Origin of the sequence: Paraburkholderia sp. UCT70, from assembly GCF_050434085.1 — a bacterium.
Lineage (GTDB): Bacteria > Pseudomonadota > Gammaproteobacteria > Burkholderiales > Burkholderiaceae > Paraburkholderia > Paraburkholderia tuberum.
In genome coordinates this window covers 344,549-402,219 of record NZ_JBNPVZ010000004.1, presented here as the reverse complement: position 1 = coordinate 402,219, position 57,671 = coordinate 344,549, and the positions used below count along the sequence as shown (strand labels likewise).

General features: G+C 64.7%; 43 protein-coding genes and 6 pseudogenes (2 of these 49 running past the window's edge). 21 read left to right on the top strand and 28 right to left on the bottom strand.

Features of this window, described 5'->3' with window-relative positions; genetic code table 11:
• The 3 genes from pdxY to OKW41_RS27470 all read left to right on the top strand — a co-directional run.
• A protein-coding gene (gene pdxY / locus OKW41_RS27480; protein WP_184070025.1) for a pyridoxal kinase PdxY crosses the window boundary here: on the top strand, positions 1 to 319 show its final stretch. Its footprint begins 548 nt before the window's first position; 319 of the gene's 867 nt are visible here — the last part of the coding sequence; its start codon lies off the left edge, out of view; its stop codon occupies positions 317 to 319.
• A 145-nt stretch (positions 320 to 464) separates the two neighbouring features.
• Positions 465 to 926: a hypothetical protein gene (locus tag OKW41_RS27475; protein WP_429574573.1), complete on the top strand. Its 462-nt coding sequence runs from the start codon at positions 465 to 467 to the stop codon at positions 924 to 926.
• Between the two features lie 420 nt (positions 927 to 1,346).
• On the top strand, positions 1,347 to 2,498 hold the full coding sequence (locus OKW41_RS27470; protein ID WP_090803969.1) for a branched-chain amino acid ABC transporter substrate-binding protein: 1,152 nt from the start codon (positions 1,347 to 1,349) through the stop codon (positions 2,496 to 2,498).
• A gap of 58 nt (positions 2,499 to 2,556) precedes the next feature.
• Here the strand turns inward: OKW41_RS27470 and OKW41_RS27465 are convergent, their stop codons facing one another.
• Together OKW41_RS27465 and OKW41_RS27460 are read right to left on the bottom strand one after the other, a co-directional pair.
• Positions 2,557 to 4,485, bottom strand: coding sequence for a DUF3857 domain-containing transglutaminase family protein (locus tag OKW41_RS27465; protein WP_429576487.1), 1,929 nt, complete (start codon positions 4,483 to 4,485; stop codon positions 2,557 to 2,559).
• 187 nt (positions 4,486 to 4,672) lie between these two features.
• A complete protein-coding gene (locus OKW41_RS27460; RefSeq protein WP_429448977.1) occupies positions 4,673 to 5,335 on the bottom strand; it encodes a hypothetical protein in 663 nt (220 codons plus the stop codon).
• Positions 5,336 to 5,677: 342 nt separating this feature from the next.
• Here OKW41_RS27460 and OKW41_RS27455 point away from each other — a divergent pair, with 342 nt between their 5' ends.
• On the top strand, positions 5,678 to 5,812 hold the full coding sequence (locus OKW41_RS27455; protein ID WP_429448976.1) for a hypothetical protein: 135 nt from the start codon (positions 5,678 to 5,680) through the stop codon (positions 5,810 to 5,812).
• 278 nt (positions 5,813 to 6,090) lie between these two features.
• On the opposite strand, the gene hutG is transcribed toward OKW41_RS27455, so the two are convergent.
• The 7 genes from hutG to hutH form a co-directional block, all read right to left on the bottom strand.
• Entirely contained in the window at positions 6,091 to 6,903 is an 813-nt protein-coding gene (gene hutG / locus OKW41_RS27450) for an N-formylglutamate deformylase (protein ID WP_429574572.1), read from the bottom strand.
• Positions 6,904 to 6,954: 51 nt separating this feature from the next.
• Positions 6,955 to 8,340 carry a formimidoylglutamate deiminase gene (locus tag OKW41_RS27445; RefSeq protein ID WP_429574571.1) on the bottom strand — a complete coding sequence of 462 codons (1,386 nt, stop codon included), beginning with the start codon at positions 8,338 to 8,340 and terminating at the stop codon, positions 6,955 to 6,957.
• 15 nt (positions 8,341 to 8,355) lie between these two features.
• On the bottom strand, positions 8,356 to 9,585 hold the full coding sequence (gene hutI, locus OKW41_RS27440; protein WP_429574570.1) for an imidazolonepropionase: 1,230 nt from the start codon (positions 9,583 to 9,585) through the stop codon (positions 8,356 to 8,358).
• An 84-nt stretch (positions 9,586 to 9,669) separates the two neighbouring features.
• Positions 9,670 to 10,320 (bottom strand): HutD/Ves family protein, encoded by a 651-nt coding sequence (locus OKW41_RS27435; RefSeq protein WP_429574569.1) that lies wholly within the window; start codon positions 10,318 to 10,320, stop codon positions 9,670 to 9,672.
• Between the two features lie 8 nt (positions 10,321 to 10,328).
• Positions 10,329 to 12,017, bottom strand: a complete 1,689-nt coding sequence (gene hutU / locus OKW41_RS27430; RefSeq protein ID WP_429574568.1) for a urocanate hydratase — start codon at positions 12,015 to 12,017, stop codon at positions 10,329 to 10,331.
• A gap of 61 nt (positions 12,018 to 12,078) precedes the next feature.
• Positions 12,079 to 12,774: a histidine utilization repressor gene (gene hutC / locus OKW41_RS27425; RefSeq protein WP_429448966.1), complete on the bottom strand. Its 696-nt coding sequence runs from the start codon at positions 12,772 to 12,774 to the stop codon at positions 12,079 to 12,081.
• Positions 12,775 to 12,799: 25 nt separating this feature from the next.
• Positions 12,800 to 14,320: a histidine ammonia-lyase gene (hutH, locus tag OKW41_RS27420; protein ID WP_429574567.1), complete on the bottom strand. Its 1,521-nt coding sequence runs from the start codon at positions 14,318 to 14,320 to the stop codon at positions 12,800 to 12,802.
• A gap of 374 nt (positions 14,321 to 14,694) precedes the next feature.
• Between hutH and OKW41_RS27415 the strand changes: the two are divergent.
• Positions 14,695 to 14,794, top strand: a pseudogene (locus tag OKW41_RS27415) (LysR family transcriptional regulator); the annotation flags it as partial.
• A 10-nt stretch (positions 14,795 to 14,804) separates the two neighbouring features.
• On the opposite strand, the pseudogene OKW41_RS27410 reads toward OKW41_RS27415, so the two are convergent.
• Positions 14,805 to 14,933: pseudogene (locus OKW41_RS27410) on the bottom strand (LysR family transcriptional regulator); the annotation flags it as partial.
• Between the two features lie 103 nt (positions 14,934 to 15,036).
• On the opposite strand from OKW41_RS27410, the gene OKW41_RS27405 reads away from it, so the two are divergent.
• A complete protein-coding gene (locus tag OKW41_RS27405) occupies positions 15,037 to 15,951 on the top strand; it encodes an NAD-dependent epimerase/dehydratase family protein (protein ID WP_429574566.1) in 915 nt (304 codons plus the stop codon).
• 130 nt (positions 15,952 to 16,081) lie between these two features.
• Positions 16,082 to 16,264, top strand: a complete 183-nt coding sequence (locus OKW41_RS27400) for a hypothetical protein (RefSeq protein WP_018418561.1) — start codon at positions 16,082 to 16,084, stop codon at positions 16,262 to 16,264.
• Between the two features lie 75 nt (positions 16,265 to 16,339).
• Here the strand turns inward: OKW41_RS27400 and OKW41_RS27395 are convergent, their stop codons facing one another.
• Both OKW41_RS27395 and OKW41_RS27390 read right to left on the bottom strand, forming a co-directional pair.
• Positions 16,340 to 17,086 (bottom strand): DUF899 domain-containing protein, encoded by a 747-nt coding sequence (locus OKW41_RS27395; RefSeq protein ID WP_018418562.1) that lies wholly within the window; start codon positions 17,084 to 17,086, stop codon positions 16,340 to 16,342.
• An 89-nt stretch (positions 17,087 to 17,175) separates the two neighbouring features.
• On the bottom strand, positions 17,176 to 18,570 hold the full coding sequence (locus OKW41_RS27390; RefSeq protein ID WP_429576486.1) for an NCS2 family permease: 1,395 nt from the start codon (positions 18,568 to 18,570) through the stop codon (positions 17,176 to 17,178).
• Positions 18,571 to 19,014: 444 nt separating this feature from the next.
• Here OKW41_RS27390 and OKW41_RS27385 point away from each other — a divergent pair, with 444 nt between their 5' ends.
• Together OKW41_RS27385 and OKW41_RS27380 are read left to right on the top strand one after the other, a co-directional pair.
• Positions 19,015 to 20,082, top strand: a complete 1,068-nt coding sequence (locus OKW41_RS27385; RefSeq protein WP_429574565.1) for a PRC-barrel domain-containing protein — start codon at positions 19,015 to 19,017, stop codon at positions 20,080 to 20,082.
• Complete coding sequence (locus OKW41_RS27380; RefSeq protein ID WP_429574564.1) at positions 20,079 to 21,341, top strand: MFS transporter; 1,263 nt, start codon at positions 20,079 to 20,081, stop codon at positions 21,339 to 21,341. Before OKW41_RS27385 ends, OKW41_RS27380 begins: the two co-directional genes overlap by 4 nt.
• A 90-nt stretch (positions 21,342 to 21,431) precedes the next feature.
• On the opposite strand, the gene OKW41_RS27375 is transcribed toward OKW41_RS27380, so the two are convergent.
• Together OKW41_RS27375 and OKW41_RS27370 are read right to left on the bottom strand one after the other, a co-directional pair.
• A complete protein-coding gene (locus OKW41_RS27375) occupies positions 21,432 to 22,571 on the bottom strand; it encodes a Gfo/Idh/MocA family protein (protein WP_429574563.1) in 1,140 nt (379 codons plus the stop codon).
• Positions 22,572 to 22,574: 3 nt separating this feature from the next.
• The gene (locus OKW41_RS27370) at positions 22,575 to 23,342 is read right to left on the bottom strand and encodes a sugar phosphate isomerase/epimerase family protein (RefSeq protein WP_429574562.1); all 768 of its coding nucleotides are present in this window, start codon (positions 23,340 to 23,342) and stop codon (positions 22,575 to 22,577) included.
• 331 nt (positions 23,343 to 23,673) lie between these two features.
• On the opposite strand from OKW41_RS27370, the gene OKW41_RS27365 reads away from it, so the two are divergent.
• The 3 genes from OKW41_RS27365 (at position 23,674) to OKW41_RS27355 (ending at position 27,439) form a co-directional block, all read left to right on the top strand.
• Positions 23,674 to 24,666 carry a LacI family DNA-binding transcriptional regulator gene (locus OKW41_RS27365; protein ID WP_429574561.1) on the top strand — a complete coding sequence of 331 codons (993 nt, stop codon included), beginning with the start codon at positions 23,674 to 23,676 and terminating at the stop codon, positions 24,664 to 24,666.
• Between the two features lie 116 nt (positions 24,667 to 24,782).
• The gene (locus OKW41_RS27360) at positions 24,783 to 24,962 is read left to right on the top strand and encodes a DUF4148 domain-containing protein (RefSeq protein WP_429574560.1); all 180 of its coding nucleotides are present in this window, start codon (positions 24,783 to 24,785) and stop codon (positions 24,960 to 24,962) included.
• A 407-nt stretch (positions 24,963 to 25,369) separates the two neighbouring features.
• Positions 25,370 to 27,439 carry a kelch repeat-containing protein gene (locus OKW41_RS27355; protein ID WP_429576485.1) on the top strand — a complete coding sequence of 690 codons (2,070 nt, stop codon included), beginning with the start codon at positions 25,370 to 25,372 and terminating at the stop codon, positions 27,437 to 27,439.
• Positions 27,440 to 28,015: 576 nt separating this feature from the next.
• On the opposite strand, the pseudogene OKW41_RS27350 reads toward OKW41_RS27355, so the two are convergent.
• From OKW41_RS27350 to OKW41_RS27340, 3 genes and pseudogenes are all read right to left on the bottom strand, one after another.
• Positions 28,016 to 28,312, bottom strand: a pseudogene (locus tag OKW41_RS27350) (IS30 family transposase); the annotation flags it as partial.
• Positions 28,313 to 28,335: 23 nt separating this feature from the next.
• Positions 28,336 to 28,707, bottom strand: a pseudogene (locus OKW41_RS27345) (PAS domain-containing protein); the annotation flags it as partial.
• Positions 28,708 to 29,387: 680 nt separating this feature from the next.
• A complete protein-coding gene (locus OKW41_RS27340) occupies positions 29,388 to 31,655 on the bottom strand; it encodes a filamentous hemagglutinin N-terminal domain-containing protein (RefSeq protein ID WP_429574559.1) in 2,268 nt (755 codons plus the stop codon).
• Positions 31,656 to 32,071: 416 nt separating this feature from the next.
• Here OKW41_RS27340 and OKW41_RS27335 point away from each other — a divergent pair, with 416 nt between their 5' ends.
• The 3 genes from OKW41_RS27335 to OKW41_RS27325 are packed head-to-tail and all read left to right on the top strand — an operon-like array spanning position 32,072 to position 34,960.
• Positions 32,072 to 32,893 carry an ATP-binding cassette domain-containing protein gene (locus OKW41_RS27335; protein WP_429454394.1) on the top strand — a complete coding sequence of 274 codons (822 nt, stop codon included), beginning with the start codon at positions 32,072 to 32,074 and terminating at the stop codon, positions 32,891 to 32,893.
• The gene (locus tag OKW41_RS27330; protein ID WP_429574558.1) at positions 32,886 to 33,926 is read left to right on the top strand and encodes an ABC transporter permease; all 1,041 of its coding nucleotides are present in this window, start codon (positions 32,886 to 32,888) and stop codon (positions 33,924 to 33,926) included. The genes OKW41_RS27335 and OKW41_RS27330 overlap by 8 nt, the downstream gene beginning before the upstream one ends.
• Before the next feature lie 29 nt (positions 33,927 to 33,955).
• Positions 33,956 to 34,960, top strand: a complete 1,005-nt coding sequence (locus tag OKW41_RS27325) for a substrate-binding domain-containing protein (protein WP_429574557.1) — start codon at positions 33,956 to 33,958, stop codon at positions 34,958 to 34,960.
• A 450-nt stretch (positions 34,961 to 35,410) separates the two neighbouring features.
• On the opposite strand, the gene OKW41_RS27320 is transcribed toward OKW41_RS27325, so the two are convergent.
• Positions 35,411 to 36,856 (bottom strand): DEAD/DEAH box helicase, encoded by a 1,446-nt coding sequence (locus OKW41_RS27320; RefSeq protein WP_429574556.1) that lies wholly within the window; start codon positions 36,854 to 36,856, stop codon positions 35,411 to 35,413.
• Positions 36,857 to 36,948: 92 nt separating this feature from the next.
• Between OKW41_RS27320 and OKW41_RS27315 the strand changes: the two genes are divergently transcribed.
• The 3 genes from OKW41_RS27315 to OKW41_RS27305 all read left to right on the top strand — a co-directional run bounded on the left by OKW41_RS27315 (position 36,949) and on the right by OKW41_RS27305 (position 39,573).
• Positions 36,949 to 37,557, top strand: coding sequence for a TetR/AcrR family transcriptional regulator (locus OKW41_RS27315; protein ID WP_429574555.1), 609 nt, complete (start codon positions 36,949 to 36,951; stop codon positions 37,555 to 37,557).
• 109 nt (positions 37,558 to 37,666) lie between these two features.
• Positions 37,667 to 38,476, top strand: a complete 810-nt coding sequence (locus tag OKW41_RS27310; RefSeq protein ID WP_429574554.1) for an oxidoreductase — start codon at positions 37,667 to 37,669, stop codon at positions 38,474 to 38,476.
• Positions 38,477 to 38,571: 95 nt separating this feature from the next.
• Entirely contained in the window at positions 38,572 to 39,573 is a 1,002-nt protein-coding gene (locus OKW41_RS27305) for an NADP-dependent oxidoreductase (RefSeq protein WP_429574553.1), read from the top strand.
• 85 nt (positions 39,574 to 39,658) lie between these two features.
• On the opposite strand, the gene OKW41_RS27300 is transcribed toward OKW41_RS27305, so the two are convergent.
• Together OKW41_RS27300 and OKW41_RS27295 are read right to left on the bottom strand one after the other, a co-directional pair.
• A complete protein-coding gene (locus tag OKW41_RS27300; protein WP_429574552.1) occupies positions 39,659 to 41,065 on the bottom strand; it encodes an MFS transporter in 1,407 nt (468 codons plus the stop codon).
• A 60-nt stretch (positions 41,066 to 41,125) separates the two neighbouring features.
• Positions 41,126 to 42,298 (bottom strand): M20 aminoacylase family protein, encoded by a 1,173-nt coding sequence (locus OKW41_RS27295; protein ID WP_429574551.1) that lies wholly within the window; start codon positions 42,296 to 42,298, stop codon positions 41,126 to 41,128.
• 169 nt (positions 42,299 to 42,467) lie between these two features.
• On the opposite strand from OKW41_RS27295, the gene OKW41_RS27290 reads away from it, so the two are divergent.
• Entirely contained in the window at positions 42,468 to 43,418 is a 951-nt protein-coding gene (locus OKW41_RS27290; RefSeq protein ID WP_429574550.1) for a LysR substrate-binding domain-containing protein, read from the top strand.
• A gap of 37 nt (positions 43,419 to 43,455) precedes the next feature.
• Here OKW41_RS27290 and OKW41_RS27285 read toward each other — a convergent pair whose 3' ends face one another.
• Positions 43,456 to 44,349, bottom strand: a complete 894-nt coding sequence (locus OKW41_RS27285) for a LysR family transcriptional regulator ArgP (RefSeq protein ID WP_429574549.1) — start codon at positions 44,347 to 44,349, stop codon at positions 43,456 to 43,458.
• A gap of 117 nt (positions 44,350 to 44,466) precedes the next feature.
• Here OKW41_RS27285 and OKW41_RS27280 point away from each other — a divergent pair, with 117 nt between their 5' ends.
• On the top strand, positions 44,467 to 45,096 hold the full coding sequence (locus OKW41_RS27280; protein WP_018418582.1) for a LysE/ArgO family amino acid transporter: 630 nt from the start codon (positions 44,467 to 44,469) through the stop codon (positions 45,094 to 45,096).
• On the opposite strand, the pseudogene bcsG reads toward OKW41_RS27280, so the two are convergent.
• Positions 45,093 to 45,901 (bottom strand): annotated as a pseudogene (gene bcsG, locus OKW41_RS27275) (cellulose biosynthesis protein BcsG); the annotation flags it as partial. The gene OKW41_RS27280 and the pseudogene bcsG overlap by 4 nt on opposite strands.
• A 259-nt stretch (positions 45,902 to 46,160) precedes the next feature.
• On the opposite strand from bcsG, the gene OKW41_RS27270 reads away from it, so the two are divergent.
• The gene (locus tag OKW41_RS27270; RefSeq protein WP_013089029.1) at positions 46,161 to 46,322 is read left to right on the top strand and encodes a DUF1328 domain-containing protein; all 162 of its coding nucleotides are present in this window, start codon (positions 46,161 to 46,163) and stop codon (positions 46,320 to 46,322) included.
• A gap of 249 nt (positions 46,323 to 46,571) precedes the next feature.
• Here the strand turns inward: OKW41_RS27270 and OKW41_RS27265 are convergent.
• The 6 genes and pseudogenes from OKW41_RS27265 to OKW41_RS27240 all read right to left on the bottom strand — a co-directional run.
• Positions 46,572 to 46,829, bottom strand: a pseudogene (locus OKW41_RS27265) (GNAT family N-acetyltransferase); the annotation flags it as partial.
• Positions 46,830 to 47,135: 306 nt separating this feature from the next.
• Positions 47,136 to 47,687 (bottom strand): dTDP-4-dehydrorhamnose 3,5-epimerase, encoded by a 552-nt coding sequence (rfbC, locus tag OKW41_RS27260; protein WP_429448928.1) that lies wholly within the window; start codon positions 47,685 to 47,687, stop codon positions 47,136 to 47,138.
• Positions 47,688 to 47,803: 116 nt separating this feature from the next.
• Positions 47,804 to 48,796 carry a GlxA family transcriptional regulator gene (locus OKW41_RS27255; RefSeq protein WP_429574548.1) on the bottom strand — a complete coding sequence of 331 codons (993 nt, stop codon included), beginning with the start codon at positions 48,794 to 48,796 and terminating at the stop codon, positions 47,804 to 47,806.
• A gap of 794 nt (positions 48,797 to 49,590) precedes the next feature.
• Entirely contained in the window at positions 49,591 to 55,539 is a 5,949-nt protein-coding gene (gene uvrA / locus OKW41_RS27250) for an excinuclease ABC subunit UvrA (protein ID WP_429574547.1), read from the bottom strand.
• A gap of 221 nt (positions 55,540 to 55,760) precedes the next feature.
• On the bottom strand, positions 55,761 to 57,275 hold the full coding sequence (locus tag OKW41_RS27245; RefSeq protein ID WP_429574546.1) for an amino acid racemase: 1,515 nt from the start codon (positions 57,273 to 57,275) through the stop codon (positions 55,761 to 55,763).
• A gap of 137 nt (positions 57,276 to 57,412) precedes the next feature.
• On the bottom strand, positions 57,413 to 57,671 hold the end of the coding sequence (locus OKW41_RS27240; protein WP_429574545.1) for a LysR family transcriptional regulator. Its footprint extends 632 nt past the window's final position; the window shows 259 of its 891 coding nt (coding positions 633-891); its start codon lies beyond the right edge, outside the window; its stop codon occupies positions 57,413 to 57,415.

Sequence of the window (57,671 nt, the reverse complement as noted above, 5' to 3'; positions counted from 1 at the left end):
GCTCGATCGCAACAGCCCCGCCGACCGCTTCAACATGCTCGTCGTCACTGAGCGCGAAGCGTGGATGGGACAGCGTCCGCTCTATCCGTTCGCGCGCCAGCCGGTCGGCGTCGGCGATCTGACGAGCGCGGTCTTCGTCGCGCGCACGCTGCTCGGCGATTCGATCCGCTCGGCCTTCGAGCACACGCTCGCCGCGGTCAACGCGGTCGTCAAGGCGACCTGGCAGGCCGGACGCTATGAACTCGAACTGGTGGCGATGCAAAATGAAATCGCCCAGCCGCGCGAGTGGTTCGATGCGTGGGTCGCGGAAACGGCTTAGATAACTTAGGCACGTCGCTCGTTGCCGAGCGCCCTCGCCAGCACCCTGCTGGCGGCCGTCCTATAATGCGTGCCGCGTGGACCAGGGCTCGCGCCCTCGCGCCACGGCATTTTCAGCATCCGGCATTCAGCAGACGAGGCATTCGATGGACGGTCATATCCGCAGCGAGCGGGAAGAATTTTTTGAGGAGTTGTGCATCAGCGTCGACGCGGACGAAGCGCACGAACAGGAAGCGATCGAGTTCTTCGAGAACCAGTTCGACCAGCCCGACTTCGATCCCGCGCAATGGCTCGATATCGCGCTCTACTACTCGGCCGCCGTCGCGCGCGGCATCGTCGACATGGTGACGGCCGACGACAAGGCACGCAGCAACATCGCCGAAATCATCGCCGACAATCTCGACATCTCGTACGGCGAGGACGAGTGCCAGCAGTTCGCCGAGACGATCGAATTCGCGCTGAACAACGGCGTGCCGGTCGATCTCGACGTGGTGCTCGACGGCTGCCAGCGCGCGATCGACGACCTCGACACGTGGGCCGACGAAGACACGAAGGCGCCGCTTTTGCGTCTGCGTGAAGAGCTGCTGCGCCAGCAAGGCGAGCGCTAGGCAAAAGGCTCGAATCTCCTCCGACAACGCAACACCGCAACACCGGCCGGCGCGCTCGCGCCGGCTTCTTAAGCATATGCCGTAATCCGCAGCCCAGGCGGACCTTCGCACGGCAAGCCAGCTTGCATGCCTGACGCACGCTCCATGTGCACCACATGCACCTGTTGCGGCCTATGCCGAAATGCTCATCCAAAACGCCACGAATTGCCAAGACGACGGCAATTTGGCTTTCTATATTCGCCCCAGATTGACGTCGCGAACACGCTGCGAGGCTCAACGCCAGTGCGCGTATTCCAGCATTGTGAGCGGCGAGCGATCCTTCGTAGTCTTGCGATGCGCGAGGGCTTGCCTCGGCCTCACGTGTCGTACCGCTTTGCTGTCGTACCGCTTTCATAACAACCGTCGATGCAAGGAGAGACCATGAGTCTTCGCAACACGCTGAAACCGCTGGCCATGCTCGTGGGTGCGATGTTTGCCGTCGCGCCTGTTGCCAGTTTCGCCGACGACCTGCCGGTCAAGATCGGTTTTGCCGCGCCGCTGACGGGCGCCAATGCCGGCTACGGCAAAGATCTGGAAAACGGTGTGCGGCTCGCGATCGACGAAGCCAACGCGCAGAAGATCAAGATCGGCGACAAGGTGGCGCACTTCGAGATCGTCTCGCAGGACGACCAGGCCGACCCGCGCGTCGGCGTGCAGGCCGCGCAGAAGCTGGTCGACTCGGGCGTCGCGGTGGTCGTCGGCCACTTCAACTCGGGCACGACGATCCCGGCCTCGCAGGTCTACGAGCAGGCTGGCATTCCGGTGCTCGATCCCGCCGCGACGAATCCGATCATCACGGGCCGCGGCTTCGCGAACACCTTCATGGTGATTTCGACCGACGCGCAGAACGCCGGCAATGCGGGCGCCTATGCCGTCGACGTGACGAAGGCCAGGCGCATCGCGATCATCGACGATCGCACCGCGTTCGGCCAGGGCGAAGCCGACGAGTTCGAGAAGGCTGTGAAGGCGCACGGCGGCAACATCGTCGCGCGCGACTACACCGACAACCACGCGGTCGACTTCAGCACGCAGATCACCAAGTTCAAGGGCGCCAATGCGGACCTCGTGTTCTTCGCCGGCCTCGACAGCCAGGCGGCGGGCTTCGCGCGGCGCATGAAGCAGCTCGGCCTGAACGCACAGCTGGTCGGCGGCGGCGGCGTGATGGACGAGGACTTCATCAAGCTCGCGGGCGATGCGTCCGACGGCGCGATGGCCTGGGAATACGGCCGCCCGCTCGCGCAACTGCCGGGTGGCAAGGACTTCAACGCGAAGTTCAAGAAGCGCTTCGGCGCGGACGTGCTGTCCTATGCGCCGTTCGGCTACGACGGCGCGTGGGTCGCGATCAAGGCGATGCAGCAGGCCAAATCCGACTCGCCGAACGTGTACCGTCCGGCGCTCAAGTCGATCGACTACGACGGCGTGACCGGCAAGATCTCGTTCGACAGCACCGGTGCGTTGAAGAGCGGCGCGTCGACGCTGTATCAGGTGAAGAACGGCGCGTGGGTGCCGGTCGTGACGAAGAGCGGCACCTAAGCTCCACGTCCAGTAGATCGTCGCGGCCCTGCCCGGCGCGTGGCCGGCGCGGGGCGCGCTACTGCCACGCGCTCGCCGCCCGGACGACCACCTCGGCATCGAGATCGCGCTCGATGCGCACGAGGGCGTCGCGAATCGCCGCGAATTCGTTTGGCGTACACATCTGATGGCCGAACGCGGCGCGCAGATGCCGGTTGACCTGCAACGTGCGCGTCGCCGGATCGAAGACGTAGTGCGACGCAAACGTGAGCAACGGGTCCTCGACCGTGCTGTCGGTCGGCAGGTCGGTCACGCGCACGAAGCGCGGCAAGCTCATCTCCAGCGTTTCATCGAACTCCCCGCCGATGCACGTCCACGGCCGCGTTCTGACGGGCTCCGCGAGCCACGCCTCGACCTGCGAGCCCATGCCGCCAGCGAGGCTCGTGAGCGCCCGCACGGCGGTCGTGCCGTCCGGCCAGATCAGATGTGGCACGCTGCCCTGCATGGACGTCGCGAACGGACCGCCGGTCACGGCGACGTCGTCGGTCTGCAATTGCGCGGAGCCGTGCAAGCCCGTTTGCAGCAGACGGCTGGCGGCAAGCTGCTGCGCGCCCTGGCGCGTCGCGCGGCGGAACGTGTTGCGTTCGAGCTCCGCGGTATAGCCCCGATCCTCGACCCGGTACGCATAATGTGCGGTGCCGTTTTCGTCGATGTCGATCTGCACGCGCGCGTTGCGTTCGCGCCCTTGAGTGGCCGGCGTGCGCGCGAGCACGCCGTCGTCGACGAGCAGCACCGGCCGGTCCATGACGCCGCCAGGCAGATAGCCGAACGCGGTGCCGCCCGCCGTCGTGTCCGCGAATTGCGCCAGCTCGGGAATCCAGATGATCGCGTGATTGATCGCGCTCGCGCCGTAGCCGGGGACCTCGGGCAACGTGTAGTACGGACCGAGATTGAGCAGCACCGGCTCGCTGCGAATGCCGGCGGCCGCGAGCAGCGCGCCGTATAGCGCGACGTGGTCCTTGCAGTCGCCATAGCGGTTGCGCAGGATGTCGGCCGCCTTGTGCGGAATCGCCGCCGTCTCGCCGAGAAAAAGCGCGACGTAGCGGATGTTCAGACGCATCCAGTCGTACAGCGCGCGGGCTTTGTCGCGAGGATCGGTAAGGCCGGCCGTCAGTTGCTGTGCGAGACCGATGATCGCGGGATCGTCGCGGGTCGCGTCGTTGTCGGCGGGACCGCGATAGCGCGCGGCGAAGCTCGCGAAGTCCGGCACCGTCGACACCATCAGCCGGTCGCCCCAGTTCGCGTAGCCGACCGCGCCCGCTTCGAGCCGCGCATAGGGGCCATGCCGGTAGTCGAACTCGTAGCGCGTGCGGCCGTTCGCGGTGACGGGCGGCATCGCGACGTAGCCGCGCGCATCCGCATAGAGCGGCACGTCGGCGGGAAGATCGAAGATCAGACGCTGCTCGTCGACGGGCTCGAGCGACGGCTCGATGAGATAGGCGAAGGTGCCCGCTTGCAGCCCCTTCGCGCGGGTCTTGCGAAATTCCAGGTGCACGCGCGAGCCGATCGTGACGCCGGGGAAGATCACGGTGCGCAACACACCGTCCTCGAAGCTCGGCGCGCCGGACGAGCGCGGCTCCTGCACGTCGCGGATCGCCTCGGGACCGACCGCATGCGCGGTGCCGTCGGGGTCGATCGTTTCGGCGGCCAACAGTTGCACCTGCTCGATGTCCTTGTTGAACCACACGTAGCGTTGCGCGATCTCGTCGACGCCGCTGGCCGTGTCCGCGCGCATCAGCGTGTCGTCGTGTTCCTCGATGGAACCGTCTTTCTGGATCACGAACAAATGGACGTCGCGCTCGATCGTCGCAGGGGCACGTTCGTTGGTGGAGGTGGCGATTTCGCCGGCTGCCGCGCAAAGGGGCAAGGCGATGCCGCTCGCGGCGGATAGCGCGGCAAGCAACACCGCGGCGCGCACGCCGCGCACGCGGCACGCGAGCCCGATCATCGCGATCGACGTGTGCGCCAACGTGACGACGACGTTCCCCAAGATCCACCTCGGACAGGTTCGTGTCGTCGTTGTAGCACATCGCCGACCCGTGCGTTTCGGGCCGGAGTCGGCGTTGCCGCGTCGAGCTCGAGCGGCATTGAAGTCACCAGCGCACCCCCGACGCAGCGGCCGGCGTCGATCGTCTTCACTCGCCGTCGTCGAGCTGGCTCAGCAGGGCCTGCAGTTTTTCCACGTGCCGCAGCAGCATGTGCCGGTGCTTGTCGATCTGTTCCAGCCGGCCCTCCAGGTCGGCTTGAATGCGGTCGTCGAGTTCGGCCGCGGCCATTACGTCCTCGACCTTCCCGCGCATCGATGCAAGCTCCACCGGCGCGTGCAGCAGGTGCCGCTCGAAGCGCCGCACTTCCTGCGTCGCGAGATCGCGCACCTTGCGAAAATGCGCATGACGGCGGTGCGCTTCGACATCGAGCGTTTCTTCCTCGAGGCGTCGCGCGGGCGGCGGCTGCCCAAAAATCGGCTCGGGCCGCAACACCGTCTTCTTGCGCACCGGATGCGCGGTGCCCCGAAAGCGCGCGAGCGGCTGCTCGTTGTCGATCGCCTCGCGCGCATTCGGCGGGATCTCGTGACCGGTGTGCGGCACGTTCATCCAGCCGCCCGGCAAACCGGTGACGGCCTCGACGCCGCGCACGAATTCCTCGCTGAATTCGCGTTGTCCGGACAGCATCAGCTTCAGGTAGCTCGCGGAAAACGTCATCATGCGCGCGAGCCGGCTCGCGGCGCCGACCTCGCTGGTCAGCAACACCAGGTTCGCGCGCCAGACTGGCAGCAGCAATTCGTCGGAATCTTCCATCGCTGGGTCTTCCATCTTTTCGCCTGATGAATCGATGTGCGCGTCGCGCATGTCATCGTTTTGGAAGGGTAGTCGTCTCGCGGTGTCGCGTGCAATGTCGCTATGCCGCTTTGCGTGCGGTGGGGCCCAGATGCCGAAGGTACACATTTGACACGGTACGCACCGGCCAATTCAGCGCAAAGCGCGTTGAAACAGGGCTTTCGACACATCGCGTGTTGCCTTGAGACACGTATTCGCGCGCCGGTCCTATCCGCGGCCGCTTGATGTGGCATGCTTACACGCCGATGCGGCACGCGTCGTGCTGCATGGGTTGCTCCACAACACTGACTTAAGGGTTTTGTAATGAAGAAAATCGTTCTCGCCATCGCCGCAGCCGCTGCCACCCTGAGCGCGATCGTCCCCGCTCAGGCCAATGAGCATCAGCACGAGTGCCATAAGGTGCACGTGCATCATCATTGGGAAAAGCGCTGCCACTAATGGCGGTGAAACCGTGTCCGATGGACGCGGTGCACATCAAAAAGCCCCGCTTTCGCGGGGCTTTTTTTCATGCCGCGCCGCGTCGTGAAACAGCCGGCGCACGATACGCCGTGTGCGCTCGACGCTCAAACCATTCCATATGAACGCGCCGGCGCGCAATCACGGACACATGCTGTTACACCTTCGCGATACGCTGACCGATGCAGGCCGACGCGGACCACGTTGCCGCGCGCTCCTGCAGCAATCGTGATCCGCGTGGTGAGAAAGGAATACAAGCTTCAGGCGGATTTCACGCGAGCGAGAGCCGTCGTTACCAGCGCTTCGAGCAGTGGCGCGACCTTCGCGGCGAGGTCTTCATCGTATGCATAAGGCAGGCGCTCTTCCATGTACGTGATCTGCGACAGCTCGAGTTGCACCGCATGCACGCCCTGCTCGGGCTGCCCGTATTGCCGCGTGATATAGCCGCCCTTGAAGCGGCCATTCGCGATCGCCGTATAGCCGCCGTGACGCCCGACCAGCGCGGCCAGTTCGTCAGCCAGGCCCGGCGCGGCGCTCGCACCGTTCGACGTGCCGAAGTTGAAATCCGGCAGACGTCCGTCGAAAAAACGCGGCACGCGCGAGCGGATCGAATGCGCTTCCCACAGCAGCACCTTGCCGTGCTTCGCCTTCAGCGCCGCGAGCTCGCCGGTCAGCGCGTCGTGATACGGCTTCCAGTACGCGTCGCGACGGCGCGCGATCTCGGCGTCGTCGGGCAGATGGCCGTCGCGATAGAGCGGCTCCCTGTCGAACGTATCGACCGGCAGCAGACCCGTAGTGTCCTGCCCCGGGTACAGGTTCGCGCCGTCGGGCGGACGATTCAGGTCGACCACGTAGCGCGCGAAGGTCGGCGTCAGGATCGACGCGCCGAGGCGTTTCGCGAATGCATACAGGCGATCGAGATGCCAGTCGCAATCGTCGGTGCGTTGCGCGACCGGTGTCATCGTCACGGCGATCTCGGCGGGGATTTGCGTACCCAGATGCGGGATCGAGATCAGCAGCGGCAGGCTTCCCTGATGCAGCGAGAAAACCGGCGTGAGGTTCGAAGCAGTCATGTCAGTCCGGAATCAGTGGGATCGGAGAATCAGTTCGGCGGGTCATGGCCGTTATTTGAGCAGTTCCGCGAGCGCCGCGCGATAGCGCGCATAGGCACCCTCTTCGTCGCGATGCCGGCGATCGTCGACGAGCTTGACGCCGCCCGCGTAGACGTCGCGGATCGGCGTATCGCCGTGCTCGCAGAATACGACGCCCGACAGCCACGCCTCGCGCTCATGCCCGGCGATGCTCGTATGGTCGGCGTCGAGCACGAGCCAGTCCGCGCGATGGCCCGGCCGCAACGCGCCGACCGCGCGGCCGGTCGCACGCGCGCCGCCGCCGAGTGCGGCCGCGTACAGACGATCCGCGACATGCGGAGCTTGCGCCGACGCCAGCACGTTGCGCTGCCGGCGCGTCAGACGCTGGCCGTATTCGAGCAGACGCAACTCGGCGCGCCAATCGACGCCGACATGGCTATCCGAGCCGACGCCGATGCTGCCCTGCGCGTCGAGATAGTCTTGCGCGGGAAAAATGCCGTCGCCGAGATTGGCCTCGGTGGTCAGACACAAACCCGCGACCGCGCCGCTCTTCGCGAGCGCGAGCGTTTCGTTCGCATCGACGTGGGTCGCGTGCACGAGACACCAGCGGCTGTCCACATCGAAACGATCGAGCAGCCATTGCACCGGCCGCGTGCCTTCGGTTTCGAGGCACGCGTCGACCTCGGCGGTCTGTTCGGCGATATGGATGTGGACAGGCACGGTTGCGTCGATGGCGCCGAGCAACGTGCGCAGCGACGCCTCCGATACCGCGCGCAGCGAATGCGGCGCCACGCCGTAACGCAGCGCCGCATGTTCGGGGCGCGCGGCGCGTAGCGTGCCGAGCAGATCGAGCAGGCTCTCAGGCGTATTGATGAAGCGCCGCTGATCGTCGCGCGGCGCGCGCGCGCCGAAGCCGCTGTACTGATACAGCACCGGCAGCATCGTGATGCCGATACCGCTCGCCGATGCCGCGTCCACCACGTGTTGCGCAAGCTCGGCCTGATTCGCGTAGCGCTGGCCGTCCTGCGCGTGGTGCACGTAGTGGAACTCGCACACCGACGTATAGCCCGCCTTCAGCATCTCGATGTAGAGCCACTGCGCGACGCTCGCGAGGCCTTCCGGCGTGATGCGCGCGGCAAAGCGATACATCAGGTCGCGCCACGACCAGAAGTTATCCGTCGCGTTGGCGCGATATTCGGTGAGCCCCGCCATCGCGCGCTGGAACGCGTGCGAGTGAAGATTCGGCATGCCTGGCATCAGGGGGCCCGCCGCCTTCGGCACACCCGCCGGCGCCTCGGGTTGATCCGTCGTGACCGAGGTCAGCGTGCCGTGAGCGTCCCATTCGAGCAGCACGTTGCGGCGCCAGCCCTCAGGCAGATACGCGTCAGCGGCGAACAGCGATTGATTGCTTTGCGTCATCTCTCAGGTTCTAGTTCAGGTCACACGCGACTCGCGCCGCGTATAAACGGTTTCGCCCGCGCGCACGACCCGCGCGCAGACCGGCCGGCCAATCCAGTAAGCGAGCTCCGCCAGCGAATCGACCGACCACACCGCGAAGTCGGCCGCGCGACCGACCTGCAGCGCACCGTGCCGATCGCTCTTGCCGAGCGCGCGCGCAGCGTGCGTGGTGACGCCTTGCAGCACCTCGGGCACGGTCATGCGAAACAGCGTGCTCGCCATGTTCATCATCAGCAGTAACGAAGTCGCCGGTGAGGTGCCCGGGTTGCTGTCGGTCGAGATCGCGATCGGCACCTCGTAGCGCCGCAGCAGTTCGAGCGGCGGCAACTGGGTCTCGCGGATGAAGTAGTACGCGCCCGGCAGCAGCACCGCGACGGTGCCCGCTTCCTTCATCGCGGCGACGCCGGCTTCGTCGAGAAACTCCAGGTGATCCGCCGATAGCGCGCGATGCCGTGCCGCGAGCGCGGTGCCGCCGCCGTTCGACAACTGCTCGGCGTGTATCTTGACCGGCAGCTCGTAGCGCGCGGCCGCGTTGAACACGCGCTCGCTCTGTTCCAGCGAAAAACCGATGCGCTCGCAGAACACGTCGACCGCATCGACGAGGCCTTCGTCCGCGAGCGCGGGCAGCATCGTGTTGCAGACTTCGTCGATATACGCGTCCGCTCGGCCCGCGAATTCAGGCGGCAACGCGTGCGCGCCGAGAAACGTCGTATAGACCGTGACCGGATAGCGCTCGCCGAGTTGCCGCGCGACGCGCAGCATCTTGCGCTCGCTCGCGAGATCAAGCCCGTAGCCCGATTTGATTTCGATCGCCGTCACGCCTTCGGCGAGCAGCGGTTCGAGCCGCGCGGCCGCTTGCGTGAACAGCGACGCTTCGTCCGCGGCGCGCGTCGCGCGCACCGTCGAGACGATGCCGCCGCCCTGTCGCGCGATTGCTTCGTAGCTGACGCCCGCGAGCCGCTGCGCGAATTCGTCGGCGCGCTGGCCGCCGTACACGAGGTGCGTATGGCAATCGATCAGGCCCGGCGTCACCCATGCGCCGCGCAGATCTTCGCGCGGCCATGCGGCATAAGGCGTGGGTAAATCGGCGAAAGCGCCGAGCCACGCGATACGGCCGCCGTCGACCGCAATCGCGGCATCGGCGAGCGTGTGGCGAGGATCGCCCTGCGGGCACAAATTCAGGTGATGCCAGACGGTTTGCTTCATCGCGTGCTCTTTGCCGCTCGTTGCGTGTCTGTGGATGGGTTGTCCGCGATGGAGCGCATGTGATGCCCTATCACGGTTGATTCATCATCGCGTGTAGCGAATCGTGATCGCGAGCACCGCGCCGTCGCCCGTCAGCGTGCAAGTGAGCGCGTTCGGCCCGTCGACGCGCAGCGTGTCGCCGGTGTCTAACCGCACGGCTTGCGCGTGGTCCGCCGCCAGTCCGACCGTGACCGCGCCGCCCGCGCAAAACAGCAGCGCCACGTCGCCGTCGAGCACGCGCGGCGCATCCTGCCGCGTGCCAGTGCGCCACACGTCCAACTCGCCCTGCGCCACGTCGCGCCGCACCATCAGGTTGAAGTCGCGCGTTGCCCCGTCGACGAGCCGCGCGTCGATGCGCGTCGCGCCATCGAAGCGCGCGATGTCGAGCGGCTGCCGCAACACATGCGTCGAGGCGACGCCCGCGTCGCCCAGCTCATCGAGCAGCATGCCCGCGCCAGACAGCAACACCAGCGTCCGGTCGACGCCGTCGAAGCGCGAGAACGGTCCCGCCTGCGCGACATCGGCGACGCTCACGCGCCACACGAAGTCGGCGCTCGCCTCGCGCTGCCCGCCGCCGTGCGACGGAAACGCCGCGACCTCACGCGTGAGCCCGCCGCCGTTTTTCCACGGCGCCGCCACGAGGTCGGCGCCGCGAATCAGCGTGACGCCTGCCATGCCGCCCGCGTGGTTGGCCATGGTCACGATCAGCGGCCCAGCATCGGCAGATTGAGACCGGCCTCGCGCGCCGTCTGCTGCGCGAGTTCATAGCCCGCATCCGCGTGACGCATCACGCCGGTGGCCGGATCGTTCAACAGCACGCGGCCGAGGCGCTGGTGCGCGGCTTGCGTGCCGTCCGCGACGATCACGACGCCCGCATGCTGCGAGAAGCCCATGCCGACGCCGCCGCCGTGATGCAACGACACCCACGACGCACCGCCCGCCGTGTTCAGCAGCGCGTTCAGCAACGGCCAGTCGCTGACCGCGTCCGAGCCGTCCTTCATCGATTCGGTTTCGCGGTTCGGGCTCGCGACCGAACCGGTATCGAGGTGATCGCGGCCGATCACGATCGGCGCCTTCAGCTCGCCGTTCCTGACCATTTCGTTGAACGCCTGGCCGAGACGATAGCGATCCTTCACGCCGACCCAACAGATCCGCGCCGGCAGACCCTGGAACGCGATGCGCTCGCGCGCCATGTCGAGCCAGTTGTGCAGATGCGGATCGTCGGGGATCAGTTCCTTCACCTTCGCATCGGTCTTGTAGATGTCCTCGGGATCGCCCGACAGCGCGACCCAGCGGAACGGGCCCTTGCCTTCGCAGAACAGCGGCCGGATATACGCCGGCACGAAGCCCGGGAAATCGAACGCGTTTTCCACGCCCATTTCGAGCGCCATCTGGCGAATGTTGTTGCCGTAGTCGAGCGTTGCCGCGCCGCGTTCCTGCAGCGTCAGCATCGCCTGCACCTGCCTGGCCATCGACTGCCTGGCCGGCGTGACGATGCTTTCCGGCGCGGTCTTCATGCGCTCGCGCCAGTCTCCGACCGTCCAGCCCTGCGGCAGGTAGCCGTGAATCGGATCGTGCGCGCTCGTCTGGTCGGTCACGCAGTCCGGCGTGATGCCGCGCGCGACGCACTCGGCGAACACGTCGGCGGCATTGCCGAGCAGGCCAACCGAGATCGGCTTGCCGGCGTGCTTCGCTTCGTCGAGCATCGCGAGCGCCTCGTCGAGCGTCTTCGCCTTCTTGTCGACGTAGCGCGTCTTCAGACGGAAGTCGATGCGCGTCTCGTCGCATTCGACCGCGATCATCGAGAAGCCCGCCATCGTCGCCGCGAGCGGCTGCGCGCCGCCCATGCCGCCGAGACCGCCGGTCAGAATCCAGCGGCCCTTCGGGTCACCGTTGAAGTGCTGGTTCGCGACCGCGAAGAAGGTCTCGTAGGTGCCCTGGACGATGCCCTGGCTGCCGATGTAGATCCAGCTGCCCGCGGTCATCTGACCGTACATCATCAGGCCCTTGCGGTCGAGTTCGTGAAAGTGTTCCCACGTTGCCCAATGCGGCACGAGGTTCGAGTTCGCGAGCAGCACGCGCGGCGCGTCCGCATGGGTGCGGAACACGCCGACCGGCTTGCCCGACTGAATCAGCAGCGTTTCGTCTTCGTTCAGATCCTTCAGCGACGCGAGGATCTGATCGAAGCAATCCCAGTTGCGCGCGGCGCGGCCAATGCCGCCGTACACGACGAGCGCGTGCGGGTGCTCGGCGACTTCGGGGTCCAGATTATTCTGGATCATCCGGTACGCGGCTTCCGCGATCCAGGTCTTGCAGGTCTTTTCCGCGCCGTGCGGTGCGCGGATCGTGCGAGTCGGATCGAGACGCGGATCGATGTGTTTCGGATTGTTCATGGTGTCCCTAATCATGCGTGAAGAGGTTCGATAAAGATTCGGCGAAGACGAAAAAGCGAATTCAGAAATGCCCAGTGAAGCGGTAACGGGTGCCCGGATGCCACAGATTCGCGATCGAGGCGACCTCGCCTTGCGACCACGTGCGCCGGTGCAGCACCAGACACGGCTCGCGTTCACTCATGTTCAACAGCTCGCGCGTGATGTCGTCGGCGGCGAGCGCCTCGATGCGGTACTCGACGCGCTGCAGCGGCGCGACGCGCACGAGGTACTGGTTGGGCGTGGTGTTCGTGAAGTCCTGCAGCGCGTATTCGGGTGCGACGGCCGGATTGACCCAGCGTTCCTCGAGCTGCACCGGCTCCTCGTTTTCGAAATGCAGCAGGCGCGAATGAAACACGGGGCTGCCCGCGCTCACCTGCATCTCTTCGGCGAGCGCCGCATCGGCGATGCTGGCGCCGATGTTCAGCACCCTCGCCTGATAGCGATGACCGCGCGCAACGATTTCATCGGAGATGCTGCGGATCGCCACCAGGGTCGACTCGTACTTGGGACGGGCGACGAAAGTGCCCGAGCCTTGTACACGTGTCAGCACCTGCTCCGAGGTCAACTCGCGCAACGCGCGGTTGACCGTCATGCGCGCGACGCTGAACTCGCGGGCAAGCTCGTTTTCGGAGGGCACCTGGTCGCCTTCGGCCCACTCGCCCGCATGAATGCGCGCGAGGATGAAGTCCTTGATGCCCTGATAAGCGGGTGCGTTCATGGGTATGATCCGCGCTCTCGACGACTCATTGTTCCGACGCGAACGAGAACGGGCTCAGCTTCGCGACCGCGCCGGCCTGCACGAGCTTCGTGACCGCCGCGATGTCCGGCGCGAAGTAGTGATCGAGCTCGTAGTGCGCGACGTCCTTGCGCACGAGGTCCATCACCTTCTGCAGGCTCGGGCTGGTCTTGTGCGGCGCGCGCAGATCGACACCCTGGGCGGCGGCGAGCAGTTCGATCGACAGGATGTTCGCGGTGTTGTCGGCGATATCGCCGAGCTTGCGCGCGGCGAACGTCGCCATCGACACGTGGTCTTCCTGGTTCGCGGACGTAGGCAGCGAATCGACCGAAGCCGGATGCGCGAGCGTCTTGTTTTCCGACGCGAGCGCGGCGGCCGTCACGTGCGCAATCATGAAGCCGGAGTTCACGCCGCCATCCTTGACGAGGAACGGCGGCAGGCCCGACAGCGTCGCGTCGATCAGCAGTGCGATGCGGCGTTCGGCGAGCGCGCCGATTTCCGCTACGGCGAGCGCCAGGTTGTCGGCCGCGAACGCGACCGGCTCGGCGTGGAAGTTGCCGCCCGACAGCACTTCGCCGGTGTCCGGGAAAATCAGCGGATTGTCGGAGACCGCGTTCGCTTCCCTCAGCAGCGTTTCGGCGGCCTGACGCATCTGGTCCAGACACGCGCCCATCACCTGCGGCTGGCAGCGCAGGCTGTACGGGTCCTGCACCTTGTCGCAATCGGCGTGCGACACGTTGATCGCCGAGCCTTGCAGCAGCGAGCGATAAGCCGCGGCCGCGTCGATCTGGCCTCGATGGCCGCGCAGTTCGTGGATGCGCGCATCGAACGGCTTGACCGAACCCATCGCCGCGTCAACCGACAGCGCGCCGGCGACGAGCGCCGTGCGGTACAGGTCTTCGATCGCGAACATGTTGTACAGCGCGAGCGCGGTCGAAGCCTGGGTGCCGTTCAGCAGCGCGAGACCCTCCTTCGCCTGCAGCGTCAGCGGCTTCAGACCGACGAGCGCGAGGCCTTCGGTGGCCGGCATGCGCTCGCCCTTCGCGAACACTTCGCCGACGCCGAGCAGGGTCGCCGACATATGCGCGAGCGGCGCGAGGTCGCCTGATGCGCCGACCGAGCCCTTGACCGGGATCACCGGCAGCACGTCGGCGTTGAACAGCGCGATCAGCGCCTCCATCACTTCGCGGCGGATGCCCGAGTGGCCGCGGCCGAGGCTCGACAGCTTCAGCGCGATCAACAGACGCACGACCGGGCGCGACATCGGCTCGCCGACGCCGACCGCGTGCGACAGCACCAGATTGCGTTGCAGCAGTTCGAGCTGATCGCGCGGAATGTGCGTGCTGGCGAGGCGGCCGAAGCCGGTATTGATGCCATAAGCCGGCTCGCCCTTGGCGGTGATGTCGGCGACGGCCTGCGCGCACGCGTCGATGGCGGCGTGGCTTGCGGGATCGAGTTGCAGGGTGAGCTGCTCACGCGCGATCTGGCGCAGTTGCGGGAGGGTCAGGTAGCCGGGCTTCAGAATCATGGTTGTCGTCCTGTCTATACAAGTTCAAATAAGTCTAGCCGGCGTGCCTTGTATATACAACTTATTTTTCGAGATTTCGTGCCTGGGGATTTCCATTATTTGCCACGTGGCTCGGCGGGAGTGCGGCGGGTTTGGCGGCAGGTCGCAGGCGGCGGGTCCTGGACGCATGGGTCGGCGTGGCCGCCGTGATTTAGCCCCCGGTTGTATATACACCTTCGCGGCGCGGGTCGCCATCTGGCCAAAATTGGCGCGCTCTCGCTGGCGGGAAGCCGGACACGCCGGCTCCGCCGATATCTGGGTTATAGGACAGAAGGCTCTGCGACGCGGATCAGAGCTTGACCCGCGCCGCGATGAAATCCAGAAAGCACTGCACGCTGCAGGATTCGACGCTGCATGCGCGCGCGCTCGGCGAGAGCAGGCTGCGCGTGCTCGCGAGCCCGGCGTATCTGGCCGAGCACGGCGAGCCGACCACGGCGAGCCGACCACGCTCGACGCGCTTGAGCGCGCGGCTCACACCGGAGACGGTCTGCCCCAACTTCTCGGCCGCCGCGGTAATCGAGCCGCTGTCGATCACGGTGACGAACACCAGCAATTCATCGGTGGAGGTTTTCATTGTTGATTTCAGATCAAGATTGATTTGAGACTAACACGCTTTTTGCGAGAATCCGCGCGAGCGATACTGCGTGCCTGTCTGGCATTTCCCTCAGGAGAACGTCTTGAAGATTTTCGTTACTGGCGCAAGCGGTTTTATCGGCGGCTCGATCGCGGCGCATCTGGCGCGCGCCGGCCATCAGGTGCGCGGGCTGATTCGCAAACCCGAACACAGCGCCGGGTTGCAGCGGCTCGGCATCGAGCCCGTGCTCGGCACGCTCGACGACCGCGCGTTGCTGATCGCCGAAGCGCAAGCGGCCGACGCGGTGATCAACGCCGCGAGCAGCGATCACGAAGGCGCGGTACGCGCGCTGATCGACGGACTCGCCGGTTCGGGCAAGGTGTTCCTGCACACGAGCGGGTCGAGCATCGTCGGCGATGCATCGGGCGGCGAAGCGGGTGAAGCACGCATCTATCACGAAGACGCGCTGCCCACACCGACCGCCGACAAGGCCGCGCGCGTCGCGATCGATCAACTGGTGCTCGACGCCGCGCAACGCAACGTGCGCTCGGCCGTGCTGTGCAACACGCTGATTTACGGTCACGGCGCGGTGGCCGGCAGCGCGAGCGTGCAGTTGCCGCGACTCGTGCGCCAGGCGCAGAAAAGCGGCGTCGTGCGTCATGTGGGCAGCGGCGGCAACGTCTGGTCGAACGTGCATATCGACGACGTCGCCGAGCTGTATCGCCTCGCACTCGATAAAACCCCTGCCGGCACGTTCTATTTCGTCGAAAGCGGCGAAGCGTCGTTCCGCGACATGAGCGCCGCGATCGCACGCGCGATGAAGCTCGGCGCGCCGCAGGACTGGCCGCTCGAAGACGCGAAACAGGAATGGGGCTACGAAATGGCCTCGTACGGTCTTGGCTCGAACAGCCGCGTGCGCGGCGAACGCGCGCGCAAACTGCTCGGCTGGCAACCGCGGCGCAGGTCGGTGATCGAATGGATCGAACGCGACATGATGGGGCCGCAAAGCACCGTTTGACGCGGCTTTGCGCGCCGCGCAACGTAAGCTGTGTAAGCGCGGTCGTTGCGAATCCGTAAGCTCCTTTCGATAGAATCGTGGGCACCTGACGGTGCGATTCCACCGTCGCGCACACGCCCCGATTCGACCGATGAGCTTCGCGCTGAACTTCGACTGGCTGACCAACCTGATGGCGATTCTGTTCGTCGTCGCGTGTCTGTACGACACGCGCTACGACGAATACGGCGTGCTGACGCTCGCGGCCGCGGCGATGAGCCTCATCGTGATGGCGATGGAAATGTTCCTCAGACCCGCCTTCGAGATGGCGCTGTAGCGAGCTGATGCAGCGCTCGTGCAGCACAGAGGCGGCGCGCGCCCCTTGCCCCCTTCGTCGACCCGCTTCACCGCTTCACACCGTGTACGATCCGCACGCCGGGCAAGCCGCGCGCGCGTGGTCGTCGTAGCGGTCGTGATGCCGGACCCAGTCGGTCAGATTACTGTTCTCGTTGCGGCCTTTCGGCGCGATGTCCAGAAGCGCGTAGGTGTTCACGAAGCGCTCGTCGCCGCGTGCGTAGCATGAGTACGTGTGATACACGTCGCCGTTTGCGTCCTTGTAGAACACGCTGTGGCCGTGCTGTTCGTCGATGCCGACGTCCTGCTCGGTGAAGTTGTAGAACGCCTTTTTACTCGCCAGCTGCTCCGGCGTGAACGACACGTGGTAGTCGAAATTGAAATCGCTGCCGCTCGACGACACCCACGGAAAGGTCCACCCCATGCGCCGTTTGAACGCGTCGATCTTCTCGAGCGGCGCGTGCGATACCGTCACATAGCTGACGTCGTGATGGACCAGATGCGTGAGAATGCCGCTCATATGGTCCGACAGAAACGAGCAGCCGACGCACCCCTCTTCCCAGTCCGGGCCCAGCATGAAGTGATAAACGATCAACTGGCTGCGGCCGTCGAACAGCTCCGCGAGCGTCTTGCGGCCTTCCGGCGTATCGAACGTATAAACCTTGTCGACCTTGACCCACGGCAATTCGCGGCGCTTGCGCGCGAGTTCGTCGCCGGCGCGCATATGCGCTTTTTCGTCGGCGAGCAGCGCGCGGCTCGCGGCGAGCCACTCTTCCCGGCTGCCGATGCGATGTTGCGGTTCCATCTGCGTCTCCTTTCCTGCGGATGCAGGGCTTGACCTCAAGGTTAAGGTTTAGAGACGCTGACGCGAAAGTCAAGGAGCCGCAACGAAACTCAGATCGCCCAGCCGCCGACATAAAACCCGACCAGCACGACTGCGATCGCCACGGTCCCGACATTGAGCTTGCGATACTCGCCGCTGACGACGCGTCCGATCACGAGCGTCGCGAAGCCGAGCATGATGCCGGTCACGATGTTCGCGGTCAGCACGATGAACACCGCGCACACGAGCCCCGCCATCGCGTCGACCATGTCGTCCATATGCAGCTTGCTGACGTTCGACAGCATCAGCAGCCCCACGTACATCAGCGCGGGCGCGGTCGCATACGAAGGCACCAGCGCGGCGAGCGGCGAGAAGAACATCACGACGAGAAACAGCAGACCGACGACCGCCGCCGCCATCCCCGTCTTCGCGCCCGCCGCGACGCCGACCGTCGACTCGATATACGCGGCCGCCGGCGCGCAGCCGAGCAGGCCCGAGAAGATCGAGCTCAGCGAATCGGCGGTCAGCGCGCGGCCGCCGTTGATGATGCGGCCGTTTTCGTCGAGCTGCCCCGCCTGGCCCGCGACCGCGCGGATCGTGCCGGTCGCGTCGAACACGGCGGTCATCACGAGCGCGAGCACGCTCGGCAGCACCGCCATCGACAGCGCGCCCTTCACGTCCATCGCGCCGATCAGCGACGCATGACCCGGCGCGCTCAACGACGGCACCGCGAAGATGCCATGAAACGCCACGGCCGGATCGATCGCGAGCCCGATCGCCGAGATCGCGACGATCACGATCAGGATCGAGCCCGGCACGCGCCGCCGCACGAGCCCGAAGATCGCGGCGAGTCCGGCGACCGACATCAGCGCCGGCAACGCCGCAATATTGCCGAGCGACACCGGCAGCCCCGCGCCCGGATTCTTGACCACGAGCCCGACGTCGTTCGCGGCGATCAGCAGCAGGAACAGGCCGATGCCGATCCCGGTGCCGTGCGCGATGCCGACAGGCAGGTTGCGCAAAATCCACGAGCGCACGCCGGTCACCGAAATAGTCGTGAACACGACGCCCATCAGGAACACCGCGCCGAGCGCAACGGTTGGATGCAGGCCCTTGCCGAGCACGAGGCCGAACGCGGTAAACGCGGTCAGCGAGATCGCGCAGCCGATCGCGATCGGCAGACGCGCCCACACGCCCATCAGTAGCGAGCCGAACGCCGTGGTCAGACACACGGCGACGAACACCGCGCTGGTATCGAAGCCCGCCTTGCCGAACATGCCGGGCACGACGAACACGGAATAGACCATCGCGAGGAAGGTCGTGATGCCGGCGACGATCTCCTGGCGCTGCGTGCTGCCGCGCGCGGAAATGTCGAAGTAGCGGTCGAGAAAGCCCTTACCGCGGAATGATTCGGTATCGAAGGATTCGCTCGCGACGTCGGAATTCGCGAGGGCCTGGGGTTCCATCATGATGAGTGCCTCCTTTATCAGCGCGCTGAAACGGCCGCTAAAGCGGCCGTCATCAGGTTCGTCTCGTGGATTTGTTGGTGTGGATAACGCTTTTCTGAGTCGAAATGTAGGTGAAGCGAACTATGTGTCCAATCGCATGAATGGCATGCCGGACATGTCGCGCGACTTATATCTTTTGCGCGACGGTCGCTCGCGCAAGCGCTGCGCGCGTATACACCTACGGCATACGGGCAGCCGCGAAACGCGCCGAAACCACCCCGGCGATCGCGTTCCAGGCACGCGGCGTGCAGCGCTATACCGCCAGCGCATCGGCGAAACCGCCTGCAACGCAACCGGCGAAAGGCTGCCCGCGCGGCAGCGCAGGTTAAACTCTGGGCCGTACCCCATCCAACCGCGGCGGCTCATCGCGCCCGTCCGCACCTGCCCGTGGAGTTTTTCCTGATGACTGGCGGTTTTCCGCGCCCCGCCGGGCGCCTGCCGATTGTCCCGTTTGGACCGCTTGGATCGCTTCGCCGGCTCGATTCGCCTGATTCGCTCGATGTGCTTCGACTGCTCCGCTGGCTGTGCACCGTGGCCGCGCTGTTCGCGTTCGCCGCGCTGTCCGGCTGCAGCAGCCTGCTGTGGGGTACGCAGCAGGCGCCGATCGTCGATGCGACGGTGATGCCGGTCGAGCCGGCAAGCGCGCCGGTCGCCGCGGCCGCGTCCGAGCCGGTCGAGAGCGAGGCGAACGAGGGGCCCGAGGAGCCGAAGAAACCGAAGAAGCCGGTCGTGAAGCCGCACAAGGTCGAACCGCCGCCGCCCGTCGTCGTGCCGGCTCCGCCGCCGCCCCCGCCGCCGCCGCCGCTGATCGTGCTGCGCACCATCGAGCGCAGCGACGCGCACGCGCTGCTCGACAGCCAGGTGCAGAAGCCCGACGGCAAGGTGGTCGGCCGCGCGGTCGACATGATCGCCGACGCGGCCGGCAAGCCGCGCGAGATGGTCGTCAATCTGCAGGGCTTCCTCGGCGTCGGCGACCGCAAGGTGAACTTCCCGTGGGGCGCGTTCCACTTCGTGCCGACCGCGAAGGGGGCGCCGATCACGCTGAACCCGACGGCCGTGCCGAGCACCGCGAACAAATCGAACCCGCTGGAACTGGCGCTGCTCGATGCGACCGTCGAGCGCGCGAACGGCGCCAAGGTGGGCCGCGTGGTCGACGTGCTGATCGACGGCAACGCGCAGCCGCAGGCGATCGTCCTCGACGTCGGCGGCATGGTCAGCACCGACCGGCGCACGATCGCCGCGAACTGGTCGGCGCTACGCTTCGTCACGCGCGACAAGGAACTGCATCCGCAGATCGATCTGAGCGACGCGCAGATCAACGCGACGCCGCTCTACGCGAGCGACAAGCCGATTCGCGCGGTGTCGCCGGCGCCGCCCGCGCAGCCTGCCGCCAGCGCCGCGCCGGCGGCCTCGGCGCCGCCGGCCGCATCGTCGGCCGTCGCGGTTTCCAACGCACGGGCGGTCCGATGACGGTCCGTACTATGGTCACGGCGCGAAGTCTGCGCGCGCTCGATTGGCTCAACTTCTTCGTCGCCAACGTGCAGACGGGCTTCGGGCCGTTCATCGCGTCCTACCTCGCATCGCACAAGTGGACCCAGGGCGAGATCGGCATGGTTCTGTCGGTCGGCACGATCAGCGCGATGGTCAGCCAGGTGCCCGCCGGCGCCGCGGTCGACGCGTTGCGCAACAAGAAAGCGGCGGCCGCGTGGGCGATCGGCGCGATCATCCTCAGCGCGATGCTGCTCGCGATCAGCCCGACCGTGCTGCCGGTGATCGCCGCCGAGGTGTTCCACGGCTTCGCGAGCTGCATGCTGACGCCGGCGCTCGCGGCGATCTCGTTCGCGCTGGTGGGTCGCGCGAATCTCGGCGACCGGCTCGGCCGCAATGCGCGCTGGGCGTCGATCGGCAGCGCGGTCGCGGCCGGTCTGATGGGACTGTTCGGCGAGTACTACTCGCCGCGCGCGGTGTTCGTCCTGACCGCGGGCCTCGCGGTTCCCGCGCTGATCGCGCTCGCGATGATCCAGCGCACCGACACGATCGAGCTGCCGCAAGCGGCGCCCACCCCCGAGCAGCTCGAGCGGCGCGAAAGCCTGCGCGAGCTGCTGCGCGACAAGCGCATGCTGCTGTTCGCCGCGTGCATCGTGCTGTTCCATCTGTCGAACGCGGCGATGCTGAACCTGGCCGCCGGCGAAGTGACGGCCGGCATGGGAGACAACGTGCAGCTCGTGATCGCGGCATGCATCATCGTGCCGCAGGCGATCGTCGCGATGATGTCGCCGTGGGTCGGGCGCTCGGCCGAACGCTGGGGCCGCCGGCCGATTCTGCTGCTCGGCTTCTCCGCGTTGCCGATCCGCGCGCTGCTGTTCGCGGGCATCAGCAGCCCCTATCTGCTCGTGCCGGTGCAGATGCTAGACGGCTTGAGCGCCGCGGTGTTCGGCGTGATGCTGCCGCTGATCGCCGCCGACGTCGCCGGCGACAAGGGCCGCTACAACCTGTGTATCGGCCTGTTCGGGCTCGCGGCCGGCATCGGCGCGACGTTGAGCACGACGGCGGCGGGCTTCGTCGCCGATCGTTTCGGCAACATGGTGAGCTTCTTCTGCCTCGCGGCGGCCGGTGCGCTCGCGGTGCTGCTGGTGTGGGCGGCGATGCCCGAGACGCGCGACGCGGCGACGGCCAGCAACGGCGATGGCGCGGCTGTGTCCGGCCGTGGAAAGTCGGCCGCGAGGTGAGTCGCGCGAGCTGTATGAGCCAGGGCGTGATCTGATGGTCGCAGTCGGATCACGTCGCAACCGGCTTGATCACTCCGGAAGTCAGGTCAGTCAGTCGGCGAGAAACACCTCTTCGCCTCGACCCAATGGCACGACGACGGGTCGCTGCACGACGGTCTCGATATCGATGTGCCGCCCCTCGCGCGACGAGCGTTCGAAGGCATCCAGCACCTCCAGCACGTGTAGCGCCAGTTCGCCGCTCGCGCGATGCGGCCGACCTCGACGCAACGCCATGGCCATATCCAGCACGCCCACAGCGCGGTAATTGGCCACCCGCGCACCACTCCTCAACGTGAAGTTGTCGACGCCAAAAGCATGGACTTGTGTGTCGAGCGGCTTAAAGCCGCTATCACGTTCAGCGACGCGCGGACTCCCGCCGAAGAAATTGGGATCGACGCCCAACAGGCTACCTTCCGTGCCATAGATCTCGATAGGCGCACGCTGATGGGCCCACACGTCCCAGGAGGCGCTCATCACCACGTTGGCCCCACCCTCAAAATGCAGGATACCGTTGACCGTGGTGGGCACCTCGACCTCGATGACCTGGCCGCTCAGCGGCTCACTGGAGATGATGCGCTCGGGAAAACCGATGGTGGCGCAAGCAGACACGCGTGCCACCGGCCCAAGCAGGTTGACCAACTGCGTCACGTAATACGGGCCCATGTCGTGAATCGGGCCGCCGCCTGGCTTGAAAAAAAACTCAGGATTGGGATGCCAGGACTCCATGCCGCGGGACAACACGGCCACGGCCCCGCCAATGGCACGCCCAATGCGGCCCGCATCGAGCGCCGCGCGGCACGCCTGATGGGCCGCGCCGAAGAAGGTGTCCGGTGCGCAGCCCACGCGTAATCCCGAAGCCTCGGCTCGCGCCAGCATCGCGCGTGCGGACGCGAAGTCGGTACCCAGGGGCTTTTCGAGGTAGACGTGCTTGCTCGCCTCCAGAATCTCCAGGCTGACCGGCACATGCGCGTGCGGCACCGTAAGGTTGATGACGATTTCGATGTCGGGGTCGGCCAGCAGCGCATCCACCGTCATCGCGGCAACGCCGTGCTGCGCGGCCTTGGCCCGGGCGGCCTCCGGACGCAAGTCGGCGCAAGCCTTGATGCGGACCAATTCCGAATTCGACGCGCCGGTGAAATAGGCATCGCTGATGTTGCCGCAACCGATGATGCCGACGAAGACAGGTTTCATGGATCAGGCTCCGAGCTGGTGCAGATAGGCAAAGGCATTGCGGGCGAAGCGTTCGCCGTCGCTGGGATTGTCGTGCTCGGCGGCGAGGAAACGCGCCCCCGCTTCGCGGCAGGCGGCGGCCAGCGTGGGCCAATCCATGACGCCGTGACCGACGTCGGCCCAGCCGTCCTCGTCCAGTTTTTCACCCGCGGGCGCGAGGTCTTTCGCATGGGCCGAGACCACGCGGCCCGTATAACGACGAAGCCATGGCAGAGGATCGGCGCCGCCGCGCACGAGCCAGGCTACATCCACTTGCCAGCCGAGCGGGCTTGCCCCGGCGGACTCGAACAGCAGTTCCAGCGCCGTTGCGCCGTTCTCCTTGGCGCTGAGTTCCCAATCATGGTTGTGGTAAGCGAGGGCGATGCCCTGAGCGGCTAGCCGATGGGCCAGGCTGCCCAACTCGTTGCCGAGCGCCCGCCAGTATGCGGCGTCACTGTCGCGCTCGGCGGGCGGCACCGCGGGCATGACCAACTGGGTGATACCGAGGGTCTCGCACGCCGCGGTCACTTCGTGCAAACGCTCACGCAGCATGGCCATGCTGAGGTGGCTGGAGGAGGCGCCAAGGTCGCGCGCCTGAAGCTTGTTCCGGGTGTCGGCCGCATTTTCGAGCAAGGACCCGATCAGCTCCACCTGGCGAAATCCGGCTTGGGCGGCAATGTCGAACTGCCGGTCGAGTCCGCCCGCATTACGCAGGCTGTAAATCTGGATGGAAATGGGCAAGGCTTGATTCATGGTCGTCAATCCAAAGAGTCAAGTTGGATGCGGCACGGATGGCCTATGGAGCTGGGCGCAAGTCAAAAGGTAAGCGCTTTCCCGTTTACTTGGAACACGGGCTTTACCCTATACAGCAGGCGCCGGCACAAACAGGAGTACGCGAGAAGCTTCGGATAAGCGGATTGCATAACGCCGCGGTTTGCAGCAACACCATGGATTCCCGCAAGCCGAGTCTGAATCCCCGCTCAGTTTCGACGTTCGACGACGCATGATGGGAAAAAATTTTCCCATGATGCTAAAATTGTTACCTTCCTGCTGGCGACAGACGCGCCGCTGCCTGAACGAACCAATGCGAAGCAAACCCTCCATCGAAGCCGTTGCCCGCGAGGCTGGCGTTTCCATTGCCACGGTGTCGCGTGTGCTCAACGGGACGAAGGCCGTGACGGTGGCCACGCGTGAGCGGGTCGAGGCAGCCGTACGGGCATTGAACTACCGGGCCAATCCGTTCGGCCGCAGCCTGAGTACCGGTCAGAGTCGCATTCTGCTGATGCTCATGCCGGATTTCGCCAACCCCTACTACGCCGAGATCGTGCGCGGGGCCGGCGCGGTCAGTCGCCAGGCCGGTTACACGCTGCTCCCGGCGGATCTGGAAGCCTGGACTGGCACGGCGGACGCCTCGCTGCCGACGCTGGCTGGCAGTCTGAGCGACGGCGTCATCAATCTCGTGCCCATGTCCGACCCGGCAGCCCGGCGCGAGGCGGCGAACGGCAAACCATGGGTCAATTGCTCGGAATTCTTGCCCGGTAGCGACGTGCCTTATGTCAGCATCGACCACCGCCAGGCCGGAACGGATGCCGTGCAGTACCTCATCAACAAGGGCCACCGGCGCATCGGCTTCATCACCAGCGATGAGCGCTTCCTGTATGCGCGTCAGCGCCGCGAGGGCTATGACGCAGCACTACTGCGCGCCGGCCTCGCGCCTGCGCCCGAGCTTGTCTGCGTCACTGGCGACAATAGTTACGCCGCCGGAAGCCAGGCGGCGGCAAAGCTGCTGGCGGTGGTGGATCCGCCGAGCGCCGTGTTCGCCGTGTCGGACACGTTGGCCATCGGCGCGATCAAGGGCTTTAGCAAAGCCGGCCGGCGGGTGCCGCACGACGTGGCGGTAATGGGCTTCGACGACGTGCCCATCGCTGGCATCTTCGAGCCGGGGCTGACGACCGTGGCCCAGCCCATGGTCGAGCTGGGCGCCGCGGCGGCCGAAATGCTGCTGGCGCTGCTCGACGGCCAACGTCCAGCGTCGCGCATCCTGCAGCATCAGCTGGTGCTGCGGGAGTCGGTTTGAGCGGTCGATCGGGAGAAGTAAAGATCTGCTTTGCCCACTGAGGTGGTTTGTAGCTGGCACAGTTTTGGTGAGGTTGCCGACGGCGATGCATTTCGGCCACCTTGCTCCCACGGCTCATGAAATCGTTCGTTGAAGCTTTCGTGGTCGCTGCGGCTGGCGCCGTCGCTCTGGCGGTTTTTGCTCAGTCGAGCCAGCCGAAGACCCATAAGCAAATGCTTGAAGAACTGGTTCAGATCGGAATTCCCGGCAGCGCTCAACCTTTGCGCCGCGGTTGTTGCCCCTGTGGTATTTGTTGACTAGGGCTGATGACGCGACGAGCGTGAAGATCCGCGGGCTACTGCGGAACCGCCAATAGAGCACGTGCGGGCGCACGCGAGCGAATGGCTGGAGATGGGCCGGCTACCGCCCGATGCAGTTGGCTGTTGTCGACCCATTATAGATAGTCCGTCCCGCTTTCATCGACCGAATGGCGGTTTGCGGAGTACATCGGCTGCCCAATTGATCGGTGTCAGGCGGATGGTTGGCCGGATCTGCTTCGCCAACGAACGTTCGCGATTCCCGGCCATGCGTACGGGTAGCAAGACGGCTTTCGGTCGTACGCTCTGCGTGAATCGGTGCATGTCATCCGGAAGGAAGAACGACCACGGCAAGGCGAAACTCGCGAAAAACTCGTCTGCCGCGTCGCGAGACGCGTTTGACGCTCATGCAGGCGTCGGTGCGGTGGTATGGCTCACTGCCCGGTGACTTGCCAGGTCAGGACCGGGTGCGTGGCCCCGGGCGGCATGCGTTCGGCAATTGGCTGACAAATACGGCGGCGCGACCTATCCTTGATCCAGACGGCTCCGGGATCATCGTCGTGAAGATCAAGCATTGCCTGACTGACCTCATCATGCTACTCGCCTCGCTCGTAGCGGGATGCGGCGGTGGCAGCAGCGGTATCACACAGGCGCCGCCATCGGGGTTGACGGAACGCGAGACATCGGTGGTGTGCGTTCAGGGGAACGAAATTATTCCCAACCTGCCGAGCAGCAGCGGTGGTGCAATCACCAACTACAGCGTGTTTCCTCCGTTGCCCGCCGGCCTCACGCTGGATCGCGTGAGCGGTGCGATAACGGGCACGCCCTCCGGCACCAGCAACGCCGCGGTATACACGATCACCGGCAGCAACGCGGGAGGCTCCACCACGGCGCGCGTGCAGATCGAGGTCGAGGATGTGGCCATGGCGCCCGACACCTTGGATTATCTCGACAGCTCGACGAACTATGTGACCAACGCACCGATCACGCCCGACACGCCGATCGCCACGGGTGGCGAGATCACCCAATACACCGTGTCTCCCCCGCTGCCGCCCGGGCTCACGCTGGACCCGCAAACCGGAGTCATCACGGGCACGCCCATGACGCCGGCTCCGCCGATGGTCTATACGGTTACGGGCAGCAATGGCGTCGACACGGTCGAGACTCAGATCACGATCGGAGTGGATGCACAGGCGCAGCCACCCATGGGCCTCGCCTACAAGGACCCCGCGCCGGACTATGCCATCGCCCTCGCGATCGTCCCGAACGTTCCGGTGTATTCCGGCGGCGAGATTACGCAGTTTTCGGTGTCGCCTGCGCTGCCCGCCGGGTTGAGCCTAAACGCGCAGAACGGCGAAATCAGCGGCACGCCGACAGCGGCTTTGGCGCAGACGACCTTCATCGTGACCGGCAGCAACGCCGCGGGCAACGTCGCGACGCAAGTGGCGATCACCGTGACCGCGGAATCGGCCGGCGAGGGGCTGCCTGCCAATGCCATGAAGACGCGGCGGTATCGTCATACGGCCACGCTGCTCTCCGATGGACGGGTGCTCGTCGCGGCGGGATCCAACGGCAAATCGCTGTCTCTCGCCGAACTTTACGATCCCGCTTCGGATAAATGGTCGCCGACCGGCAATCTCACCGACGCGCGGCAATCGCACACCGCCACGCTGCTGCCGGGCGGCAAGGTGCTCGTGGCGGGTGGCAGCATCAGTAACGGCAAGGGAACCTCGCTGCCCACAGCGGAACTGTATGATCCGATAGCCGGCAAATGGACGGAAACTGGTGAGATGAGTCAGGCGCGTGACCTGCACACCGCCACGCTTCTGCCCGACGGCCGGGTGCTCGTGGCCGGAGGCGAGGCCCCAGGCGGCGCACAGTCGTCAGTCGAACTGTACGATCCGGTCAATGGCGCGTGGTTGCAGACCGGCTTCCTGAACGAGGCGCGTGACGCGCACACCGCCACATTGCTGCCCAATGGCCGGGTGCTCGTTGCGGGCGGCGACGGCAAGGCCGGTGCCCTGGCGTCAGCCGAACTATACGATCCGGCCACGGGCAAGTGGTCAGAGACCGGCAGTATGACCCAGGCACGCGAGCAACATACCGCTACCTTGCTGACAGACGGCCGGGTGCTCGTCGCGGGTGGCGAAGGCAATGCTGGCGCAATGTCCTCAGCCGAGCTGTACGATCCTGCCACGGGTACGTGGTCCCATACCGGTGGCATGAGTCAGGCGCGGGAAGACCATGCCGCCGTCCTGCTGGCCAACGGCAAGGTACTCGCAACAGCGGGAATCGCGCAACTCGACCTGTTTTCCGACGAGCTCTACGATCCTGCCACCGGCAGCTGGTCACAGACCGACAGCTTGGGTCTATCGCGTGACTCGCACACCGCCACGCGGCTGTCCGACGGCCGGGTGCTCGTTGCCGGGGGCCAGCTTAAGAACAAAGCCCTGTCCATGGCAGAACTCTTCCACTGATCGTTCATGGTGTAACTTCCCGGGAATCTCGTTGCCTGACCGGATGCCGCCGCGAGCCCAAAGTGCGCGGCCTCATGGTCTGTCATGGGTTCTGGTAATCATATAGCCGGCTTGCCTCCGGTTCAGTAGAACGGCTGCCGTAAAGTCGGGGCTGCGGACACCGACTTGACGCACAGGAGGCGGCCTGATGATTTTGTCAAGAAGTCACCAAAGATCCGGCGACTATGGCGTCGCACCGTGAAGATTTTATTGATAATTCGGTAAATGGTTGAGAATCGACCCGTCTCCTCGTACGTTATATCGACAGATTTCATGTCGAGGGACAGGCATAGCATGTTGCCGCCGACGCAGAAATACCAGTTACCGATGCGCGATCTTCCGCTCTGCGAGCTCGCAAAGCTGCCAGTTCGAGGGCAACGACGGCACCTGGCAGGTCCACATGAATTTCGGTATCCGGATTAGAACGAAGTTGGCGACAACACCACTGCTGTTCGTTTGGTCTTTGATCGCCTATGTTTGCACCAGGTCCAGGGCGGTAAAGTTATGTTTGGCCGTCATCGGCAATCGAGCGACCGCTTATCGAAGGCGGATCCAACCGGTCGATGCAATAGTTCGATGGAATCGTTCAGCCGGTGTTTCGTAATCCAACGTCTTCCTTGGACGCTCGTTCAGCCTTCGAGCCACGGCATTGAGTTTGGCCTGTGAGTAGACCGACAGATCGATGCCTTTCGGGAAGTATTGTCTTAACAGGCCATTGGTGTTTTCATTCGAGCCCCGTTGCCAGGGGTGTTTCGGATCGCAGAAGTACACGGCAATGTCGGTGGCGATGGTGAACCGTTTATGGTTCGCCATCTCTGATCCCCGATCCCAGCTTCATAGGCCATGCGTTTGTCGGTTGTGTCGCGCACAATCTTGCCAAAGCCGATGAAGGTGCCGTCAGCCGCATAAAGAGGCGTAATAAGAACGCTGGCCCAGAACTTCGTGCCGTCCTTGCGTATGCGCCAGCCTTCGGAATCATATTGGCCGCGCTCGCGCGCCGCGCGCAGCGCGGCGTCAGGAGCACCGGTGTGCCGGTCGTCGTCCGTGTAAAAGACGGAGAAGTGCCGGCCAATGGTTTCATCGGCCGCGTAGCCTTTGATGCGTCTCGCGCCGGGGTTCCAGCTGGCGACCTCGCCGTGCCCGGTCAGCCTGAAGATCGCGTACTCCGATACATGCGCGATCAGCAGCGGCGGCCACCTTGATTCGATATCGTCCTCGTCGCCGTGCATTCGCCCCCCCGGTGAGTATTAGCGGTCCGACATATCCTTCCAGGACTGCACAAGAATCGTCCCTCGAGCAGTACCCGGGGCATTCCATACCACCTGCGATTGTGCCCTGGCCGGCGAGTGGCGAGGCAGGAGTGACCGGATAACGCTTTCGCAACGCAATGGCCAGGCGGACAAACCACTGAGCACTCGGAACTGCTCGATCCGCGGAGAACGGACAAGGCCTTCACAAACGGGTTCGGGAGCGAAACAGGAACGAAGCCTTTAGCTTCGCACACCATACGTCTTTGGCGCCTTTCGCTAGCGTTCGGCCTTGGGGAAAGAGTATCTGTGTTTGCGGCAATCGGTGGTGGGTTGATCGTCCTTGCATCCCTGCTGGCATCGATTAAGGGTAAGGATCGGCGCGATCGGGATGTCGTCCCGGATTTCGAAGAGCCGAAACGGATAGCCATCTAACGCACGAGCGCCGAGAGAGTTGGGCCTTGATGGTTCGAAAGTAGCGTTGGATGCAGAGGTTACGTTGATCTGTGGCTGACGCGATACGATCGATGGGACTGCCGAATGTCACCCGACGTAGCGATGCGCTCATCCCGCATGCGATCACCAAGACCGATGGCCCGGATCGACCCACTCCGGTCTCAAGTCGTCTGCGTGATGGACAGTTCCACCAACATCGCGCCAGGCTAATGTTCCACTTGCCACCGCAGCACTGGATGCGTGGCGCCAGTTGGCATGACCCACACGCCGTTCGGCCCGAAGTCCCAGCCGACGAAGCTCGCCGGGTTGCTCATCTGGGCCGTGGTGAGCCCGTTGGACGCAGGAAGGTTGCCGCCGCTCGTCGGTTGCCCGGTTGTCTGGACATCCCAGTAAACGTCGGTGCCGAGACCCGAACAGTGCACGCAGATGCCTCCCTGGACCAACCCGTTGCCGCTCGAGACTCTGCCCGATGCGAACGACTGCGTAACGGAACCGAAGTTCTCCAGGACTAGCCCGGCGCCACCGCCATGCGTATAAAAGCCTGTAGCGGAGCCCGTTGCATACGACCCGTCGATCCTCCCATAGTTGGTGAAAACGAGTCCGGCCGCCTCGCCACCGGTCCGAACCGTAACACTGCTTCCAGAGCGTTCGATCAGCCCGTAGTTCGACCCAACGAGTCCTGATAGCGTTGCGGAAAAGCATTCGCAGCCGTTCGCGCCAGAGGCGAATGTATTGACGATCGTGCCATGGCTATTGATCGCCAGGAGGCCGATTCCACCGTAGAACCCTGTGTCATTGGCGGGCGGGTGGCCGTCGACTTTCAGGTCGCGCACGACGCCGCCTTGCCCGATGTCACCGAAGATAGCGTCGAGGTTCGGCGAAAAATTCGAAATGGTATGCCACATGCCGTCGAATTGGCCGGCGAACGGCGCGCTAATCGTGTAGTCGGTAGTGCCCAGCGTTGTGAACGCAGCGTTGTTCGCTTCGATATCTTTTCCGAGTGCGTAGTTGCCAGTCATGTCGTTGCCGACCGCCTGAAAGTCCGCTACCGAATTGACGAGTCGATAGCCGGTGATCTGCGTGACCAGGCCGCTGTAAACCGGGGCGGTCCACGATGCATTGCCGACTAATGTGCCGGGGCTGTAGGTGCCGTTCATGTCGTAGAGCGCGCTGACGATGCCGGTACTTTTCGACCAGTCGATAGTGCCGCCGTTGATCACGCTGCCACCGTTGTCGATGCCGGAGGCGTCTGCGCGCAAGGTCAGATTGCCCGCACCGTTGTTCGCGATCGTCCTGCCGCTCGCGACTGAGACATCGCGGTATGCGGCAAGCGTGAGCGAAGCGGGACCCTGCCAGCGCAGGCTCGACGCGACGCCCACGTCGCCCGTCGCGCCGTTGGCGCCTGTGGTCGTGACATCGACCGACGTGCCCGCGTTCAGGCTGCGCTGCAACGCGCGCGCGGCGGCATCATCGATCGTGAAAGCGGGCGTCAAAAGGTCCCATTGGCCCGCGTGAACGGCTGCATGCTTGCCAAAGGCCAGTTGTGCCGCTTGCATGTCGACCGTTCCGCCGCTGCCGTCGGCGTTGCTTGCGGAGATCCTGCCGAGTTGACTGACACGGCCGCCATCGGCGACGAGCCATACGTGGCCATCACGATTCGCGGTACCCGTCGCGCGGATGCGCGTGCCGCCGCCAGCGAGCGCGTAGACATTGCCGTCGGCGGCTTGCAGGCTGACCTGCGCGGCCTTTATGTGCCCTCTGTTGACCGCGGTGCCCTGACTGCCCGTCTGCACGAACACCTGTCTGCTGCTGCCCGAGTCCTGTAACAACACCTGTTCGCCTGCAGCCAGTTCGGCCGTACCGTTGGGCGCTGTGATAGTGCCCGCGTTGATGACGGCACGCCGCGCGATCAGGAACACATCACCGCCGCTCGAACTGACCTTGCCAAGGTTGATCACGCTTGCGTCCCGGTCGCCCGACAGCGTGAGGGAACCACCACCCTGCATGAACGCGTCGTTGCAGACATCGAGCGTTGACGCGACGAAACGGCCACCGGTGCTGATCACGCCCGATGGCCCCACGACGATGCCTTGCGGATTGATCACATACAGGCTGCCCGTTGCACTGAGCCTGCCGAAGATGGCGGACGGCGAGCCGCCCGTCACGCGGTTCAGCGTCGCGCCCGAGCCGTTGTCGAACGTCACGCTGTTGTTCCTGCCGATCGAAAAACTGTTCCACTCGATCACGCCGCGCGTCGAACCCGGTTGCGTGACCACGAGGCCGTCTCCATGGCTTGCTATCGCGCCGGCGCCGGCCACGTAAGTGCCACCTTGTGGAAGTTTGCCCGCCGCGAGCGTCGCATGGGCAAAGGACAGTCCGGTGAGCGCGCTGCCGATGACGAGCCACAGGCGTGCGTTTGACTGCCGACGACGCAGTGCGCGTCGCGTGCGCCGAGGTGGTTCTGGAGGTGACATACATCCCCCTTTCCGCGTGGGGCGCGGAATGGCTGACGACGACCCGCAGAGCCGGCCTGAAACGCGTTAGTCGCAGCGTCTGAAGAATAGCCGCTGGAGTGGCGGATGCATGCCGATACCTCTGCTTTTTGCGCCTTTTTGACGGGCGTTTGTGGCCGCTCATCCTGTGGGGATCCTTCTGACGCGCTTCTTCTATCCCTTAGGTTGTGCGTTGTTCAAGTGCCCAGGACTAATATTTTCCCGATGAAATATAAGCGGTCTCGTAAGCGATTCTTGAACTGGACTCTAAGGCTTGCTAAATTTCAGGGACATTTCCAATGTAAGTTGATGCGGCGATCGATAAGCAAAGGGGAAAGATCTATGGCTGTCGTCGTTCACAACATCGCTGTGGGTCATTCGAGCTGGAGCGTGGCGTGATGCCGAACCAGGCAGCGCCCGGTACGTGCGCCTATCAGCATATCGTGCGCGCCCAAGGTATCAGCCTGTCCTACGGCAAGATACGGGCGCTTTCCGGCATCGATCTGGCCATTGGGCGGAACGAGATCGTCGGCCTGATCGGTGATAACGGCGCGGGTAAGTCGACGCTCATCAAGGTACTGACTGGTGTCGTGCGGCCGAGCACGGGCAAGCTGTTCATCCGGGACGAGGAGGTCGACTGGAATCGCTTTTCGGTGCGCGAGGCGCACCGACTGCGCTTCGAGACGGTCTATCAGGAAAAATCGCTGGGCGAGAAGCAGCCGCTATGGCGTAATTTTTTTGTCGGCCGGCAGATCACCAACCGGTTCGGCTTCATCAAAGTTGCCGAACAGCGGCGCATTGCCAACGATATTTTGAAGCGCCAGCTCGGTTTCCGCGGCGTGGGGATCGACGCGGATTCGCTGATTGCGAAACTCTCCGGTGGCGAGCGCCAGGGCATCGCGATCGGACGGGCGATGTATTTCGACAGCGATCTGATCATTCTCGATGAACCAACGGTTGCGCTTGCCATCAGCGAGGTGCGTAAGGTTCTCGACTTCGTACGGTCGATCAAGGAGTCCGGCCGCGCCTGCATCTACATCGAACATAACCTCGCCCATGTGCACGAGCTCGCCGATCGGCTCGTCGTGCTCGATCGTGGCCGGGTCGTCGCGGATATGAAGTCGGGTGAGATGAGCCTCGAGGAGCTCACCCGGTTCTTGATTTCGCTACAGCAGAGCGGGCACGGGCCGGCGCTGGCTGCGGGGCAAGGACGTGAGTGATCCGATAAAAGACGAACAGCCGGCGCGGCTGGTGTGTTTTCGCCTGCCGGGTTTTGCACGCATCGAGGGAATGCCGAGCCTGGTCGTGTTCGCGTTGGTGGTCGGCCTGTTCATGGCAACCGCACCGCGCGTCTTTTTAGGCTGGCCAATCTACTTCTCCTTCCTGACCACCGTGCCACCGCTGGCGGTGTTGGCGATCGGGCTCACGCTGGTGGTTGCGGCGGGGGAAATTGATCTGTCCTTCCCCTCCGTGATGGCATTCTCGGGCTTTCTGTTCGCCTGGTGCGTGAACACCACGGGATCAGCCTCGCTAGCCGTGATCGCGGCATTGGCGGGCGGCGCGCTGGTCGGCGTGGTGAACGGGGTGCTGGTCGCGGTGGTCGGTGTGCCTTCGATCATCGTGACAATCGGCACGCAGTTCCTCTGGGCTGGTGTTGCTTCGATCCTGTCCGGCGGGCTCTCCAATGCGCTCCAGGAGCTCGCCAACGGTTCAGCCTATGCAGTATTCGCGGGCACGTTGTTCGGTGTGATCCCGATGCAATCGCTCTGGGCGCTCGGGCTCGCAGTGTTCATGTGGTTCATCCTCAATCGTCACCGTTTTGGCGAGCACCTGCTGTTCATCGGAGACAACCGAAACGTGGCGAAGGTCGTGGGCATCAATGTCGTGCGTGAGACGGTGAAATTGTTCACGCTGATGGGTGTGCTGGCCGGTTTCGCCACGGTGCTGCTCACGCTCGAGAATCTGAACTATTTTTCAACCCAGGGGCAGGGCTATCTGCTGCCGGCGCTGGCCGGCGTGTTCATCGGCGGAACCTCGGTGTTTGGTGGCACGGCGACGATCGTGGGTACCTTCTTCGGCACTTTCGTGATAGGCATGCTGGAGGCCGGAATCGTTGCGACAGGTATCGCCGGCTTCTGGGTACAGGCGATCGAAGGGGTGGTGTTCATCGTCGCTGTGACGCTGCATCTGTTGGTAGAGAATCCCGCCAAGCTGCGCGTGTTGCGCGAAAGGTTCAGGCTTGGGGGGCGATAAAGCCGTTAAATCAGGAGAAAGGAGCAGAAATGATCAAGATCATGACGGGATCCCTCCTGGGGGCGAGCATTCTCGCGTTTGGCCTCGCGCAGATGGCCGGTGCCACTGAGCCGACCACGACGGGGCCGCTCGGCGCCGGTATGACAATGTATATGCAGATGGGCGGAAACCCTGGCGACGGCGCGACGCTGCCACGTCAGACCGGAGCTGCGGACGCGGGGCATGCCTTAGGCATCAAGGTGATCGAGCAGTTCTCGGCCTGGAGCCCAGAGACAATGCTTGCGCAGTTTCGCCAGGCGATGGCGGCGCATCCGACGTGCATCGGCATCATGGGCCATCCGGGCGATCCAGCCTTCGCGCCACTGATCAAGCAGGCGGTAGACCAGGGCATCATCGTTACCGTCGGCAACACGCCGCTACCCGAGAACCAGAAACTTTACGACGCGAAGGGCTTCGGCTACGCCGGCGTCGAACTCTACGTAGGCGGGCAGATCACCGCGCAGGCGATGCTCAACGCTGGGATCAAGAAGGGCGACGAGGCGCTCGAATACGGTGTGTTCAACGAGAGTGTGCGCAGTCAGTCTGACCGTGGCCTTGCCGAAACGCTGGAGAAGGCCGGCGTAAAGGTGACCAGGCTCAATATCTCACCTCAGGTGGATTCCGATTCATCGCTCGCCGTGCCGATCCTGGTCGCCTTTATCCAGGCGCACCCTAATCTGAAGGCGATTGGAACTCAGCACGGCGGTGTAACCGGGTTCATTCCGCAGGCGCTCCAGCAGGCTGGCAAGAAGCCGGGGCAAATCATCATTGGTGGCATCGATCTGGCACCGGCCACGATTTCGGGGCTGCAGAGCAAATACATCACCGCGACGCTCGACCAGCAACTTTATCTGCAAGGCTTCCTGCCGGTCACGCAATGCGTGCTCTCGGCTGCTTATCATTTCGCGGGACTGACCATCAACACCGGCGCAGGTGTCCAAACACCTGCGACGATCGACTCGCTCGTTCCGTTGATCAAACGCGGAATCCGCTAAGGTCGGATGATGTGAGATGGAATGGCGTGTGTGTTGCCGTCCGCCCTACGCAAATAATTTAGCGACTGGTTCTCCTTTCTCATCGAACTTTATTCCGCTTCGATGGGAAAGGATCACGTGCCAGGATGTCGAGTCTGAACAATTCTCGGAGCCTTCTGCGGTAAGTCTTTCGGCCGAAGTGGTCACGTGCGTGCCGTGCTCCGTATTGTCAAGTCCGATCGGGTTGATCCATCGGTGGGCCAAGAGCGCAGATTGCTGTGTCGGGAGATGCGGCGACGCATGGAGCCGGCCCGGAAACAAATGGTCGGGTTTCGATCTCCGGGCCGTTATTTAGGCTTGGATACTTTGACGAGTCCGCCGACTCGATGCACACCGAAGCCGCGCCGCTGTCCGCCAGTGGGCCGCAAACCGCCAGCCTGTTCCAGGGCTGGCGTTACTCAACCGCACGGATCAGGGTTGGCGTTTGCCGCGACCACCAGCGGGTTTGCCAGCCGGCTTACGTGAACCCGCAGCTGGCTTGCTGGCCGGTTTGCTGCGTGGCTTTTGCACGCTGAATGGGCTACCGCTGGACAAGCTTGTGCCTTTACCCGCGGCCACAGCGCGTTGCGCTGCAGGCTTGCGTTTGTTTTCGCCACTTTGCGGGCGCGGTTTTTTGCTGAGCACCTGCATGGCGCCCGGCGCAGCTTGCGGCACTTTGGGCTTCTTAGGCTTTTTCGGTTTCTTGATGATCTGGCCCGTCGCGCTAGTTTGCGGCACGCGGTGTTCGGCTTCAAAACCCGGCTCTTCTTCACGGGGCAGCGTTTGCCGGATCAGCGCTTCAATCGCGGCCAGTTGCGGGGCTTCATCGGCGCACACAAGGGACACCGCCACGCCGCTGGCGCCCGCTCGGCCGGTACGGCCAATACGGTGCACATAGTCTTGCGCCACGATCGGCAGATCAACGTTGATCACCAGCGGCAGGTCGTCGATATCCAGCCCGCGCGCAGCCACATCGGTGGCTACCAGCATATGTACTTCGCCCGTCTTGAAGCGCTCCAGCGCACGCAGGCGCGCGGGTTGCGGTTTATCGCCGTGGATGGTGTCGACCGAATAGCCCGCTTCATCCAGCATGGCCGCCAGGTAATCCACGCCATTGCGGGTTTTGACGAACACCAGCGCGTGCTCCCAGCTGTTCTCAGCCACAAGGTGCATGAAAAGGTCGGGCTTGTTCTTTTTATCCACCGGCACCACCCACTGCTTGATCTTGCTGGCCGTGGCATTGGGCGGGCTGACGCTGATATTGACCGGGCCGCGCAGAATGCCCGCCGCCATGGCGCGGATATCATCGGTAAACGTGGCAGAGAACAGCAGGGTCTGGCGCTGAGCGGGCAAGGCAGCGAAGACGGCGTTGAGTTCGCGCGCAAAGCCCAGATCCAGCATCCGGTCGGCTTCATCCAGCACCAACGTTTGTACCTGATCAAACTGCACTGCGTTCTGGCGATGGAGATCTAGCAAACGGCCCGGCGTGGCGACGAGCACATCCACGCCTTTGCGCAACTTCATCATCTGCGGGTTGATACTCACACCGCCGTAGGCGGCCAGAAATCGTAAGTCGAGGCCTTTGCCGTAATCGATAAAGCTTTGCAGCACTTGTTCGGCCAGTTCACGCGTGGGCACCAGCACCAGAACACGCGCGCGGTTGCTGGACACCGCCGGGCCGTGTTGCACTAGCCGTTGCAACAGCGGCAGCGCAAAACCCGCCGTTTTGCCAGTGCCGGTCTGTGCCGCAGCCATGACGTCCTTGCCACTGAGCACAGGAGGAATCGCCTTGGCCTGCACCGGCGTAGGTGTCTGGTAATTGAGGTCCTGCACATTACGCAGCAAGGGATCGATCAGGCCAAGCGAGGCAAAAGACATTGGCGTATTCCGGGCTAAAGCCGCAATTCTAGCGGTTACCGCCTGAACCGTCGGTCTCTGGATCGCCCCTGCAAATCCCGCCGGAATGATATATGATGGTCATCATGAAAAATCCACCAATCACCCGGAAGCCAGCCAGCCGCAAGGAAATCACGCATGAGCGCATCGTCGAGGTCGCCGCACGCGCAATTCGGCGCAGCGGCTACGACGGCACGGGCGTGGCTGACATCATGAAGGAGGCAGGTCTGACGCATGGCGGCTTCTATGCCCATTTCCCGTCGCGCGAGGTGCTGCTTGCCGAAGCCGCTGACCGCGCCGGAGCTGAATCCGTGGCGCTGTCGGAGCGTATCGCCGCTTCCGTGCCGCCGGAACAGGCGTTGCCGGCGATGATGCGCGCCTATCTGTCGAGGGAGCATTGCGAGAGCATCGAGACAGGTTGCCCGATCTCTGCCCTCGGCTCGGAGATGCCGCGCCAGGCGCCGGCCGTACGGCGCGCGGCCACCCGCCGCATCAAGGAGATGATCGATGTCGTTGCGCGCCAATTGCCCGATTGGGGTCAGCCAGGCGCGCACGAACAGGCGCTTTTGATGGTCGCCACAATGGTTGGCACGATGGTGATGGCGCGTGCCGTCGACGACCCCAAACTATCGGAGAGTTTTCTTGAAGCGGCATTGAAAAAACTCGCACCGACTGATACGTAAAAACGCCGGCACTGTGCCGGTTTTCGTTGGACCGCAACTATGACTGTCATCATATTCGAGTGAAACGAATGCTCAACCAACCACGCAAAGACATCTTGGGAAGAACATCATGCAAACCAAAATAGCGCTCGTGACGGGCGCCTCGTCAGGAATCGGCGAAGCCACGGCAAAGCGGCTTGCGAAGGCCGGATACAAGGTCTACGGCACCAGCCGGCGCGGCCAACGAGCCGGCCAACAGTCGTTCGACATGCTGCCGCTCGATGTGACCAGCGATGCATCCGTTGCAGCCGCCGTCAGCGAAGTGCTGCGCCTGCAGGGCCGCGTCGACCTGCTGGTGAACAATGCCGGTTTCGGCGTCGCCCCTGCCGCCGCGGAAGAGAGTTCGATCGACCAGGCACGCACGATCTTCGATACGAACTTCTTCGGGATCATCCGCATGACGCGTGCTGTCGTGCCTCATATGCGGCGACAACGCAGCGGCCGCATCATCAACATCGGTTCCGTGCTCGGTTTTCTGCCAATGCCCTATATGGCGCTGTATTCCGCCACCAAGCACGCGGTGGAAGGTTATTCGGAGTCGCTCGACCATGAGTTGCGTACGCTGGGCATCCGCGTATCGGTCATTGAACCTGCCTACATCAAGACGCCTTTCGACGCGAACTTCATCGCGCCCGACGCCCCTCTCGACGAATACCGCGAGGTGCGCTCGGCCGTGGACAAGCGAGTGAAGGAAGTGGTCGAGGGCGCCGACGGTCCCGAGGTCGTGGCCGAAACCGTACTGCAGGCCGCCATCGCGGCTCGTCCGAAACTCCGCTATACCGCTGGCGGACTCGCCGCCCGTCTGCGATTGCTGCGCAGATTTTCGCCCGCTGGACTGGTGGACGCCGGTATCCGCAAAGATCTGCGGCTGGCAACGTAGACGACGTGACTGTCTCCTCCCTGTTCAAAGGCTCTGCATCCGTGTTATTGCCAGCGAAACAACCAGCCTTAACGAGCAACTGACAAGGAACCATGATGCAAGCATTCGTCGTCGATCGATATGGACGCAAGAATGGCTTACGATCCAGCGATATGCCGGTTCCAGAGCCGCGCGAGGACGACGTATTGATCCAGATCCACGCCGCGGGCGTGAACCCGCTCGATGCCAAAATCAGAGACGGAGAGTTCAAGCTCATTTTGCCCTATCGTTTGCCGCTGATTTTGGGCAACGATCTGGCAGGGGTTGTCGTGCGCGTCGGCTCGCGCGTGCGGCGATTCAAGCCCGGCGACGAGGTCTACGCGCGTCCGCACAAGGACCGCATCGGCACTTTCGCGAAATTCATTGCGGTCAAAGAGGATGGCGTGGCCCTCAAGCCGACAGCACTCACGATGGAGGAAGCGGCTTCAATCCCGCTGGTTGGATTGACCGCCTGGCAGGCGCTGATCGAAAAAGGGCAATTGAAGAAAGGGCAGAAAGTGCTGATACATGCCGGCTCGGGCGGTGTCGGCAGCTTCGCCATTCAACTGGCGAAGCATGTGGGCGCGACCGTCGCGACAACAGCGAGCGCGCGCAATATCGAACTGGTGAAGCAACTCGGTGCGGATATCGTCATCGATTACAGGAAAGACGACTTTGCGACCATCCTGAAGGACTACGACCTGGTACTGGATACGCAAGGCGGCAATGCGCTCGAGAAGTCGCTGCGTGTGCTCAAGGCCGGCGGCAAGCTCATCGGGATCGCCGGTCCGCCTGATGCCGAATTTGCGAAAGAGATCGGTGCGTCGTGGTTCCTGAAAACGGTGATGCGCTTTCTGAGTTATCGCATCAGGAAGGCCGCGAAACGTCATGATGTCAGCTATACATTTCTCTTTATGCGGGCCAGCGGAGAACAGCTCAGCCGGATTGCCGCACTGATCGACGCACGAGCGATACGACCCGTCGTCGATCGGGTCTTTCCGTTTGAGTCGACCCAGGAGGCTTTGGCTTATGTCGAAACCGGACGTACAAAGGGTAAGGTTGTCATCAAGATCCGATAGTCAGCGTGAAGCAGGGCAAATGGCAAAAGAGGCGCGATCGAAAAGATCGCGCCTCTTTTTTCAGCGGACCCCGATCGCCATCACGTCAATCGATCGCCCTACCCGCGGTCTCTCGCATGAACGGCAACGGCAGCAACGACACGACGCTGCAACCGATCAGATACCACGCCGGCGCGAGATTGCTGCCCGAAATCTGGATCAGCCAGGTCGCGAAAAACTGCGCGAAGCCGCCGAACACCGACACGCCGAGGCAGTACACGATCGACATGCCGGTCGCGCGGATCGCGCGCGGAAACAGCTCGGGCAGCATCACGATATTGGGCACCGCGGTGAACGTGACGAGCAGCGCGAGGCCCGCGACCACCGCAAGCAGCACCGGCACCGTCGGCGACGCGTTGATCGTCATGAAGGCCGGGTAGACGGCGAGAATCAGCAGCACGCGCGATACCCACAGCACGCGCTTGCGGCCGACCCGATCCGACAGCGCGCCCGCGAACGGCGAGCAGATCACCGTGACCACCGCGCCGGTCCACGCGGCCCACAGTGCGGTCGCCATGGGCAGATGCAGGATGCGGATCGCGTACGTCGACAGGTAGAACAGCACGATGTAGTTCGCCGCGGTGCCGCCGATCGTCGTCAGCACGCCGGTCGTGATCGAGCGCGCGTGGTCGCGGAACAGGTCGCGGACAGGTAGCGACGGAACTTGCGCAGCGGGCTTCGCAACGGTATCCGAAGCAGCCTGCGCAACAGCGCCGCCAGACGCTGCCGTGCCATCTTCAACACCCGGCAGCGTCTCGTCTAGATGCCGCCGGATATAGATGCCAATCGGCCCCATCGCCATGCCGATCACGAACGGCACGCGCCAGCCCCAGCTTTCGAGCGCGGCCGGCGACAGCGTCGCGGCCAGGGCAACGCCGAGGAGCGAGCCCACCACCGTGTTCATCCCCTGGCTCACGAACTGCCAGCTGCCGTAGAAGCCGCGCGTGCGATCGCTGCCATATTCGAGCAGCAGCGCCGTCGATGCGCCCACCTCGCCGCCCAGCGCGAAACCCTGGATCAGCCGCGCGAGAATCACGAGCAGCGGCGCCGCGACGCCGATCGCCGCATAGGTCGGCGCGAACGCGATGATCGCGGAACCGAGCGTCATCAGCCACAGCGTCAGGCTCATCGCGGCCTTGCGTCCGGCGCGGTCCGCGTAGCCCCCCAGCACGATGCCGCCCACCGGCCGCATGATGAAGCCGACGCCGAACGTGCCGACCGCGAGCATCAGCTGCACGAGCTGACCTTCGACCGGGAAATACAGCTTGCCGATGATCGTCGCGAAGAAGCTGTAAATCGTGAAGTCGAAAAACTCGAGGCCGTTGCCGAGCGTGATCGCGGCGATCGCCTTCGCGTGGCCGACGCGCTTTTGAGGTTCATCGGCGAGGCGCTGCGCATCGAGCGCATCGAGCGCATTGGCGCTCGCGGGCCGCGGTGTCGCGGAATAGTCCATCTGTGTCTCCGTCATTATCTTGTGGCTGCTACGGCAAGGCGCTCGCGCGCCGCCGCCGCGTCAAACGAGGAACGTCTGCGCGAGCTTGACCCAGTAGGCCGCGCCGGTCGCGAGGCAAGCGTCGTTGAAGTCGTAGCCGGGGTTGTGGACCATGCAGCCGCCCTCGCCGTCGCCATTGCCGATGATCAGATAGCTGCCCGCGCAGCGTTCGAGCAGGAACGCGAAGTCCTCGCTGCCGGTCAGCGGCTGCATGTCGCCAATCAGCCCGTCGACGCCCAGCCAGTCGAGCGCGACCTGGCGCGCGAGCGCGGTCATGGCCGCATCGTTGACGAGCACCGGGTAGCGACGCTGATAGTCGACCTCGGCACGCGCGCCGAACACGGCCGCCTGCCCGGTCGCGACCTCGGTGATGCGCTGTTGCAGATGGTCACGCACCTCGGGCCGCAGCGCGCGCACCGACAGGCGCATCTCGGCGGTTTCGGGGATCACGTTCGGCGCTTCGCCCGCGTGAATCGCGCCGACCGTGATGATCGACATATCGAGCGGCGCGATGTTGCGCGACACGATCGACTGCAGCGCGAGCACGATCTGCGCGCACACGACGACCGGATCGACCGCCTTGTGCGGCACCGCGCCATGGCCGCCGCGGCCGATCACCTCGATGATCACCGTATCCGACGACGCCATGAACGACCCCGGCATGAAGCCCAGCTTGCCGGTGGGAAAGCCCGGCATGTTGTGCATCGCGAACACGGCGTCGCAGGGAAACTGTTCGAACAGGCCGTCGTCGAGCATTTTCTTCGCGCCGGCAAGCCCTTCCTCGGCCGGCTGGAAGATCAGATTCAGCGTGCCGTCGAAGCTTTTTTCGCGCGCCAGATGCCTGGCGGCGGCGAGCAGCATCGCCGTATGGCCGTCGTGACCGCATGCGTGCATCTTGCCGGGCAGCTTGCTCGCGTACGGCAGGCCAGTGGTTTCGTGGATCGGCAGCGCGTCCATGTCAGCGCGCAGGCCGAGCCGGCGCGTGCCGTGGCCGAGCTTCAGTTGCCCGACCACGCCGGTCTGCCCCAAGCCGCGATGGACGCTGTAGCCCCACTCCCGCAGGCGGTCGGCGACCAGATCGCCGGTTGCGAACTCCTCGTAGGCCAGCTCCGGATGCGCGTGGATGCTGCGTCGCAGCGCGATCATTTCCTGTTCGACTTCGGCGATGCCCGCCGGAATGACCATCGTGTTCATGCCATCTCCTGTCAATCGGACCTGGCGCTTCAGCGCTTGGTCCGATCCCATGCAACTGGTTGCGCCCCTGTCAGCGTGAACCCAGCATAGCGGCGCCGATATTCGGGCGGCAGGCGTAGAATCGTTGCGGTGCCAACCCTTGGTTGCCCCCTTCACGCCTCTCATTCGAATGAAACTGCATCAGCTCAATACTTTGGCGGCGATCGCCGATACCGGAAGTATCCGGGCGGCCGCCCGCTCGCTGGGGCTTTCCCCGGCCGCCGTGACCAAGGCGATGCGCGAGCTCGAAGCCGATCTGCACGCGCCGCTCGTCGTGCGCAGCGCGAGCGGTGTCGCGTTCACCGAGTTCGGCCGTGCGCTCGTCGTGCATGCGCGGCTCGTGCTCGGCCAGTTGCAGCGCGCGCAAGCCGAGATCGAGGCGTTGCGCGGAGCCGCCGCCGGCAAGCTGTCGATCGGCGTCACGCCGTGGGTCGCGCTGACTTTTCTGCCGCCCGCCGTGCGGCGCTTTCGCGAGCGGATGCCGGAGGTGCAACTGGAATTTTTCGAAGGCCTGCTCGCGGTCGTGCAGCCGCGTCTGCGCGACGGCAGCCTCGATTTTTCGATCGGCCGGCCGCCGCCCGCGTCGCCGCAGTCGGAGTTTCAGAACGCGCCGCTCTTTTCGACGCATGCGGCGGTGGTCGCGCGGTGCGACCATCCGAAGGCCGGCTGCCGCACGCTGCTCGACCTTCAAGACGCGGAATGGATACTGAACTGGGACCCGGCGAGCCGCGAGTCGATGTCGAACAATCTGTTCGTCAAGCGCGGCATGCGGGTGCCGCACACGATCGTGCTCGCGCATTCGCTCGCGATCGTGCTGGGCCTGCTCGCGCACACGGACATGGTCAGCATCTTTCCGTGGCCGCTCGTCGAGGCGATACGCGCGAAGGAAAACCTGTGGGCGCTGCCGCTGCGTGAAACGCTGGACGAAACCATCATCAGCATCACGTCGCGGCGTGGCGCGCCCACGAGCCCGGCGGCCGCCTGCTTTCTCGACTGCCTGCGCGAGACGATCGACGAAGGCGCGCGCTCGCAGGACCCGGAACAGCGTCGCCTGTTTCATTCGATCGAGCTGTTGCTATAGCAGCTGCCGCATTTCTGCATGCGGCACCGCCGCGTTGTCAATCGAGAAACTCGCCCGCCCGCTTTCTGAGCATCGCGCTGAAATCGTCGAGCCAGCCGATCGACAGACGCCAGCTCTGCCAGTACAGATCGACGTCGATATGCTTGCCCGGCGCGATCTCGACCAGTTCGCCGCGCTGCAAATGCCCGGCGATCATCCGCTCGGGGCACATGCCCCAGCCGAGGCTCATCACGCACGCGCGCAAAAAACCGGCGACGTGCGGAATCCAGTGCAGCGGCGGATCGAGCTCCGCGCGCGTAATGCGCCGCATGAAGCGCTTTTGCAGCTGATCCTTCGGATTGAAGTCGACGCACGGCGTGCGCCGCAGGCTGTCGCGTGTGACGCCGTCGGCGAAATAGCGCGCGAAAAACGCCGGCGAGCACACCGCCAGGTATCGCATGCGGCCGAGCCGCGTCGAGCGACAGCCCTGCACCGGTTCGGCCTGTGTCGTGATCGCGCCTTGCACGCTGCCGTCGCGAATGCGCTGCGCGGTGTAGTCCTGGTCGTCGATCACGAGGTCGAGCAGCATCTCGCGTTCGACGCAGAACGGCGCGACCGCGTCGATGAACCAGGTGCCGACGCTGTCGTCGTTGACCGCGACGCGCAGTGCCGGCCACTGCTCTACGAGCGCGCCGGGCAGTGCCGGCAGGCGGCCGTTCAGCTCCGCTTCGAGCAGTTGCACGCGTTCGGTATGACGGCATAGCAGCGCGCCCGAGGTGGTCGCGACGCACGGCTGCCCGCGCTTCACGAGCACGCTGCCGACGCGCTCCTCGAGCAGCTTGACCCGCTGCGACACCGCGGACGGCGTGATATTGAGCGCGCTCGCGGCACGGTCGAACGAGCCGTGGCGGACCACGGCGGCCAGTGCGTCGAGCAACGCGTAGTCGAGCATTAGCGTTCCTTAATCAGCGTTAAATCAATTAGCTTCTCTTATGAGATGCCAACCCGCAGACTAGCGCTGTTGGATTTTCCCGTCTATCCCGGCTGCTTTCCTTTTTCCGGATCATTTATGAACTGGTTGTCTTTTTCCCATGGCGCGGCGCTGTGCGCGTCGCTGATCGTCACGATCGGCGCGCAGAACGCGTTCGTGCTGCGGCAGGGCATCATGCGCTCGCATGTCGGCAAGATCGTGCTGTTGTGTACGTTGTCCGATTTCATTCTGATCGGCGCGGGCGTCGGCGGCGCCGCGGTGCTGATGGAGCGTTTCCCGCGCTTCGTGCACGCGATGCTCTATGTTGGGCTCGCGTATCTCGCCTGGTTCGGCATCAGCGCGCTGCGCCGCGCGGTGCGGCCCGGACACGCGGTGCTCGATGGCTCGGCCGGCGCATCCCGCGATCAAGCGCCGCCTGCGCAACGCGCGCTGCCGATCATCCTGATGACGCTTGCGTTCACGTGGCTCAATCCGCACGTCTATCTGGACACATTCCTGTTGATCGGCACGGCCGGCGCGCGTGAACCGGAAGGCGCGCGGGTCGCCTTCGCGCTCGGCGCGATGACGGTCAGCGCGGTGTGGTTCGTCGCGCTCGGCTATGGCGCTCGCATGCTCGCGCCGCTGTTTCGCCGCGCAACCGCGTGGCGCGTGCTGGATGGCGCGATCGGCAGCATGGTGTTGCTGCTCGCGTTCACGCAATTGCGTTGAGCGTTCGACGCGCCCGGCTTGAACGGGCTGTTCGACACGAGGTTCGACAGCAGTTGCGCCACCGCGAGGAAGCTCGACGGATTGTCGAGCACCGTGGTTGGCCCATGACTGCCCTGGAAACCGACGACGCGCACGCCGACCGGCCCATGCACGATGCGCGGCGTCGGAATCGCGCGCAGGCGCGCGACCTGATTCGTGTCGCCGCGCAGCGCCGCGCCATGTTCGGGCACGAACACGATCACCGCGCGCCGCCCCGACGACGCGATCAGATCGGCGAAGCGGTCGAAGTCGCTCATCAGCTTGTTCACCCGCAGCGGATACGAATCGATACTCGACAGGCTGCTGTTCGGCAACCGGTTGCCGTCGTGCAGGCTGATCGTGTTGTAGTACAGCGCGACCGGCCCCGCGATGCTCGCGCGCTGCGCATACCAGTCGGCGAGCGTCTCGTAGTCGTCGCGGATCGGCGAGCCGTCGAACGCATGCATCGCGACCGGCACGCTCGTGCTCGGAATCAGCGGTACGTTCGGTACGCCGGCGTTGTCGTGGATCAGTTCCAGGAAGTTGTCGAAGTGACCGTCGTGGTTCAGCATCGTCTGCGGGGTGTAGCCGGCTGCGCGAGATCGGCGAGCAGCTAGCACTACGGTGGCGCGTTCCTGTACAGGTCCGCGTGCGCCTGCTGGCCACAGCTCGCGCGCAGCACACGAATCGCGGCCGGTCCGCTATAGCTGGCCGCGGTGCTGAAGTTCGTGAACAGGTAGTTGAAGTGCGAGAGCAGCGGATGATTGCGCGCCTTCGCGACATCGAGAACGCGCTTTCCGCACGCAATGTCGCGACGATGCCGGCGTACGAATGCCGCAGCGCGAACAACCCGCGCAGCGGACCGCTGCGCTTAGGCGGCGCTCGTCGGCTATCTGATCGTGAATCGCTGGAACGTCGGCGGCAATCAAGCGATGGCACATCTATTGCTGAATTCCGCTCGCCGGCATCTCACCCGTGAAGCCGCGTGACGTACGCAACGGGGCGCCGTTCAAACGTCATTTCAACAATCCACCGGTGGAGGCACCATGCTTCGATACGCTGTGATTTTCTTCATCATCGCCATCATCGCCGCAGTGTTCGGCTTTGGAGGCATTGCCGCAGGCGCAACCGAAATCGCCAAGGTGTTGTTCTTCATCTTCCTGGTGATCTTCCTCGTCACCCTGCTGATGGGCGTGATCCGACGCTGACGGCTGCATACAGCGTTCGGTGAATTCACGCCTCGCCCGATGCGAACCGGCCACGCTGCGTGGGTACCGCGTTGAGGATTGCGCGGCTGCTGTCGCCGTTGCAATACTTGCCGCAGCAGATTGCAATAGTTGCCGAAGCATCGGGCGCTTCAACTCCGCTTTCCTTCCGCTTCTTTTCTCCGTATGCCGGAGGCGTATGCGGCATCGCTTCAGGCCGCATACGCGATCTGCGGCGTCATGGAACGCGATCTGCTGCGTGGCCGGTTGCGGCGTATCGAGTGCGAGTTGCGCATAGCCACGCATCGCGGCCCAATGTTCGGCGAACGCGATCAGTAACGTGCCGATGCCGCGCCCCTGCCATGCGGGATCGACCGCGAACTGAGGCAGGCTCGCGACATCGCCGTGCCGGTATAGCTCGCACGATGCTTCGCCATCCGAAGCATAAAGCGTCATCGTGCCGACGATGTGTCCTTCATACACGGAGACATGGCAATCGCCACGCAGCACGCGCTCGCGGGTCGTCTCGATGGTTTGATCCACGCACGTGCAGTTGAGCCCCTGCGCGCCGAGCGGCGCAAACGCGCGATGCAGCAGCGCCGTCAATGCGACGAACGAATCGCGCGGCGCGTCGAGGCGCCTGAGTTCGACGTGGCCGGCGCCACGACACACATAGCGGACCGGAACGGATTGCGGATGGCTTGCGCGACGCTTCACGTTGAGCACCTCGTACTGACTGGATGCCCGAAGTGTAGGGTTGGCCCGTGAGCGTCTCGAGAAAAAATGTCGCAAATACTCAGGCCGATCAGCCGTCGTTCACGAGATGTTTTCGGCCTCGTACAGACGACGGCCCGCCGCATCCTTGCTGCCGAGGATGGGCTGAAAGTCGATCGGCCACTGGATGCCGATGTCGGGATCGGACCACAGCAGGCAGCGCTCGAGCTCGGGGAACCAGTACTCGGTGGTCTTCCACATGCATTCGGCGACATCGGACAGCACGACGAAGCCGTGCGCGAAACCGGGCGGCACCCAGATCTGCCGCTGGTTGGCTTCGCTCAGATACTCGCCGTTCCATTTGCCGAAGTTCGGTGAGTTCAGGCGCACGTCGACCGCGACGTCGAAGATCTCGCCGCGCACGACGCGCAGCAGCCGCCCCTGGGGACGCTGCACCTGGTAGTGCAAGCCGCGCAGCACGCCATGCACGGCGCGCAGATGGCGGTCCTGCACGAAGTTGAAACCCTGCGCGACGTCGTCCGAAAACTCGTCCGCGCTGAAACTCTCGAAGCAGAAGCCGAACTCGTCAATGAACACTTCCGGCTCGATGAGTTTCACCTCCGGCAATACCGTCGCCATGACCCTGTTGCCCATCGCCACTGTGCTCGTAAAAAAGCTGGCCAGCGAACCTACGGCCGCTCTCGCGACCGCGTCCGACAGACGAGGCGCGCCCGCAACGCGGGCGCCCTATCGCATGCTAAGGATACATGCTACGCCTCAGTGGCCGCCCGGCTGCGAGCGCGATACTCGGTTGGCGACAAAGCCATACGCTTGCGGAAAATTTTCGCGAGACGATCGCCGTTGCCGGTGCCGCTGCGACGCGCGATCTTGTCGACCGGCAATTCGGTCTCGGTCAGGAAGTTGCACGCGATACGCAGCCGCACCTGCAGCAGGTAGTCCGACGGCGTGATCTGCATCTCGTGCTTGAAACGGCGCAGGAAATTGCGCTCGCTCATTGCGGCGACCTGCGCCGCATCGGCGACCGAGACCGGACGGTCGCAGTTGGCCTCCATCCAGCGTGCGGCCGCGCGAATCTTTTCGGCGACGCTCAGCGTGCCGCCCTCGGCCGGCAGCGGCACCCACGTCGCAGCCATGCCGGGCATCACGCGATCGGCGACGCTGCGCGCAATCTCGGCGCCCAGGTCGCGCTTGATGAACATCAGCGCGCTGCGGGCGCAGTCGTGACGGTCGTTGGCCGCGCTGAACGCGCCTTCGCTGGCGCTCGCGCCCGGATAGCGGCTCATCAGGCCGTCATGCTCGGTCGGGCCGGCCGCTTCGAGCACGAGGCGCCCCTCGCCGATCGTTTCGATCGCGCGTGTGCGCGATTGCACGGCGCGCAGCCAGTTCAGCAGGCGTTCATCGCGCGCGGCCACGTGGGCGCCGTAGCCGCCAGCGATGAACAGCACGTCGAAACCGCCGCCAAAGCGCGTGTCGATGCGGTCAGTCCAGATGCGCGCCAACGACGAACTGGCGACATTGCCGCCGTCCATCGACAGGAACTGCACTTCGTAGGGCGGATCTTCGCCCGCTCGCGTGCCCGCGAACTCGTTGGCGGTCTGGAACATTTCCACGACGGTACCGGGGCCGAGCAGCCAGAAGCCGTCGAACAGCAGAATGCCGATTCGCCGCGCTGCAGTACGGACGTTCAAAGTGGGCGTGTGTAGCCACGTAATTCTTGTTGTATCAAGGTGCATGTGCGGCATGATCTTCCCCAAACGGTCATACGTTGCGGACCCCGATTTGCCCCGCCATCAGACGGAACGAGAGAATGCATTATTACGGCGGAAAAACAGACTCTCGCCGCATAAAGGATTAAGCGTGATGTTAGCGGAATGGATCGCTATAGTAAATTTGAAAAACAAATTTCATCACGGCAGCCTATGTCTGAGGAAAAGCGGTTATTGAGCGATTGATATGAGCGCGCGACACGCCGGGCAACTATGCAAGCCGCGCGAAGAGCTTGAGGAGATCTTACCGCAAAGCCTTGATGGACGGCACTCTCGCGCATTCTGACAAAGTTGCCGATAATGCGAAGCCCGTCCATTGCGCGTTCCCGAGTACGTTTCTTGCGCAGTTCAAAAATGTTTCAATTGTGAACTGCTTATCGCCCTATTATGTCCGGGCAATTCGGTGGTTTATTCGCAAAGCGTAAATTTATTGCCCGCGGCATTAGGCATTTCCGTGGCATTCGTTCCGCACCACAAATTAATATCCAAATGCTGATTTATTGGGGGTTCTAAAAATGTTTCTATTTTGAAACATCGCTGGCCTCTTTCGTATGATTTAAACGCGCGCATGCGCCGCATTGATCGAACCTCGGATGATTGGATGCAGCGCAGCAATGATGTGTGGCGGACACGCGACGACGCGCCGGCCGTTGCAACCTGCGAAGTTGCAACGGCATACCTGATGCGCGCGTCTGGGAATGCGAGCAAACAGTCGGCTGGGGAACGGCATCGCGGCGCGCAACGGCCGCGCCACCGCTCGTCACCGTGCCTCAGCCGTTCGTCCCTTCGCCGGCCAGCGTCGACGTAGCGGCCGTGCGCGCGAGCACCGGTCGGAGAGCCGCGCCCGTATGACTCGCGGCCACGTGTGACAGGCTTTCCGGATCCGTCGCCGCAACGATCGTACCGCCGCCCACGCCGCCCTCCGGACCGAGGTCGATGATCCAGTCCGCCTCGGCGATCACGTCGAGATCGTGCTCGATGACGACGACGCTATGCCCGCCATCCACGAGCCGGTGCAGCACACGAATCAGCTTCGCGACGTCCGCCATGTGCAGCCCGACCGTTGGCTCGTCCAGCACGTACAGCGTGTGCGGCGGCTTCTGGCCACGCCGCGTGATGTCGTCGCGCACCTTGCTCAGCTCGGTGACGAGCTTGATGCGCTGCGCCTCGCCGCCCGACAGCGTCGGCGACGGCTGGCCGAGCGTCAGATAGCCGAGCCCGACGTCTTTCATCAGTTGCAGCGGATGCCCGATGTTCGTAATCGACGCGAAGAACTCGACCGCTTCGTCGATTTCCATGGTCAGCACGTCGCCGATGTTCTTGCCGCGCCACGTGACCGCGAGTGTCTCCGGATTGAAGCGCTGGCCGTGGCAGACGTCGCACGGCACCTTCACGTCGGGCAGGAAGCTCATGCCGATCGTGCGCACGCCCTGGCCCTCGCATGCGGGGCAACGGCCCTCGCCTGTGTTGAACGAGAAACGCGACGCGGTATAGCCGCGCGCGCGCGCCTCCAGCGTGCCCGCGAACAGCTTGCGGATCGCATCCCACACGCCGATGTAGGTGGCGGGACACGAACGCGGCGTCTTGCCGATCGGCGTCTGATCGACTTCCAGCACGCGGTCGATGCTTTCCCAGCCGGTGACTGAATCGCAGCCCTGCCATATGTGCGTGACGTTCAGCGGCGCGCGCGGCGCCGAGCGCGCGAGCACGCTCGAACGCCGGTTCGCGGCCGGCTTCTCCTCGGCGGCCGCACGCGCGCGGCGCGTCGCCGGCGACGACAGCACCGAGCGCCCGACCGCATCGAGCAGATTGGTCATCAGCACGTCGCGCGCGAGCGTCGACTTGCCGGAGCCGCTGACGCCCGTCACCGCGACAAGCCGCGCGAGCGGAATGCCGACCGTCACGTCGCGCAGGTTATGCAGCTTGCCGCCATGCACGGTCAGCCAGTTCTCCGGCACCGCGGCCGCACGCTTGCCCGGCGCGACGACCTCGCGGCGCGGCTGCAGCGGATGCACGATCGGCTGCGCGAGGAAACGCCCGGTCAGCGAATCGGGCTGCGCGGACAGGTCCGCGACGCTGCCCTGCGCGATCAGCTTGCCGCCGCGCTTGCCCGCGCCCGGCCCGATATCGATGATGTGATCCGCGCGCCGGATCGTATCTTCGTCATGCTCGACGACGACGAGCGTATTGCCCTTGTCGCCGAGCTTGCGCAGCGCGTTCAGCAGAATCTGGTTGTCGCGCGGATGCAGACCGATGGTCGGCTCGTCAAGCACGTAACACACGCCCTGCAGATTGCTGCCGAGCTGCGCGGCGAGCCGGATGCGCTGCGCTTCGCCGCCCGACAAACTCGGCGCCGCGCGATCGAGGCTCAGATAGCCGAGCCCGACTTCTTCGAGGAACTGCAGCCGGCTGCCGATTTCGCTGACCACGTCGCGCGCGATTTCGGCGTCGCGGCCCGTCATCCGCAGCGTATCGATCCACGCGCGCGTGTCGGACACGGTCCATTGCGCGACGTCGACGATCGCCTGCGAGTCGAACGTGACCGCGCGCGCGACCGGATTCAGACGCGTGCCCGCGCAATCCGGACACGGCTCGTCGACGAGTCCTTCCGGTTCCTGCTCCTCCGAGGGCAGGCTCTGCTCGCGACCGCGATTGTCGTCGACGACGATCGTGTCGTCGTACGCGGCGCGCTGCTCGCGCGTCAGCGACAGCCCCGTGCCGACGCAGCTCGTGCACCAGCCATGCTTGCTGTTGTACGAGAACATGCGCGGATCGAGTTCGGGGTAGCTGGTGCCGCACACCGGACACGCGCGCTTCGTCGACAACACCTTCACGTCGCCGAGCTTCGCGGTGGACTGACCACCGTTGATCGCGTCGTGCAGGCCGTCGAGCGGCGCGAGCAGATGCATGATGCCTTTACCGATGTCGAGCGTACGATCGAGCGCTTCACGCAGTTCCGCTTCATGATCGGCCGAGATGACGAGGTCCGCGACCGGCAGCTCGATCGTGTGCTCGCGGAAGCGGTCGAGCTTCGGCCAAGGATCGACCGGCACGAACTCGCCGTCCACACGCAGATGCGTATTGCCGCGCGCTTTTGCCCATTTCGCGAGGTCCGTGTAGACGCCCTTGCGGTTCACGACGAGCGGCGCGAGGAAGCCGACATGCTGGCCCTTGTGATCGCGCAGCAACTGCGCCGCAATCGATTCGGCGCTTTGCGACGTGACCGGCGTGCCGTCGTGAATGCAGTGCTGCAAGCCGAGCTTCACGTACAGCAGACGCAGGAAGTGCCACACCTCCGAGGTCGTGGCGACGGTACTCTTGCGACCGCCGCGCGAGAGCCGCTGCTCGATCGCGACGGTCGGTGGAATGCCATACACCGCGTCGACTTCGGGCCGTCCGGCTGGCTGCACGATCGAGCGGGCATACGCGTTCAGCGATTCGAGGTAGCGCCGCTGACCTTCGTGGAACAGGATGTCGAACGCGAGCGTCGATTTGCCCGAGCCCGACACGCCGGTGATTACGTTGAACTTGCCGTGCGGAATGTCGACGTCGAGCGCCTTCAGGTTGTGCTCGCGCGCGTTGACGATGCGCACGACGTCCTCGCCTTCGATCGCGCGACGTGCCCGGGCCGCGCTCAGGGCCTTCTGCAGCGGGATGCCCTGGGGCTCCGCCGCGGCTGCGGTGTCCATCGTGCGGTCGTATTGCAGCAAGGCCTCGCCAGTATGCGATTCGGCACACGCTTTCACTTCGTCCGGCGTGCCCGCGCACAACACGCGGCCACCGCCGTCGCCGCCTTCGGGACCGAGGTCGATGATCCAGTCGGCCGCGCGGATCACGTCGAGATTGTGCTCGATCACGATCAGCGAATGACCGCTCGCGAGCAGCTTGCCGAACGCCTGCATCAGCTTCGCGATGTCGTCGAAATGCAGACCCGTGGTCGGTTCGTCGAACATGAACAGACGCTTCGCGATCACCTGCTTCGCGCCGCGTGCGCCGCGCGCCTGTGCCGACTCCGCGAGAAAGCCCGCGAGCTTGAGCCGCTGCGCCTCGCCGCCCGACAGCGTCGGCACGGGCTGGCCGAGCTTCACGTATTCGAGCCCGACGTCGACGATCGGCTGCAGCACGCGCAATACTTCGGCGTCCTTCGCGAAGTACGCGGCAGCCTCGCTGACGGTCAGTTCGAGCACGTCGGCAATGCTCAATGCGCGCGCCGGCTGGCCTCGCTCGATCTTCACCTCCAGCATTTCCGCGCGATAACGACGCCCGTCGCAATCGGGGCAGCGCAGGTACACGTCGGAGAGGAACTGCATTTCGATGTGCTCGAAGCCCGAGCCGCCACAGGTCGGGCAGCGGCCGTCGCCCGAATTGAAGCTGAACATGCCGGGGCCGTAGCCGCGCTGTTGCGCGAGCGGTGCCTTCGCGAACAGCTTGCGGATTTCGTCGAACGCGCCGACGTAGCTGGCCGGATTCGAGCGTGCGGTCTTGCCGATCGGTGACTGGTCGACGAACACGACGTCGGTGACCTGGTCCGCGCCGTTCAGCGCCTTGAACGCGCCCGGCGCTTCGGTGGCGAGCCCGAAGTGGCGCGCCATCGCCGGATACAGCACGTCCTGCAGCAGCGTCGATTTGCCGGAACCCGACACGCCGGTCACGCAGACGAGCCGCTGCAATGGAATTTCGACCGTGACGTCGCGCAGATTGTGCTCGCTGGCGCCTTCGAGCACGATGCGCGGCGTGCTCGCGTCGACCGCGCGACGCGACCAGTGCGCGGCATCCGCGACATGGCGCCGGCCGCCGAGGTACTCGCCGGTCAGCGTGCCGGTCGAGCGAATCGCCTCGGGCGCGCCGTCGAAAATGATCGAGCCGCCGCGCTCGCCCGGTCCCGGACCCATGTCGATGAGGCGGTCCGCCGCGAGCATCACCGACGGATCATGCTCGACCACGACCAGCGTATTGCCCGCGTCGCGCAGCCGGTGCATCGCTTCGACGATGCGGTTCAGGTCGCGCGGGTGCAGGCCGATGCTCGGCTCGTCGAGCACGAACAGCGTCTTGGTCAGCGACGTGCCGAGCGCGGTGGTCAGGTTGATACGCTGCACCTCGCCGCCCGACAGCGTGCGGCTTTGCCTGTCGAGCGTCAGATAGCCGAGACCGACGTCGCATAGATACTTGAGGCGCGTGCGCACTTCGGCGAGCAGCAGCTTCAGCGCGTCGTCGAGCAACGCGCTCGGCAGCGTGATGTCGTCGAAGAAGCGGCGGATGCGCTCGATCGGCATCAGCATGAGATCGTGCACGGTCAGGCCCGGCAACGCTTCGAGCTGCGCGCGCGACCACTTCACGCCGCGCGGCATGAAGCGCTGCGCGGGCGCGAGCACGTCGTTCGCATTGGCCTTGCTGCCGAGGCGCCACAGCAGCGATTCGGTTTTCAGACGCGCGCCGCCGCAGGTTTCGCACGGCGTGTAGCTGCGGTATTTCGACAGCAGCACGCGGATATGCATCTTGTACGCCTTCGATTCGAGATAGTCGAAGAAGCGTTTGACGCCGTACCAATGCGTCTGCCACTTGCCGTTCCAGTCCGGCGAGCCGTTGATGACCCAGTTGCGTTCGCGCTCGCTGAGCTCGCCCCACGGCGTGTCGCGGCGGATGTCGGCTTTCGCCGCGTAGCGCATCAGGTCGTCCTGGCACTCCTTCCATGCGGGCGTCTGCATCGGCTTGACCGCACCTTCGCGCAGCGTCTTGCGCGCGTCGGGGATCACGAGACCGAGGTCGACGCCGATCACGCGGCCAAAACCGCGGCAGGCATCACAAGCGCCATAGGCCGAGTTGAACGAGAACAGCGCGGGCTGCGGATCGGTATAGCGCAGATCGCTTTCGGGGCTGTGCAAGCCGGTGGAGAAACGCCAGATGCGCGGCTCGACGGCTTCGGCCTGCGGCTCGTCCGAGGTAGCCGGCAGCACGTAAATATTGACGCGCCCGCCGCCGCGCTTCAGCGATGCCTCGATCGCCTCGATCGCGCGTGCTTTATCCACCGAGCGCAGCCGGAAGCGGTCGGCGACGACGTCGAGCAACTTGCGCTTGCCGGTCGGCGAATCGACTTCGCGCTGCGCCTGCACGCGCGTATAGCCGCTCGCCGACAACCACTGCTCGACCTCCTGCGCGGACGCCGACTCCGGCAGCTCGACCGGGAACGTGACGACGAGCCGCGGCTCCTCCTGCGCGGTGCGCTCGAGCAGTTCCGCGTAGATCGTCTCCGGCGTGTCGTGCCGCACCAGATACGCGCTCTGTCGGTCGAACAGCTCGGCCGCGCGCGCGTACAGCAGCTTCAGGTGATCGTTGAGCTCGGTCATCGTGCCGACCGTGGAGCGCGAGCTGCGCACCGGGTTGGTCTGGTCGATCGCGATGGCGGGCGGCACGCCGTCGACGCGATCGACCTGCGGCCGATCCATCCGGTCGAGGAACTGGCGCGCGTACGCGCTGAAGGTTTCGACGTAGCGGCGCTGGCCTTCCGCATACAGCGTGTCGAACACGAGGCTCGACTTGCCCGAGCCCGACGGCCCCGTGACGACCGTCATTTCGCCGGTGCGCACGTCGAGGTCGACGTTTTTCAGGTTGTGCTGGCGGGCGCCGCGAATGCGGATCGTGCCCTGGATCTTGTTGCCGCTCGGGTTGCCGCCTTGGGGAGTGTCAGCGAGGGTGTCAAGGGTTGCGTCGTTGGAGGACAATTTTTCCGACCGTCTGAAGGAGTGGGTCACCTCTCACGGCCGGCTCTCGCGACCGCGCAAGTTCGGTGCAGCCGGGTCGGCGCGAGGAGCGCCCGGAAGCCTGGCTGTAGGGGGATACTATACTGTATGTTTATACAGTTTTCCATGACGGGCTCGGGCGCGCCTTGACCTCCGGATCGGCGGCGATGCGCAAACGGCTGCGCCGCGGTCACGCTGCCTGACTAGCCGAGCGCGCTTTCAACCCGCGAGCACCCGGTCGCATCCGGCGTCGCGCAACCCGCCGGGGCTACGCGTGCGACACCGTCGCCAAGCGCATACGCAACGCAGCGCCTCGCCAGCACGTCGGTCGGATCGACCAGCCGCACCACGCGCCCGCCCGGACACGCGAGCACCGGTTCGCGCAACAGCAACGGCAACTCCGTGCACGCGAGCACGATCACCTGCACGCCCTGCGCGACCAGATCGTCGACGGCCGCCGCGAGATCGTCGCAACAGTCGCCCGACGTGTGCCCCGCCTTCACGCCGCGCGGGCCGTAGATCGCGTTCATCAGACGCGCTTGCGCAGTGGCGGACGGCGCGATCTGCGCCAAGCCGCGCGCGTCGAGCGCCTGTTCGTAGACGCGGCTCGCGAGCGTGCCCGAGGTGGCCAGCACGCCCACTTCGCGCAGACCCGGAACGGTCTCGCGCAGATAATCGACGGTACAGGTCAGCATATTGACGATCGGCACGCGCAGCGCCGGCTGGAGCCGCTCGACGAACGCATGCGCGGTATTGCACGGAATCGCGATCAGATCCGCGCCGCCGTCCTCGAGCGTCTTGCAGGCCGCGTACAGCGCGAGGGTGGGATCGTCGCCGCGCTCGAGCAGCGCCGCGGTGCGGTCGGGGATCTGCGGATTCTGCTCGACCATGATCCGGATATGGTCCTGGTCGCGCGCGGCCGGCGTGTTGCGCACGAGCTTGGCCATGAAATCGACGGTCGCGGCCGGCCCGATGCCGCCGACCACGCCGAGGCGGAAGGCCCGCTCCGGCTGCGTGTACTGCGCCGCCGCGACATAGCGCGCATACACCTGGTTCGTATCGACGAGCGGCACCTCGATGCGCCCGAGCGCGCGCAGCACGAGGCCGATCTCCGCGAGCCCCGGCACGATCACGTCGACGCCCTGCGCGACCAGATCCGCGCACGCCGCGCGCAACAGCTCGACGGGCCGCCCGTGCAGGCGCCCATCGCGGATGCCCCCGACACCAAAGACGGCGCTCGTCACGCCGTCGAAACCGGTGTCGTTGCGCGGATAGCACACGTCGAACTGCCCGGCTTCGAAGTAGCGCTCGAACAGGCCGTTCGCGCGAATCGCCGCCGACGTCAGCACGCCGATTCGGCGCGCCGACGGATAGGTGCGCCGCACGTGCGCTGACAACGCGGTCATGATGTTGGCGACCGGCACGGTGACGTTGGCCGCGAGTTCGTCGATGAAGGTATGGCTCAGAAAGCATGGCAGCACGATCGCGTCGACGCCGCGTTTTTCGAACGCGCGCATCGTGTCGAACACGTGGATCTTGAACTGCGGGTCCGTCGCCTCGGGCGCGGCGGGCCCCTGCCACGCGCGCGGTTCGAAAATCAGATCGAAGGGGCGCGCGGCGCCTGGCCGGCGCGACGCCGTGCTCATCCGGCTGAGGATGTCGGCACTGGCGAACTGCGCCGCGCCCGTCGCCACACCCAGCGAACGAAAACGATTCATGATCAGATCCCCCGGTCGTTCTGTGCGTCCACCCTCGATCACGGGCGGCTTTCTGCGCTCTTGAGAATGACATTATGCGAGGCGCACATGTCCAGGCGTTAACCACGAAAACGTATTCCTTTGCGTTTTTCGCTCCCTCAGCTCACCGGCTCGAAAATCTCCCGCAGCCACTGCGCGAACACCCGCACGCGCGACGACAACTGCCGGTTCTGCGGATACAGCACCGACACCGGTATCGGTGGCGGCGGATAGTCCGCCAGAATGACCCGCAGCCGCCCCGCCGCCAACTCGCCATCCACGCGGTAACGCGGTACCTGCACGATGCCGAGCCCGGCGAGGGCCGCGCCCGTGTACAGTTCGGCGCCGCTGACCGACACCGCCGACGGCAGCACGAGC

Bases quoted from the DNA above. Each gene is read 5' to 3' on its own strand.
- OKW41_RS27475 (WP_429574573.1), top strand. From the start codon at position 465: ATGGACGGTCATATCCGCAGCGAGCGGGAAGAATTTTTTGAGGAGTTG.
- OKW41_RS27470 (WP_090803969.1), top strand. From the start codon at position 1,347: ATGAGTCTTCGCAACACGCTGAAACCGCTGGCCATGCTCGTGGGTGCG.
- OKW41_RS27465 (WP_429576487.1), bottom strand. From the start codon at position 4,485: ATGATCGGGCTCGCGTGCCGCGTGCGCGGCGTGCGCGCCGCGGTGTTG.
- OKW41_RS27460 (WP_429448977.1), bottom strand. From the start codon at position 5,335: ATGGAAGATTCCGACGAATTGCTGCTGCCAGTCTGGCGCGCGAACCTG.
- OKW41_RS27455 (WP_429448976.1), top strand. From the start codon at position 5,678: ATGAAGAAAATCGTTCTCGCCATCGCCGCAGCCGCTGCCACCCTGAGC.
- hutG (WP_429574572.1), bottom strand. From the start codon at position 6,903: ATGACTGCTTCGAACCTCACGCCGGTTTTCTCGCTGCATCAGGGAAGC.
- OKW41_RS27445 (WP_429574571.1), bottom strand. From the start codon at position 8,340: ATGACGCAAAGCAATCAATCGCTGTTCGCCGCTGACGCGTATCTGCCT.
- hutI (WP_429574570.1), bottom strand. From the start codon at position 9,585: ATGAAGCAAACCGTCTGGCATCACCTGAATTTGTGCCCGCAGGGCGAT.
- OKW41_RS27435 (WP_429574569.1), bottom strand. From the start codon at position 10,320: ATGGCCAACCACGCGGGCGGCATGGCAGGCGTCACGCTGATTCGCGGC.
- hutU (WP_429574568.1), bottom strand. From the start codon at position 12,017: ATGAACAATCCGAAACACATCGATCCGCGTCTCGATCCGACTCGCACG.
- hutC (WP_429448966.1), bottom strand. From the start codon at position 12,774: ATGAACGCACCCGCTTATCAGGGCATCAAGGACTTCATCCTCGCGCGC.
- hutH (WP_429574567.1), bottom strand. From the start codon at position 14,320: ATGATTCTGAAGCCCGGCTACCTGACCCTCCCGCAACTGCGCCAGATC.
- OKW41_RS27400 (WP_018418561.1), top strand. From the start codon at position 16,082: ATGAGCTTCGCGCTGAACTTCGACTGGCTGACCAACCTGATGGCGATT.
- OKW41_RS27395 (WP_018418562.1), bottom strand. From the start codon at position 17,086: ATGGAACCGCAACATCGCATCGGCAGCCGGGAAGAGTGGCTCGCCGCG.
- OKW41_RS27390 (WP_429576486.1), bottom strand. From the start codon at position 18,570: ATGGAACCCCAGGCCCTCGCGAATTCCGACGTCGCGAGCGAATCCTTC.
- OKW41_RS27385 (WP_429574565.1), top strand. From the start codon at position 19,015: ATGACTGGCGGTTTTCCGCGCCCCGCCGGGCGCCTGCCGATTGTCCCG.
- OKW41_RS27380 (WP_429574564.1), top strand. From the start codon at position 20,079: ATGACGGTCCGTACTATGGTCACGGCGCGAAGTCTGCGCGCGCTCGAT.
- OKW41_RS27375 (WP_429574563.1), bottom strand. From the start codon at position 22,571: ATGAAACCTGTCTTCGTCGGCATCATCGGTTGCGGCAACATCAGCGAT.
- OKW41_RS27370 (WP_429574562.1), bottom strand. From the start codon at position 23,342: ATGAATCAAGCCTTGCCCATTTCCATCCAGATTTACAGCCTGCGTAAT.
- OKW41_RS27365 (WP_429574561.1), top strand. From the start codon at position 23,674: ATGCGAAGCAAACCCTCCATCGAAGCCGTTGCCCGCGAGGCTGGCGTT.
- OKW41_RS27360 (WP_429574560.1), top strand. From the start codon at position 24,783: ATGAAATCGTTCGTTGAAGCTTTCGTGGTCGCTGCGGCTGGCGCCGTC.
- OKW41_RS27355 (WP_429576485.1), top strand. From the start codon at position 25,370: ATGCAGGCGTCGGTGCGGTGGTATGGCTCACTGCCCGGTGACTTGCCA.
- OKW41_RS27340 (WP_429574559.1), bottom strand. From the start codon at position 31,655: ATGTCACCTCCAGAACCACCTCGGCGCACGCGACGCGCACTGCGTCGT.
- OKW41_RS27335 (WP_429454394.1), top strand. From the start codon at position 32,072: ATGCCGAACCAGGCAGCGCCCGGTACGTGCGCCTATCAGCATATCGTG.
- OKW41_RS27325 (WP_429574557.1), top strand. From the start codon at position 33,956: ATGATCAAGATCATGACGGGATCCCTCCTGGGGGCGAGCATTCTCGCG.
- OKW41_RS27320 (WP_429574556.1), bottom strand. From the start codon at position 36,856: ATGTCTTTTGCCTCGCTTGGCCTGATCGATCCCTTGCTGCGTAATGTG.
- OKW41_RS27315 (WP_429574555.1), top strand. From the start codon at position 36,949: ATGATGGTCATCATGAAAAATCCACCAATCACCCGGAAGCCAGCCAGC.
- OKW41_RS27310 (WP_429574554.1), top strand. From the start codon at position 37,667: ATGCAAACCAAAATAGCGCTCGTGACGGGCGCCTCGTCAGGAATCGGC.
- OKW41_RS27305 (WP_429574553.1), top strand. From the start codon at position 38,572: ATGCAAGCATTCGTCGTCGATCGATATGGACGCAAGAATGGCTTACGA.
- OKW41_RS27300 (WP_429574552.1), bottom strand. From the start codon at position 41,065: ATGGACTATTCCGCGACACCGCGGCCCGCGAGCGCCAATGCGCTCGAT.
- OKW41_RS27295 (WP_429574551.1), bottom strand. From the start codon at position 42,298: ATGAACACGATGGTCATTCCGGCGGGCATCGCCGAAGTCGAACAGGAA.
- OKW41_RS27290 (WP_429574550.1), top strand. From the start codon at position 42,468: ATGAAACTGCATCAGCTCAATACTTTGGCGGCGATCGCCGATACCGGA.
- OKW41_RS27285 (WP_429574549.1), bottom strand. From the start codon at position 44,349: ATGCTCGACTACGCGTTGCTCGACGCACTGGCCGCCGTGGTCCGCCAC.
- OKW41_RS27280 (WP_018418582.1), top strand. From the start codon at position 44,467: ATGAACTGGTTGTCTTTTTCCCATGGCGCGGCGCTGTGCGCGTCGCTG.
- OKW41_RS27270 (WP_013089029.1), top strand. From the start codon at position 46,161: ATGCTTCGATACGCTGTGATTTTCTTCATCATCGCCATCATCGCCGCA.
- rfbC (WP_429448928.1), bottom strand. From the start codon at position 47,687: ATGGGCAACAGGGTCATGGCGACGGTATTGCCGGAGGTGAAACTCATC.
- OKW41_RS27255 (WP_429574548.1), bottom strand. From the start codon at position 48,796: ATGCCGCACATGCACCTTGATACAACAAGAATTACGTGGCTACACACG.
- OKW41_RS27245 (WP_429574546.1), bottom strand. From the start codon at position 57,275: ATGAATCGTTTTCGTTCGCTGGGTGTGGCGACGGGCGCGGCGCAGTTC.